The organism is Streptococcus mitis subsp. hohhotensis, from assembly GCF_020089495.2.
Taxonomy (GTDB): domain Bacteria; phylum Bacillota; class Bacilli; order Lactobacillales; family Streptococcaceae; genus Streptococcus; species Streptococcus hohhotensis.
Genome location: NZ_JAIRCA020000010.1, coordinates 1 through 57,671 on the forward strand (window position 1 = coordinate 1; position 57,671 = coordinate 57,671).

58 protein-coding genes (1 of these 58 running past the window's edge) are annotated in these 57,671 nt (G+C 39.7%); 52 read left to right on the top strand and 6 right to left on the bottom strand.

Annotated elements, in window-relative coordinates; translation table 11 throughout:
• Positions 1 to 249 precede the first annotated feature (249 nt).
• The 24 genes from K4Z77_RS05360 to lacG all read left to right on the top strand — a co-directional run bounded on the left by K4Z77_RS05360 (position 250) and on the right by lacG (position 24,222).
• Positions 250 to 1,530 carry an O-acetylhomoserine aminocarboxypropyltransferase/cysteine synthase family protein gene (locus K4Z77_RS05360; protein ID WP_224218691.1) on the top strand — a complete coding sequence of 427 codons (1,281 nt, stop codon included), beginning with the start codon at positions 250 to 252 and terminating at the stop codon, positions 1,528 to 1,530.
• Positions 1,531 to 1,625: 95 nt separating this feature from the next.
• Positions 1,626 to 2,900 (top strand): DUF2130 domain-containing protein, encoded by a 1,275-nt coding sequence (locus tag K4Z77_RS05365; protein ID WP_224218692.1) that lies wholly within the window; start codon positions 1,626 to 1,628, stop codon positions 2,898 to 2,900.
• A gap of 10 nt (positions 2,901 to 2,910) precedes the next feature.
• Positions 2,911 to 3,789, top strand: coding sequence for a tRNA pseudouridine(55) synthase TruB (gene truB / locus K4Z77_RS05370; protein ID WP_224218693.1), 879 nt, complete (start codon positions 2,911 to 2,913; stop codon positions 3,787 to 3,789).
• Between the two features lie 110 nt (positions 3,790 to 3,899).
• Positions 3,900 to 4,538, top strand: a complete 639-nt coding sequence (gene udk / locus K4Z77_RS05375; protein WP_001181377.1) for a uridine kinase — start codon at positions 3,900 to 3,902, stop codon at positions 4,536 to 4,538.
• A 127-nt stretch (positions 4,539 to 4,665) separates the two neighbouring features.
• The gene (gene xseA, locus K4Z77_RS05380) at positions 4,666 to 6,006 is read left to right on the top strand and encodes an exodeoxyribonuclease VII large subunit (protein ID WP_224218694.1); all 1,341 of its coding nucleotides are present in this window, start codon (positions 4,666 to 4,668) and stop codon (positions 6,004 to 6,006) included.
• On the top strand, positions 5,984 to 6,196 hold the full coding sequence (locus K4Z77_RS05385) for an exodeoxyribonuclease VII small subunit (RefSeq protein ID WP_224218695.1): 213 nt from the start codon (positions 5,984 to 5,986) through the stop codon (positions 6,194 to 6,196). Before xseA ends, K4Z77_RS05385 begins: the two co-directional genes overlap by 23 nt.
• The gene (locus tag K4Z77_RS05390) at positions 6,193 to 7,068 is read left to right on the top strand and encodes a polyprenyl synthetase family protein (protein ID WP_224218696.1); all 876 of its coding nucleotides are present in this window, start codon (positions 6,193 to 6,195) and stop codon (positions 7,066 to 7,068) included. Before K4Z77_RS05385 ends, K4Z77_RS05390 begins: the two co-directional genes overlap by 4 nt.
• Complete coding sequence (locus K4Z77_RS05395) at positions 7,061 to 7,876, top strand: TlyA family RNA methyltransferase (RefSeq protein WP_224218697.1); 816 nt, start codon at positions 7,061 to 7,063, stop codon at positions 7,874 to 7,876. Before K4Z77_RS05390 ends, K4Z77_RS05395 begins: the two co-directional genes overlap by 8 nt.
• Positions 7,869 to 8,300: an arginine repressor gene (locus K4Z77_RS05400; RefSeq protein ID WP_001034402.1), complete on the top strand. Its 432-nt coding sequence runs from the start codon at positions 7,869 to 7,871 to the stop codon at positions 8,298 to 8,300. Before K4Z77_RS05395 ends, K4Z77_RS05400 begins: the two co-directional genes overlap by 8 nt.
• Positions 8,301 to 8,306: 6 nt before the next feature.
• Positions 8,307 to 9,974 carry a DNA repair protein RecN gene (recN, locus tag K4Z77_RS05405; protein WP_224218698.1) on the top strand — a complete coding sequence of 556 codons (1,668 nt, stop codon included), beginning with the start codon at positions 8,307 to 8,309 and terminating at the stop codon, positions 9,972 to 9,974.
• Between the two features lies 1 nt (position 9,975).
• Positions 9,976 to 10,704, top strand: a complete 729-nt coding sequence (locus tag K4Z77_RS05410) for a metallophosphoesterase family protein (RefSeq protein ID WP_224218699.1) — start codon at positions 9,976 to 9,978, stop codon at positions 10,702 to 10,704.
• A gap of 78 nt (positions 10,705 to 10,782) precedes the next feature.
• Positions 10,783 to 12,606, top strand: a complete 1,824-nt coding sequence (lepA, locus tag K4Z77_RS05415; RefSeq protein WP_224218700.1) for a translation elongation factor 4 — start codon at positions 10,783 to 10,785, stop codon at positions 12,604 to 12,606.
• Positions 12,607 to 12,867: 261 nt separating this feature from the next.
• Complete coding sequence (locus tag K4Z77_RS05420; RefSeq protein WP_224218701.1) at positions 12,868 to 13,344, top strand: PTS sugar transporter subunit IIA; 477 nt, start codon at positions 12,868 to 12,870, stop codon at positions 13,342 to 13,344.
• Positions 13,345 to 13,382: 38 nt separating this feature from the next.
• Positions 13,383 to 13,688 carry a PTS sugar transporter subunit IIB gene (locus tag K4Z77_RS05425; protein ID WP_000590547.1) on the top strand — a complete coding sequence of 102 codons (306 nt, stop codon included), beginning with the start codon at positions 13,383 to 13,385 and terminating at the stop codon, positions 13,686 to 13,688.
• A gap of 46 nt (positions 13,689 to 13,734) precedes the next feature.
• Positions 13,735 to 15,210 (top strand): PTS galactitol transporter subunit IIC, encoded by a 1,476-nt coding sequence (locus K4Z77_RS05430; RefSeq protein ID WP_224218702.1) that lies wholly within the window; start codon positions 13,735 to 13,737, stop codon positions 15,208 to 15,210.
• Between the two features lie 203 nt (positions 15,211 to 15,413).
• The gene (locus tag K4Z77_RS05435) at positions 15,414 to 16,310 is read left to right on the top strand and encodes an aldose 1-epimerase family protein (protein ID WP_224218703.1); all 897 of its coding nucleotides are present in this window, start codon (positions 15,414 to 15,416) and stop codon (positions 16,308 to 16,310) included.
• Positions 16,311 to 16,593: 283 nt separating this feature from the next.
• Positions 16,594 to 17,019 carry a galactose-6-phosphate isomerase subunit LacA gene (gene lacA / locus K4Z77_RS05440; protein WP_000029277.1) on the top strand — a complete coding sequence of 142 codons (426 nt, stop codon included), beginning with the start codon at positions 16,594 to 16,596 and terminating at the stop codon, positions 17,017 to 17,019.
• A 30-nt stretch (positions 17,020 to 17,049) separates the two neighbouring features.
• On the top strand, positions 17,050 to 17,565 hold the full coding sequence (gene lacB / locus K4Z77_RS05445) for a galactose-6-phosphate isomerase subunit LacB (RefSeq protein ID WP_001216910.1): 516 nt from the start codon (positions 17,050 to 17,052) through the stop codon (positions 17,563 to 17,565).
• Positions 17,566 to 17,575: 10 nt separating this feature from the next.
• Positions 17,576 to 18,505, top strand: a complete 930-nt coding sequence (locus tag K4Z77_RS05450) for a tagatose-6-phosphate kinase (protein WP_224218704.1) — start codon at positions 17,576 to 17,578, stop codon at positions 18,503 to 18,505.
• A gap of 1 nt (position 18,506) precedes the next feature.
• On the top strand, positions 18,507 to 19,487 hold the full coding sequence (lacD, locus tag K4Z77_RS05455; RefSeq protein WP_224218705.1) for a tagatose-bisphosphate aldolase: 981 nt from the start codon (positions 18,507 to 18,509) through the stop codon (positions 19,485 to 19,487).
• A 233-nt stretch (positions 19,488 to 19,720) separates the two neighbouring features.
• Positions 19,721 to 20,557, top strand: coding sequence for a PRD domain-containing protein (locus tag K4Z77_RS05460; RefSeq protein ID WP_224218706.1), 837 nt, complete (start codon positions 19,721 to 19,723; stop codon positions 20,555 to 20,557).
• 35 nt (positions 20,558 to 20,592) lie between these two features.
• Positions 20,593 to 20,910 (top strand): PTS lactose/cellobiose transporter subunit IIA, encoded by a 318-nt coding sequence (locus tag K4Z77_RS05465; protein WP_001078331.1) that lies wholly within the window; start codon positions 20,593 to 20,595, stop codon positions 20,908 to 20,910.
• Positions 20,910 to 22,601: a lactose-specific PTS transporter subunit EIIC gene (locus K4Z77_RS05470; protein ID WP_224218707.1), complete on the top strand. Its 1,692-nt coding sequence runs from the start codon at positions 20,910 to 20,912 to the stop codon at positions 22,599 to 22,601. The genes K4Z77_RS05465 and K4Z77_RS05470 overlap by 1 nt, the downstream gene beginning before the upstream one ends.
• Before the next feature lie 214 nt (positions 22,602 to 22,815).
• A complete protein-coding gene (gene lacG / locus K4Z77_RS05475; RefSeq protein ID WP_224218708.1) occupies positions 22,816 to 24,222 on the top strand; it encodes a 6-phospho-beta-galactosidase in 1,407 nt (468 codons plus the stop codon).
• Between the two features lie 39 nt (positions 24,223 to 24,261).
• On the opposite strand, the gene K4Z77_RS05480 is transcribed toward lacG, so the two are convergent.
• The 4 genes from K4Z77_RS05480 to nrdH form a co-directional block, all read right to left on the bottom strand.
• Positions 24,262 to 25,029 (bottom strand): DeoR/GlpR family DNA-binding transcription regulator, encoded by a 768-nt coding sequence (locus K4Z77_RS05480; RefSeq protein WP_033680188.1) that lies wholly within the window; start codon positions 25,027 to 25,029, stop codon positions 24,262 to 24,264.
• Positions 25,030 to 25,171: 142 nt separating this feature from the next.
• Complete coding sequence (nrdF, locus tag K4Z77_RS05485) at positions 25,172 to 26,134, bottom strand: class 1b ribonucleoside-diphosphate reductase subunit beta (protein WP_000451388.1); 963 nt, start codon at positions 26,132 to 26,134, stop codon at positions 25,172 to 25,174.
• Between the two features lie 198 nt (positions 26,135 to 26,332).
• Positions 26,333 to 28,492, bottom strand: a complete 2,160-nt coding sequence (nrdE, locus tag K4Z77_RS05490) for a class 1b ribonucleoside-diphosphate reductase subunit alpha (protein ID WP_224218709.1) — start codon at positions 28,490 to 28,492, stop codon at positions 26,333 to 26,335.
• A gap of 80 nt (positions 28,493 to 28,572) precedes the next feature.
• Positions 28,573 to 28,791, bottom strand: a complete 219-nt coding sequence (gene nrdH / locus K4Z77_RS05495) for a glutaredoxin-like protein NrdH (RefSeq protein WP_000259240.1) — start codon at positions 28,789 to 28,791, stop codon at positions 28,573 to 28,575.
• Positions 28,792 to 29,141: 350 nt separating this feature from the next.
• Here nrdH and K4Z77_RS05500 point away from each other — a divergent pair, with 350 nt between their 5' ends.
• The 4 genes from K4Z77_RS05500 (at position 29,142) to K4Z77_RS05515 (ending at position 32,369) form a co-directional block, all read left to right on the top strand.
• The gene (locus K4Z77_RS05500) at positions 29,142 to 29,405 is read left to right on the top strand and encodes a phosphocarrier protein HPr (RefSeq protein WP_000146947.1); all 264 of its coding nucleotides are present in this window, start codon (positions 29,142 to 29,144) and stop codon (positions 29,403 to 29,405) included.
• 5 nt (positions 29,406 to 29,410) lie between these two features.
• The gene (gene ptsP, locus K4Z77_RS05505) at positions 29,411 to 31,144 is read left to right on the top strand and encodes a phosphoenolpyruvate--protein phosphotransferase (RefSeq protein ID WP_000138123.1); all 1,734 of its coding nucleotides are present in this window, start codon (positions 29,411 to 29,413) and stop codon (positions 31,142 to 31,144) included.
• 133 nt (positions 31,145 to 31,277) lie between these two features.
• Positions 31,278 to 31,772 (top strand): YkgJ family cysteine cluster protein, encoded by a 495-nt coding sequence (locus tag K4Z77_RS05510; protein ID WP_224218710.1) that lies wholly within the window; start codon positions 31,278 to 31,280, stop codon positions 31,770 to 31,772.
• Positions 31,773 to 31,829: 57 nt separating this feature from the next.
• Positions 31,830 to 32,369: a ClbS/DfsB family four-helix bundle protein gene (locus K4Z77_RS05515; protein ID WP_224218711.1), complete on the top strand. Its 540-nt coding sequence runs from the start codon at positions 31,830 to 31,832 to the stop codon at positions 32,367 to 32,369.
• Between the two features lie 203 nt (positions 32,370 to 32,572).
• Here the strand turns inward: K4Z77_RS05515 and dhaQ are convergent, their stop codons facing one another.
• Complete coding sequence (dhaQ, locus tag K4Z77_RS05520) at positions 32,573 to 33,562, bottom strand: DhaKLM operon coactivator DhaQ (RefSeq protein ID WP_224218712.1); 990 nt, start codon at positions 33,560 to 33,562, stop codon at positions 32,573 to 32,575.
• A complete protein-coding gene (gene dhaS, locus K4Z77_RS05525; RefSeq protein WP_173217888.1) occupies positions 33,559 to 34,089 on the bottom strand; it encodes a dihydroxyacetone kinase transcriptional activator DhaS in 531 nt (176 codons plus the stop codon). Before dhaS ends, dhaQ begins: the two co-directional genes overlap by 4 nt.
• A 153-nt stretch (positions 34,090 to 34,242) precedes the next feature.
• Here dhaS and dhaK point away from each other — a divergent pair, with 153 nt between their 5' ends.
• The 24 genes from dhaK to K4Z77_RS05645 all read left to right on the top strand — a co-directional run.
• A complete protein-coding gene (gene dhaK / locus K4Z77_RS05530) occupies positions 34,243 to 35,232 on the top strand; it encodes a dihydroxyacetone kinase subunit DhaK (protein WP_224218713.1) in 990 nt (329 codons plus the stop codon).
• Between the two features lie 21 nt (positions 35,233 to 35,253).
• Complete coding sequence (dhaL, locus tag K4Z77_RS05535) at positions 35,254 to 35,829, top strand: dihydroxyacetone kinase subunit DhaL (RefSeq protein ID WP_224218714.1); 576 nt, start codon at positions 35,254 to 35,256, stop codon at positions 35,827 to 35,829.
• Positions 35,829 to 36,203 (top strand): dihydroxyacetone kinase phosphoryl donor subunit DhaM, encoded by a 375-nt coding sequence (gene dhaM, locus K4Z77_RS05540; protein ID WP_224218715.1) that lies wholly within the window; start codon positions 35,829 to 35,831, stop codon positions 36,201 to 36,203. The genes dhaL and dhaM overlap by 1 nt, the downstream gene beginning before the upstream one ends.
• Before the next feature lie 739 nt (positions 36,204 to 36,942).
• On the top strand, positions 36,943 to 37,674 hold the full coding sequence (locus K4Z77_RS05545) for a hypothetical protein (protein ID WP_224218716.1): 732 nt from the start codon (positions 36,943 to 36,945) through the stop codon (positions 37,672 to 37,674).
• A gap of 578 nt (positions 37,675 to 38,252) precedes the next feature.
• Positions 38,253 to 38,465, top strand: a complete 213-nt coding sequence (locus K4Z77_RS05550; RefSeq protein WP_224218717.1) for a hypothetical protein — start codon at positions 38,253 to 38,255, stop codon at positions 38,463 to 38,465.
• 48 nt (positions 38,466 to 38,513) lie between these two features.
• Positions 38,514 to 38,732 (top strand): hypothetical protein, encoded by a 219-nt coding sequence (locus K4Z77_RS05555; protein WP_224218741.1) that lies wholly within the window; start codon positions 38,514 to 38,516, stop codon positions 38,730 to 38,732.
• 120 nt (positions 38,733 to 38,852) lie between these two features.
• The gene (gene pynA, locus K4Z77_RS05560) at positions 38,853 to 39,545 is read left to right on the top strand and encodes a pyrimidine 5'-nucleotidase PynA (protein WP_224218718.1); all 693 of its coding nucleotides are present in this window, start codon (positions 38,853 to 38,855) and stop codon (positions 39,543 to 39,545) included.
• Positions 39,546 to 39,606: 61 nt separating this feature from the next.
• Positions 39,607 to 40,260, top strand: a complete 654-nt coding sequence (locus K4Z77_RS05565; protein WP_224218719.1) for a uracil-DNA glycosylase — start codon at positions 39,607 to 39,609, stop codon at positions 40,258 to 40,260.
• Between the two features lie 9 nt (positions 40,261 to 40,269).
• Positions 40,270 to 40,734 (top strand): NUDIX hydrolase, encoded by a 465-nt coding sequence (locus K4Z77_RS05570; RefSeq protein ID WP_001135768.1) that lies wholly within the window; start codon positions 40,270 to 40,272, stop codon positions 40,732 to 40,734.
• A 12-nt stretch (positions 40,735 to 40,746) separates the two neighbouring features.
• Positions 40,747 to 42,015 (top strand): dihydroorotase, encoded by a 1,269-nt coding sequence (locus K4Z77_RS05575; RefSeq protein WP_224218720.1) that lies wholly within the window; start codon positions 40,747 to 40,749, stop codon positions 42,013 to 42,015.
• A gap of 41 nt (positions 42,016 to 42,056) precedes the next feature.
• Entirely contained in the window at positions 42,057 to 43,418 is a 1,362-nt protein-coding gene (locus K4Z77_RS05580; protein WP_224218721.1) for an MATE family efflux transporter, read from the top strand.
• Positions 43,419 to 43,571: 153 nt separating this feature from the next.
• The gene (locus K4Z77_RS05585; RefSeq protein ID WP_153193763.1) at positions 43,572 to 44,540 is read left to right on the top strand and encodes a thiamine pyrophosphate-dependent dehydrogenase E1 component subunit alpha; all 969 of its coding nucleotides are present in this window, start codon (positions 43,572 to 43,574) and stop codon (positions 44,538 to 44,540) included.
• A gap of 15 nt (positions 44,541 to 44,555) precedes the next feature.
• Positions 44,556 to 45,548 (top strand): alpha-ketoacid dehydrogenase subunit beta, encoded by a 993-nt coding sequence (locus K4Z77_RS05590; RefSeq protein WP_224218722.1) that lies wholly within the window; start codon positions 44,556 to 44,558, stop codon positions 45,546 to 45,548.
• 447 nt (positions 45,549 to 45,995) lie between these two features.
• Entirely contained in the window at positions 45,996 to 47,039 is a 1,044-nt protein-coding gene (locus K4Z77_RS05595) for a dihydrolipoamide acetyltransferase (protein ID WP_224218723.1), read from the top strand.
• Positions 47,040 to 47,078: 39 nt separating this feature from the next.
• The gene (lpdA, locus tag K4Z77_RS05600; protein ID WP_224218724.1) at positions 47,079 to 48,782 is read left to right on the top strand and encodes a dihydrolipoyl dehydrogenase; all 1,704 of its coding nucleotides are present in this window, start codon (positions 47,079 to 47,081) and stop codon (positions 48,780 to 48,782) included.
• Positions 48,783 to 48,837: 55 nt separating this feature from the next.
• Positions 48,838 to 49,827, top strand: coding sequence for a lipoate--protein ligase (gene lplA / locus K4Z77_RS05605; protein WP_101781959.1), 990 nt, complete (start codon positions 48,838 to 48,840; stop codon positions 49,825 to 49,827).
• A 521-nt stretch (positions 49,828 to 50,348) separates the two neighbouring features.
• Positions 50,349 to 51,608, top strand: a complete 1,260-nt coding sequence (gene murA / locus K4Z77_RS05610; protein WP_001227091.1) for a UDP-N-acetylglucosamine 1-carboxyvinyltransferase — start codon at positions 50,349 to 50,351, stop codon at positions 51,606 to 51,608.
• A 15-nt stretch (positions 51,609 to 51,623) separates the two neighbouring features.
• A complete protein-coding gene (locus K4Z77_RS05615; protein ID WP_224218725.1) occupies positions 51,624 to 52,175 on the top strand; it encodes a GNAT family N-acetyltransferase in 552 nt (183 codons plus the stop codon).
• A complete protein-coding gene (gene spxR / locus K4Z77_RS05620; protein ID WP_224218726.1) occupies positions 52,168 to 53,445 on the top strand; it encodes a CBS-HotDog domain-containing transcription factor SpxR in 1,278 nt (425 codons plus the stop codon). The genes K4Z77_RS05615 and spxR overlap by 8 nt, the downstream gene beginning before the upstream one ends.
• Positions 53,446 to 53,460: 15 nt before the next feature.
• Positions 53,461 to 54,321, top strand: coding sequence for a methionyl aminopeptidase (locus K4Z77_RS05625; protein WP_000631543.1), 861 nt, complete (start codon positions 53,461 to 53,463; stop codon positions 54,319 to 54,321).
• A gap of 267 nt (positions 54,322 to 54,588) precedes the next feature.
• Positions 54,589 to 55,296, top strand: a complete 708-nt coding sequence (gene ccdA2, locus K4Z77_RS05630; RefSeq protein WP_060805537.1) for a thiol-disulfide oxidoreductase-associated membrane protein CcdA2 — start codon at positions 54,589 to 54,591, stop codon at positions 55,294 to 55,296.
• Positions 55,297 to 55,307: 11 nt separating this feature from the next.
• The gene (gene sdbB / locus K4Z77_RS05635) at positions 55,308 to 55,865 is read left to right on the top strand and encodes a thiol-disulfide oxidoreductase-associated lipoprotein SdbB (protein WP_153193758.1); all 558 of its coding nucleotides are present in this window, start codon (positions 55,308 to 55,310) and stop codon (positions 55,863 to 55,865) included.
• Positions 55,866 to 55,961: 96 nt separating this feature from the next.
• Positions 55,962 to 57,383: a 23S rRNA (uracil(1939)-C(5))-methyltransferase RlmD gene (rlmD, locus tag K4Z77_RS05640; protein WP_224218727.1), complete on the top strand. Its 1,422-nt coding sequence runs from the start codon at positions 55,962 to 55,964 to the stop codon at positions 57,381 to 57,383.
• Between the two features lie 112 nt (positions 57,384 to 57,495).
• A protein-coding gene (locus K4Z77_RS05645) for an SAP domain-containing protein (protein WP_224218728.1) crosses the window boundary here: on the top strand, positions 57,496 to 57,671 show its start. Its footprint extends 442 nt past the window's final position; the window shows 176 of its 618 coding nt (coding positions 1-176); its start codon is at positions 57,496 to 57,498; its stop codon lies beyond the right edge, outside the window.

The following is a 57,671-nucleotide window of genomic DNA, read 5'->3' on the forward strand; positions in this document are numbered from 1 at the left end:
AAAAAACCTTTATTTGTTATGCAAAAAAATAGAAGATAGGATAGAGAATCACTTTGATGATCTCAATCACACCTCCTATTCAAGTAGTTAGATCACTAACTTAATGACATTGCGATTGATTCGTGCTTTTTTTATTTTTAAAATAAGGCAATAGTTATTTATTATATCAAAATATAGAAAAACTGATATTTGTAAACTATACCTTAAGGTGCTACAATATCTTTAATGAAACTATATGGAGGTCGTTTTATGGCTCGTGATTTTAAATTTGAAACTTTGCAACTACACGCTGGTCAAGTTGTGGATCCAGCAACTAAGTCTCGTGCAGTGCCGATTTATCAAACAACATCCTTTGTTTTTGATGACACGCAGGAAGGTGCCGATTTGTTTGCTTTGAGAAAACCAGGGAACATTTATACTCGTATTACAAATCCTACAACGGCTGCCTTTGAAGAAAGAATTGCTGCTCTTGAAGGTGGTGTTGGAGCTCTTGCAACAGCATCAGGTATGGCTGCAGTGACTTATACGATTTTGGCGCTTGCCCATGCAGGTGACCATGTAGTGGCAGCATCAACTATTTACGGTGGAACCTTCAATCTCTTGAAAGAAACCCTTCCTCGTTATGGGATCACAACAACCTTTGTCGATGTGGATAATTTGGAGGAAGTGGAAGCAGCTATCAATGACAATACCAAGCTTGTCTTGATTGAAACCTTGGGAAATCCCTTGATTAATATTCCAGATTTGGAAAAATTGGCTGAGATTGCTCATAAACACCAGATTCCACTAGTTTCGGATAATACCTTTGCAACACCTTATTTGATTAACGTTTTTTCTCACGGTGTAGATATTGCCATTCACTCTGCGACTAAGTTTATCGGTGGGCATGGTACGACTATTGGAGGAGTGATTGTTGACAGTGGTCGTTTTGACTGGGAGGCTTCAGGGAAATTCCCTCAATTTGTTGAGGAAGACCCAAGCTACCACAATTTGAGCTATACCCGTGATGTGGGTGCAGCAGCCTTTATTATAGCAGTCCGTGTTCAATTGCTTCGTGATACAGGTGCAGCCTTGTCGCCATTTAATGCCTTCTTGTTACTCCAAGGACTTGAAACCCTTTCACTTCGTGTGGAACGCCATGTGCAAAATGCAGAGAAAATTGTTGATTTCCTTGTCAACCATCCTAAGGTAGAAAAAGTCAACTATCCAAAACTTGCAGATAGTCCTTATCATGCCTTGGCTGAGAAATATTTACCAAAAGGTGTGGGTTCAATCTTTACCTTCCATGTCAAAGGTGGAGAGGCAGAAGCACGCAAGGTAATTGATCATTTAGAAATCTTTTCTGACCTAGCAAACGTGGCAGATGCTAAATCGCTTGTTGTTCATCCAGCTACAACCACTCACGGTCAATTGTCAGAAAAAGACCTTGAAGCAGCAGGTGTCACACCAAACCAAATTCGTTTGTCAATCGGTCTTGAAAATGTAGAGGATTTGATTGAAGACTTGCGCTTAGCCTTGGAAAAAATTTAAAGAAAAAGAAGATAAACAGTGGGTTTCGACTCGCTGTTTTTGATTTTCCTTTAGGCATGATATAATGGTTAAAGAAGTCTAGAAAGAGGAACGATATGAACGAAATCAAATGTCCCAACTGTGGGGAAGTCTTTACAGTAAATGAAAGTCAGTATGCCGAACTTTTGTCTCAAGTGAGAACGGCAGAGTTTGATAAGGAATTGCACGACCGGATGAAGCAGGAACTGGCCTTGGCTGAGCAAAAGGCCATGAATGAACAACAGTCTAAACTAGCTCAAAAAGACCAAGAAATTACGCAATTACAGAGTCAAATTCAAAACTTTGATACAGAAAAAGAATTGGCCAAGAAAGAGGTTGAACAGACAAGTCATCAGGCTCTCTTGGCTAAGGATAAGGAAGTACAGGCTTTGGAAAACCAATTGGCAACCTTGCGTTTGGAGCATGAAAATCAACTGCAAAAGACCCTTTCTGACCTAGAAAAAGAACGGGATCAGGTTAAAAACCAGCTTCTTTTACAAGAAAAAGAAAACGAGCTTTCTCTTGCTTCAGTTAAGCAAAACTACGAAGCCCAGCTCAAGGCAGCTAGTGAACAAGTCGAATTTTATAAGAATTTCAAAGCTCAACAATCCACAAAAGCCATCGGGGAAAGTTTGGAACACTATGCGGAAAGTGAGTTTAACAAGGTCCGTAGTTTCGCTTTTCCAAATGCTTACTTTGAAAAGGATAACAAGGTTTCTGCGCGTGGGTCTAAAGGGGACTTTATCTTCCGTGAGTGTGATGAAAATGGGGTCGAAATCATTTCCATCATGTTTGAGATGAAAAATGAAGCAGATGGAACAGAGAAGAAGCACAAGAATGCAGATTTTTATAAGGAATTAGACAAGGATCGTCGTGAAAAGAACTGCGAATATGCCGTTCTGGTGACCATGCTTGAGGCCGATAATGACTACTTTAACACAGGGATTGTAGACGTCAGCCACGAGTACGAAAAGATGTATGTGGTTCGTCCTCAATTCTTTATCCAATTGATTGGGCTTTTGAGAAATGCTGCGCTTAATTCTTTGAAATACAAGCAGGAGTTGGCACTTGTCCGTGAACAAAACATTGATATCACTCACTTTGAGGAAGACTTGGATGCCTTTAAACTAGCCTTTGCCAAGAACTATAATTCAGCTTCGACTAACTTTGGTAAAGCAATCGATGAAATCGACAAGGCCATCAAGCGGATGGAAGAAGTTAAGAAATTCTTGACAACTTCTGAAAATCAACTTCGTTTAGCTAATAATAAACTGGAAGACGTTTCAGTAAAAAAACTAACTCGAAAAAATCCAACCATGAAAGCGAAGTTTGAAGCATTGAAGGGGGAGTGAGAAAGCAAAAATGAACGGTATTATTAACTTAAAAAAAGAAGCGGGGATGACCTCGCATGATGCGGTTTTTAAACTGCGTAAGATTTTGGGAACCAAGAAGATTGGTCATGGTGGGACCTTGGATCCGGATGTAGTGGGTGTTTTGCCCATTGCAGTTGGCAAGGCGACACGCATGGTCGAGTTTATGCAGGACGAGGGCAAGGTCTATGAGGGGGAAATCACTCTGGGCTTTTCCACGACGACTGAGGATGCCAGTGGAGAAGTGGTCGCTGAGACACCCGTTCTGTCGCCCTTGGATGAAAAGCTTGTCGATGAAGCAATCGCTAATTTGACTGGGCCTATTACTCAGATTCCACCTATGTATTCGGCTGTCAAGGTCAATGGTCGTAAGCTTTATGAGTATGCGCGTGCTGGTCAGGAAGTGGAGCGTCCAGAACGTCAGGTGACCATTTATCAATTTGAACGGACAAGTTCGATTTCTTATGATGGCGAACTTGCACGTTTTACTTTTCGTGTGAAATGCAGTAAGGGAACTTACATCCGTACCTTGTCTGTTGACTTGGGAGAAAAATTGGGTTACGCGGCCCATATGTCTCAGTTAACTCGTACTAGTGCTGCAGGTTTACAACTAGAAGACGCTCTTACCTTGGAAGAAATTGCTGAAAAAGTGGAGGCTGGCCAATTGGACTTTCTCCATCCTCTAGAGATTGGGACAGGCGACCTTGTCAAAGTTTTCCTATCCCTAGAACAGGCTACAGAAGTACGCTTTGGTCGTTTTATCGAGCTAGACCAGACAGACCAAGAATTAGCTGCCTTTGAAGATGATAAATTGCTAGCCATTCTAGAAAAACGGGGCAATCTCTACAAGCCAAGAAAGGTTTTTATCTAATCTAACTGGAGTGTGGGGATGGAATTCTTCCCCTTGACTATCCAAATCAGACTATAAATTTTGTAAAAAATGTGATAGAATAGACCACGGATAAAAAAACGGAGGATAGCATGCAAAATAGACCAATCATTATCGGAGTGACAGGTGGTTCTGGTGGAGGTAAGACCAGTGTTTCAAGAGCCATTTTATCGCATTTTCCTGATGAAAAGATTTCCATGATTGAGCATGATTCATATTACAAGGATCAGTCTCACTTGACCTTTGAAGAGCGTGTCAAAACCAACTACGACCATCCTTTTGCCTTTGATACAGACTTAATGATTGAGCAGATTAAGGAATTGTTGGCAGGGCGTCCGGTGGACATCCCGACCTATGACTATACAGAGCATACACGGAGTAGCAAGACCTATCGTCAAGAGCCTCAAGATGTCTTTATTGTTGAGGGGATTTTGGTCTTGGAGGACAAGCGTCTGCGCGATTTGATGGATATCAAGATTTTTGTGGATACGGATGACGATGTGCGCATTATTCGTCGTATCAAGCGTGATATGGAAGAACGTGGTCGTAGCTTGGATAGCGTTATTGACCAGTATTTAGGTGTGGTTAAACCGATGTACCACCAGTTTATCGAGCCAACCAAGCGTTATGCTGATATCGTCATTCCTGAGGGAGTCAGCAATACAGTTGCTATCGACCTGTTGACGACCAAGATAGAAAAGATTTTGGAAGAAGCTCGAAATAGCAAATAATCAGATGTGGAGGCCTTGCCTCCTTTTTCTATTTTTCTCTCATCATGGTACATAAATGGAGATTTTTAGGCATATTTTTGGTATAATAATACCCATGAAAGAGCAAGAAAATGAATAGTAGGTGGAGATGGAAAAGTATTTATCGGTAACAACTTTGACCAAGTATCTGAAAATGAAATTCGATAAAGACCCTTACTTGGAACGGGTCTATTTAACTGGTCAAGTTTCCAACTTTCGTAAACGACCTACTCACCAATATTTCTCCCTAAAAGATGACCATGCAGTTATTCAAGCGACTATTTGGTCTGGGGTTTATCAGAAATTAGGTTTTGATCTAGAAGAAGGAATGAAAATCAATGTGATTGGGCGTGTGCAGGTCTATGAACCAAGTGGTAGCTACTCCATCATCATTGAAAAGGCAGAGCCTGATGGGGTTGGGGCGCTTGCGATTCAGTTTGAACAACTCAAGAAAAAATTGACAGAAGAAGGCCTGTTTCAAGAACGCTTCAAGCAACCTCTGCCCCAATTTTCTAAGAGAATTGGTGTAGTAACCAGTCGCAGTGGAGCTGTGATTCGAGATATTATCACGACCGTCAGCAGGCGCTTTCCAGGTGTGGACATTCTTCTCTATCCGACCAAGGTGCAAGGAGATGGAGCAGCAGAGGAAATTGCTCGAAATATTGCGCGTGCTAATCAACGGGACGATTTGGATTTGCTGATTATTGGTCGTGGTGGAGGTTCTATCGAGGATCTTTGGGCCTTTAACGAAGAAATTGTGGTAAGAGCTATTTTTGAATCTCGTTTACCAATCATTTCTAGTGTAGGGCATGAGACGGATGTGACCTTGGCGGATTTTGTGGCAGATAGACGGGCTGCGACGCCGACAGCAGCAGCTGAACTGGCAACACCTGTGACCAAGTTGGATGTATTAGCTCATTTGCAAAATCAGGAAAAGCGGATGGCAACAGCAGTCCGAAATGTCCTATCGAAGAAACAAGAAGCTTTGAAAAAATGCAGTCAGTCTGTTATCTTTAGACAGCCAGAGCGTTTGTATGATGGCTATATGCAACGCTTGGATCAACTGCAACTGCGCTTAAAACAAAGTTTACGTACACGGATTTCTGATAACAAACAAGTCGTCCAAGCAAGGATGCATCGACTGATACAATTATCACCTGTTACCAAAATCCAACGCTATCAAGATCGTCTAGGCCAGTTGGATAAGCTCCTCCGTAGCCAAATGGCTTTGGTTTATGATGCCAAGGTTGCTGAAGTCAAGCGACTTTCAGAAGCCTTGTTGATGTTGGATACCAGTCGAATCGTGGCGCGTGGTTATGCTATTGTCAAAAAAGAAGAGTCCGTTGTAGATTCGGTTGAGAGTTTGAAGAAAAAAGATCAAGTAACGCTTTTGATGCGAGATGGTCGAGTAGAATTAGAGGTTAAAGATGTCAAAACAAAAGAAATTTGAGGAAAATCTAGCAGAACTGGAGACCATTGTTCAAAGTTTGGAAAATGGTGAAATTGCTCTGGAAGATGCGATTGCTGCCTTTCAAAAGGGCATGGTCTTGTCAAAAGAGCTCCAAGCGACGCTGGACAAGGCTGAAAAGACCTTGGTCAAGGTCATGCAAGAAAACGGAACAGAAAGTGATTTTGAATGAAGAAGCAAGAAAAATTAGCTCTTGTCGAGTCGGCTTTGGAAGATTTTTATGGAGACCAGCAGTTTGCCTCTAGTTTGCGAGAGTCTGTTCTCTATTCCATTCATGCTGGTGGCAAGCGTATTCGACCTTTTCTCTTGTTAGAAGTTCTGGAAGCCTTGCAGATCGCTATTAAACCTGCTCACGCACAGGTTGCTGCGGCCTTGGAAATGATTCATACAGGGAGCTTGATTCACGATGACCTTCCTGCCATGGATAATGATGATTACCGTCGAGGACGATTGACCAATCACAAGAAATTTGGAGAAGCAATGGCAATTTTGGCAGGAGATGCCTTGTTCCTAGATCCTTATGCCTTGATTGCGCAGGCAGATTTGCCAAGTCAGATCAAGGTGGACTTGATTGCCAATTTATCTCTTGCTTCAGGAAGTCTGGGAATGGTGGCAGGGCAGGTTTTGGACATGGAGGGTGAACACCAGCATTTATCTTTGGAAGAACTTCAGACCATTCATGCCAATAAGACTGGAAAATTACTAGCTTATCCCTTCCAAGCAGCTGCTATCATTGCTGAATTGTCACCTGAAATACAGGCAAAACTCAAAACTGTTGGCGAATTAATAGGACTTGCTTTTCAAGTTCGAGACGATGTGCTTGATGTGACAGCTAGTTTTGAGGAAATCGGCAAGACTCCACAAAAGGATTTGCAGGCTGAAAAATCAACCTATCCAGCCTTATTGGGCTTGGAAGAGGCCATTGCCTTTTGTAACCAAACTCTGGATCAAGCTAATGCCAAATTAGAAGAAATTGCCCAGCAAGTTCCCTTTGAGATAGAATCGATTGTAAGAGTAGTAGAAAGTTTGAGAATCAATGGCTAAGGAAAGAGTGGATGTACTAGCTTATAAACAGGGTTTGTTTGAAACGCGAGAACAGGCTAAGCGCGGTGTGATGGCTGGTCTAGTTGTAGCAGTCCTGAATGGAGAACGGTTTGACAAACCAGGAGAGAAAATCCCAGATGATACCGAGCTAAAACTCAAGGGTGAAAAACTCAAGTATGTCAGCCGTGGTGGCTTGAAATTGGAAAAAGCCTTGCAGGTCTTTGATTTGTTAGTTGAAGGAGCAACAACAATTGATATCGGTGCTTCTACTGGAGGTTTTACCGATGTTATGCTACAGAATGGTGCTGAGTTAGTCTTTGCAGTTGATGTTGGTACCAATCAATTGGCTTGGAAATTACGCCAAGACCCACGTGTTGTCAGCATGGAGCAGTTTAATTTCCGCTATGCTGAAAAGACTGATTTCGAGCAGGAACCGAGCTTTGCCAGCATTGATGTGAGTTTCATTTCCCTCAGTCTGATTCTGCCAGCCTTGCACCGTGTGTTAGCTGATCAAGGTCAGGTTGTGTCTCTAATTAAGCCTCAGTTTGAGGCAGGACGTGAGCAGATTGGAAAAAATGGAATTATTCGAGATGCTAAGGTGCACCAGAATGTCCTTGAATCTGTCACAGCTATGGCAGTAGAGGAGGGTTTTTCAGTCCTTGGTTTGGACTTTTCTCCTATCCAAGGAGGTCATGGAAATATTGAGTTTTTAGCGTATTTGAAAAAAGAAGAGTCAGCAAGTAATCAGGTTCTTGCTGAGATTGAAGAAGTAGTAGAGAGGGCGCATAGTCAATTTAAAAATGAATAAAAAAGAGAGACTTGAAAAAATTAGACGATTTGTGACAGATTATCAAATCGGCACGCAAGAAGAAATCGTAGAACATTTGAAAGAGGCAGGCATCACTGCCACTCAGGCAACGGTATCACGAGATATCAAAGAACTAGGTATTGTCAAAATTCCTTTGAGAGACAATACTTATGTCTATGAATTGCCTAAATCAATCGTAAAAAGTTTGCAATTGGCTGAAGACAATATCGAATCTGCTGAATTGATGGAAAAGATGATCAATCTCCAGGTTATCCCAGGAAATACTGCTTTTGTAAAAGCTCAGTTAATCGAGACTTTTGCGGACAAGATTTTCAGCTGTTTGGCTGATGATAGCTCGATTTTAGTCATTGCCAGAAGTGAAAGTCTAGCTGAGGAAATCTTTGAACAAGTAAAAAATTGGTAGGTCTATATGTTACTTGAAATTTCGATAAAAAACTTTGCCATTATTGAGGCTATTTCCCTCAATTTTGAAAAGGGAATGACTGTCCTGACTGGTGAAACAGGCGCAGGGAAGTCGATTATCATTGATGCCATGAATATGATGTTGGGAGCTCGTGCGACGACAGATGTTATTCGTCATGGTGCACCAAAGGCAGAGATTGAAGGGCTTTTCTCAGTTGAAAATAGTCGCCTTTTACAGGAAATTTTTGATGAGCAAGGTTTAGAATTGGGTGATGAGATTATCATCCGTCGGGAAATTCTGCAAAATGGTCGTAGTATCAGCCGTGTGAATGGTCAGATGGTTAATCTGTCGGTTTTGCGTGCTATTGGGCAACATCTTGTAGATATTCATGGTCAGCATGACCAAGAAGAATTAATGCGTCCTCAACTGCACATCCAGATGTTGGATGAATTTGGCGATGCAGCTTTTTGGGACTTGAAAGAAACCTACCAGACGAGTTTTGATGCCTATCGAAAAATGCGCAAGCAGGTTCTGGAAGTCAAGAAAAACCAACAGGAACACAAGGCTCGTATTGAAATGTTGGAATTTCAAATGGCAGAGATTGAGGCAGCAAACTTGCAGGCTGGAGAAGATTTGGCTCTTAATCAAGAGCGTGATAAACTGCTCAACCATAAAAATATTGCGGATACACTGACCAATGCCTACAGCATGTTGGACAATGAAGATTTTTCAAGTCTGGCCAATGTTCGTTCAGCCATGAATGACATGGAAAGTATCGAAGAGTATGACCCTGAATACCGTGAAATTTCAAGCTCACTGTCTGAGACCTACTATGTCTTAGAAGACATTAGCAAACGTTTGGAAGCTATTATTGAGGACCTTGATTTTGACGGCAATCGTCTCATGCAGGTTGAGAATCGTTTGGACCTCCTTCATACTATTACCCGTAAGTATGGTGGGGCTGTAGACGATGTCTTGCTTTACTTTGCTAAGATTACAGAAGAGTACAATCTCTTGACAGGTAATAACCTTTCGTCTGAGGACATGGAAGCAGAGCTCAAGAAATTGGAAGTCAATCTTGTTGATTTGGCAGGTCAGCTTGCATCTGCTCGTCATGATTTGGCCCAGCAGCTAGAAGCAGAGATTAAACAAGAACTGCAAGACCTCTATATGGAAAAAGCCCAGTTTCAGGTTCGTTTTAGCAAGGGCAAATTCAGTCGTGAGGGAAATGAAATGGTCGAGTTTTACATTTCAACCAACCCTGGCGAAGACTTTAAACCCTTGGTTAAGGTTGCGTCTGGTGGGGAATTATCTCGTCTCATGCTAGCCATTAAGTCTGCCTTTTCTCGTAAAGAGGGCAAGACAAGTATTGTCTTTGATGAAGTGGATACAGGAGTTTCAGGTCGTGTAGCTCAGGCTATTGCGCAGAAGATTCACAAGATTGGCCAACATGGTCAGGTTCTGGCTATTTCTCATTTGCCACAAGTGATTGCGATTGCGGATTATCAATTCTTTATTGAGAAGATTAGCAATGACCATTCAACAGTTTCGACTGTTCGTCTTTTGACGGTTGAAGAGCGAGTGGAGGAAGTTGCCAAGATGTTGGCAGGTGATGATGTGACAGAAGCTGCCCTGACGCAAGCCAGAGAATTGTTGAGAAATAGGGAGAAATAAGATGACAGACTATTATGTAATTGGAGATGTTCATGGAAAAGCAGGGATGCTAGAAGACCTTCTCAAAACTTGGGATGGTCAGACCCAGTTGCTCTTTCTAGGGGATTTGATTGACCGTGGTGAGGATAGTCGCCGTGTTCTTGAAATGGTCAAGAACTTAGTGGACAATCAAGGGGCCATCTGTCTATCAGGAAACCACGAGTATATGTTTTTGACTTGGCTAGATGACCCAGAAGAAAGTTATGACCATTATCGTCGCAATGGTGGAGATACAACCATTAACTCTATCCTAGGTCGTCCCTTGGATGCACCGGTTGATGGAGTTGAGGATGCTAATCGTGTTGCCACCGAAGCAGCAGATTTGGTTGAATTTATTCGTCAAATGCCATTTGTGGTAGAGACAGACAAGTATATTTTTGTTCACGCAGGTATTGATTTGACCTTAGACGACTGGCATGAAACCACAGATTACAAGAAAGTATGGCTTAGAAAACCATTCCACGAAGCTGAAAATCATACTGGAAAAACTATTGTCTTTGGTCATACACCGGTTTATGGTTTGTTAAAGCAAGAGCGTGGTACTGCTGAGCTTTGGACTACAAAAGATGGCAAGATTGGAATGGATGGAGGAGCTGTTTATGGTGGTGTCCTTCATGGAATTGTCTTTACAGACCAAGGAATGACAGAACACCACTTTATCGAAAATGACGGCTTTGTCGCTGAAGATTAGTACTCCTAGCAGGGTATGGTCTTGTCAAAATGTCAAAAACAATTTATAATAAATAGATACCCTGAAAGGAAGAGAATCATGAACTTAGAAGAATTGAAAAAACGACAGGAGAAGATCCGTAACTTCTCTATTATCGCCCATATTGACCACGGAAAGTCGACTTTAGCAGACCGCATTTTGGAAAAGACAGAGACCGTTTCCAGTCGTGAAATGCAAGCTCAGCTTTTGGATAGCATGGATCTAGAGCGGGAACGTGGGATTACCATTAAACTCAACGCTATCGAGCTGAATTACACTGCAAAAGATGGGGAAACTTATATTTTCCACTTGATTGACACACCAGGGCACGTGGACTTTACCTATGAAGTTTCACGTTCACTCGCTGCCTGTGAAGGTGCGATTTTGGTAGTCGATGCTGCCCAAGGGATTGAGGCTCAAACCCTTGCCAATGTTTATCTGGCCTTGGATAATGATTTGGAAATCATGCCAGTCATTAACAAGATTGATCTGCCAGCTGCAGATCCCGAGCGCGTGCGTACAGAGATTGAAGATGTGATTGGTTTGGATGCCAGCGAAGCAGTCTTAGCATCAGCAAAAGCTGGTATCGGTATCGAAGAAATTCTTGAGCAAATCGTAGAAAAAGTGCCAGCGCCAACAGGTGATGTGACGGCGCCACTCAAAGCCTTGATTTTTGACTCTGTTTATGATGCTTACCGTGGGGTTATCCTCCAAGTGCGTGTTATGGATGGACTGGTTAAACCTGGTGATAAGATTCAGCTTATGAGCAATGGCAAGACTTTTGATGTTACGGAAGTTGGTATTTTCACACCAAAAGCAGTTGGTCGTGATTTCCTTGCGACTGGTGATGTTGGTTATATTGCAGCGTCTATTAAGACAGTTCAGGATACGCGTGTGGGTGATACCGTTACCTTGGCAACCAACCCTGCGGCAGAACCATTACATGGTTACAAGCAGATGAATCCTATGGTCTTTGCGGGTCTATATCCTATCGAGTCAAACAAGTATAATGACCTTCGTGAAGCACTTGAAAAATTGCAACTGAATGATGCCAGCTTGCAGTTTGAACCAGAAACATCTCAGGCACTTGGATTTGGTTTCCGTTGTGGTTTCCTTGGGCTTCTCCATATGGATGTAATTCAAGAACGTTTGGAGCGCGAGTTCAACATTGACCTCATCATGACAGCTCCATCCGTTATCTATAAGGTTAACTTGACCGACGGTGAGTCTATGGATGTCTCTAACCCATCTGAGTTCCCAGACCCAACCAAGATTGCAACCATTGAAGAGCCTTATGTTAAAGCTCAAATCATGGTACCGCAGGAGTTTGTCGGAGCAGTAATGGAATTGGCTCAGCGCAAGCGTGGGGACTTTGTGACTATGGATTATATTGATGACAATCGTGTTAATGTTATCTATCAAATTCCTCTTGCTGAAATCGTCTTTGACTTCTTTGATAAACTTAAATCTTCAACACGTGGTTATGCAAGCTTTGACTATGAATTGTCAGAGTACCGCCCATCTAAGCTGGTGAAAATGGATATCCTTCTCAATGGAGACAAGGTTGATGCCCTCAGCTTTATCGTTCACAAGGACTTTGCCTACGAACGTGGGAAACTCATCGTTGATAAGCTCAAGAAAATCATCCCTCGTCAACAATTTGAGGTGCCAATTCAAGCAGCAATTGGACACAAGATTGTGGCTCGTACTGATATCAAGGCCCTTCGTAAGAATGTACTTGCCAAGTGTTACGGTGGTGACGTTTCTCGTAAACGCAAACTCCTTGAAAAACAAAAAGCTGGTAAGAAACGTATGAAAGCTATCGGATCAGTAGAAGTACCACAAGAAGCCTTCCTCAGCGTCTTGAGTATGGATGAAGAATAAGTTGTCAGAATTATTTTTCCTTGTTTACAGGAAATTTATATAAGAATTAATAGTAAAGCAGGCTTAAATGGTCTGCTTTTTTAGGTTCTGGAACGCAATAAGTGTTTGGGATGTTTGTTTAATTGTTTGTTTTTATATAATAAACTATAAAAACAACAAAAATATAAAAAAAGAGACAAAAAAGAACAGAAAAATATTGACAACGATTTCATATAGTGTTATACTTATAGCATAAAGTTAATGGAAAGAAGGGAAAACCTTATGGGATTAGATCATTTCTTTGACAAAAACCTTGTGTTTTGCTTAGAAGCGGATAATCAAGAACAACTATTTGATCAGGTAGCTACCTTATTGGAAGAACGAGAAATCGTGACTCCAACCTATCGCGAAGCCTTGATCACGCGTGAAAAGTCATTTCCAACTGGCTTAGATATGGAATTTTTGGGTAAGGATTTGCCGAATGTTGCTATTCCTCATACAGATATTGTTCATAATCTAGCTGAAAAAGTTGTAGTGGTTCGATTAGAAAAACCAGTGACTTTCCACAATATGATTGCACCAGATAAGGAAGTAGAAGTATCCTTGCTCTTCTTTATCATTAATAACTCAAGTTCAAGTCAAACCAACATTCTTGCTCAGTTGATGGACTTCTTTACTGGAAATGGTCATCTTGAAGACCTATCAAGAATTTCAGAACCAGAAGCTCTCTATGCTTATATAGCTGAAGCAACCGCTTAATCTTGTCAATTAAAAATATTAAATCGGAGGAAATCCATATGATTAAAATTCTTGCTGCCTGCGGTGCAGGTGTTAACTCAAGCCACCAAATTAAAAGTGCTCTTGAAGAAGAACTTTCAAACCGCGGTTTTGATGTTCACTGTGATGCAGTAATGGTCAAAGACGTTAATGAAGACCTTATCAAAGGTTATGACATCTTCACACCAATTGCTGCGACAGACCTTGGTTTTGACCCAGGTATTCCAGTTATCGAAGCTGGACCAATCTTATTCCGTATCCCAGCTATGAGTGCTCCAGTATTTGACAATATTGAAGCAGCCATTAAAGAACACGGGTTAAGCTAATTCTAATTTGTTAACATTCATATAACATAAAAAGGGAGGAACTATTATGGATGTCATTATCGAACTAGCCAATAAGCTGTTCAAACCTATCTTGGATATGGGTGGACCGATCATCATGCTGATCATTTTGACAGTATTGGCTCTACTTTTTGGAGTGAAATTCTCCAAAGCGCTTGAAGGTGGTATCAAACTTGCCATCGCTCTTACTGGTATCGGTGCTATCATCGGTATGCTAAATGGTGCTTTCTCAGCATCACTTGCAAAATTCGTTGAAAATACTGGTATTCAATTGAACATCACCGACGTTGGTTGGGCACCGCTTGCTACAATCACTTGGGGATCTGCTTGGACACTTTACTTCTTGCTCATCATGTTGATTGTCAACGTAGTGATGCTTGCTATGAAGAAAACTGATACACTTGACGTTGATATCTTTGATATCTGGCACTTGTCTATCACAGGTCTTTTGATTAAATGGTATGCAGACAACAATGGTGTGAGCCAAGGAGTTTCACTCTTCATCGCTACTGCAGCAGTTGTACTTGTTGGGGTTCTTAAAATTATCAACTCTGACTTGATGAAACCTACATTCGATGACCTTCTTAACGCACCAAGTTCATCACCAATGACTTCAACTCACATGAACTACATGATGAACCCAGTTATCATGGTTTTGGATAAGATTTTTGAAAAATTCTTCCCAGGTCTTGATAAATATGACTTTGATGCCGCTAAATTGAACAAGAAAATCGGTTTCTGGGGTTCTAAATTCTTCATCGGTTTCATCCTTGGTATCGTTATCGGTTTGATGGGTACTCCACATCCAGTTGCAGGTGTTGAAGGCGCTGATAAATGGGAACTTGTTATCAAAGGTTGGTTGTCTCTTGGTTTGACAGCCGGTGTATCTTTGGAACTCTTCTCACTAATCGGTTCTTGGTTCATCGCCGCCGTAGAACCACTTTCACAAGGTATTACAAACGTTGCTACTAAACGTCTTCAAGGACGTAAATTCAACATCGGTCTTGACTGGCCATTCATCGCTGGTCGTGCTGAAATCTGGGCTTGTGCCAACGTACTTGCACCAATCATGTTGGTTGAAGCAGTGCTTCTTTCAAACGTCGGAAATGGTATCTTGCCACTTGCAGGTATTATCGCTATGGGTGTTACTCCAGCTCTCTTGGTTGTAACACGTGGTAAATTGCTCCGTATGATTATCTTCGGAACACTCTTGTTGCCACTCTTCCTTCTTTCAGGTACGCTTATCGCACCATTTGCAACAGAACTTGCTAAAGGTGTAGGTGCCTTCCCAGAAGGTGTGAGCCAAACTCAATTGATCACTCACTCAACTCTTGAAGGACCAATCGAAAAACTTCTTGGTTGGTCAATTGGTAACACTACAACAGGTGATATCAAAGCAATCCTTGGTGCTGTAGTCTTCCTTGTATTCTATATCGGTATCTTTGCTTGGTACAGAAAACAAATGATCAAACGTAACGAAGAGTACGCAGCAAAAGCAAAATAATGCGCTCCTATAAAATGTAAGCTCAATGAAAATCAAAGAGCAAACTAGGAAGCTAGCCGCAGGCTGTACTAAAGTACGGCAAGGCGACGCTGACGAAGTTTGAATTGGATTTTCGCAGAGTGTAAATTGTTGAAACTAGGTTGTCATACCATTAGGAGTGACAGCCTAGTTTTTTATAAACTATCAAGAAATCGGAGAAAATAATGGTAATTGAATTAGAATCAGAACAATTAAGTGTTCAATTTAACAGTTTTGGCGGGGCTCTTTCTTCTATAAAAGATGCTGAAGGTCTTGAGTATTTGTGGCAAGGGGATGCCACTTATTGGAGTGGACAAGCTCCTGTTCTATTCCCCATTTGTGGTTCATTGAGGGATGATACAGCCCTCTATATAGATGAGAAGGGACAAGAAAGTAAAGGGAGCATTCCTCGTCATGGTTTGGTTCGTAAGAAAGAATTTGAATTAGTTGAACAGACAGACAAGAGTGTAACTTTTGTAATTGAAGACGATGAGAATAGCTATAAAAACTATCCTTATCATTTCCGACTAGAAATCACTTATATCCTTACTGGCAAGACAGTACGAACTCAATACAAGATTTTCAACAAAGAAACTAGCAAGGTCATGCCTTATTTTATCGGTGGGCATCCAGGCTTTAATTGTCCTCTACTTGATGATGAAGACTATGAAGATTACTATTTAGAGTTTGAGAAAGCAGAAACTTGCTCTGTTCCACGTCCTTTCCCAGAAACGGGGATGCTTGATTTCCAAGATAGAAGTCCATGGCTAGAAGGTCAAAAAGAAGTAGACCTCAGCTATGATTTGTTTAGCACAGATGCAGTTACTTTAGATGAATTACAATCTAGAACAATTGCCCTTCGTTCTCGTAAACATGATAAAGGGTTGAAAGTGCACTTTGCAGAGTTCTCAAATCTCATTATCTGGTCAACTTTGAATAAGGGACCTTTCATTGCTTTTGAACCATGGTCTGGCTTGTCAACATCCCTTGAAGAAGGAGATTATCTAGAAGATAAGAAGAAAGTTCGTCTCCTAGAACCTGGTCAAGTAGATCAAATTGGTTTTGATATTGAAATCTTTTAGATAAAAAACCACAAAAACAAACATTAACTGTTGACTTTTTCGATAAATAGGAGTATATTATGTTTGTAAGCAACAAATGATGTTTGTAACAAACAAATAATCGCTTGTTATATTCTCTTTGAAAGAGAGATTATTTATAGGAAATTGATTTCCTAAACTTGAATAAGGTGTAAGTCATCTCATTCAATCCAATTTGTTAATAAACTGCTAGAAAGCTTTTTGTAGATGAACTGCTAACTATAAAAGTCTTTACTAGCCTAGAAAATAAAAAGGAGTATACAATATGTCTATTGTTATCGGTGCAGATGCTGCAGGTTTGAGATTGAAAGAAGTTGTGAAAGACTTCTTGGAAAAAGAAAACTTCCACGTTGTGGATGTTACAGCTGAAGGTCAAGACTTTGTTGATGTGACTCTTGCTGTTGCTGCAGAAGTAAACAAAGAAGAACAAAACCTTGGTATTGTCATTGATGCTTATGGTGCTGGTCCATTCATGGTTGCAACTAAAATCAAAGGAATGGTTGCTGCAGAAGTATCTGACGAACGTTCAGCTTATATGACTCGTGGCCACAACAACTCACGTATGATCACTATGGGTGCACAACTTGTTGGTGATGAATTGGCTAAAAATATCGCTAAAGGATTTGTTAACGGTAAATACGATGGTGGACGTCACCAAATTCGTGTTGATATGTTGAACAAAATGTGCTAATTAGATTACAGTAAGAAAGGTAAGTTAAAAATGAGAATTGCAATTGGATGTGACCACATCGTAACAGATGAAAAAATGGCGGTTTCAGAATTTTTGAAATCAAAAGGATATGAAGTCATTGACTTCGGTACATATGACCATACACGTACTCACTACCCAATCTTTGGTAAAAAAGTAGGGGAAGCTGTAACTAGCGGTCAAGCTGATCTTGGGGTATGTATCTGTGGTACTGGTGTTGGTATCAACAACGCTGTAAATAAAGTCCCAGGTGTCCGTTCTGCCTTGGTTCGTGATATGACAACAGCTCTTTATGCTAAAGAACAATTGAACGCTAACGTTATCGGTTTTGGTGGTAAGATTACTGGTGAATTGCTTATGTGTGATATCATCGAAGCTTTCATCCATGCTGAATACAAACCATCTGAAGAAAACAAGAAATTGATTGCGAAAATTGAACACCTTGAAAGTCACAATGCTCAACAAACAGACGCAAACTTCTTCACTGAATTCCTTGAAAAATGGGATCGCGGAGAATACCACGACTAAGAGGTGACCTATGATTTTAACAGTCACAATGAACCCATCCATTGATATTTCCTATCCCTTGGATGAGTTGAAGATTGATACTGTCAATCGTGTGGTTGATGTAACCAAAACTGCTGGTGGTAAAGGACTCAATGTTACCCGAGTACTTTCAGAATTTGGCGATTCAGTTCTTGCTACTGGTTTAGTTGGTGGCAAACTTGGTGAGTTTTTAGTTGAAAATATTGATGATAATGTTAAGAAAGATTTCTTTTCTATTCAGGGAGAAACTCGTAACTGTATCGCTATTCTTCACGGAGACAACCAAACAGAGGTTCTTGAAAAAGGTCCTGAAGTATTGGAACAGGAAGGTCAAGACTTTTTGGAACATTTCAAAAATCTCCTAGAGTCAGTTGAAGTAGTAGCTATCTCAGGTAGTCTGCCAGCTGGTCTTCCAGTTGATTACTATGCGAGCTTGGTAGAACTTGCTAATCAAGCTGGCAAGCCTGTTGTTTTGGACTGCTCTGGTGCAGCTCTTCAGGCGGTTCTTGAATCACCATATAAACCAACAGTCATCAAACCAAATAATGAGGAATTGTCTCAGCTTCTAGGAAGAGAAGTTTCTGAGGATTTGGATGAATTAAAAGAAGTACTTCAAGAACCTTTGTTTGCAGGTATTGAATGGATTATCGTTTCACTTGGTGCCAATGGTGCCTTTGCTAAACATGGTGATACTTTCTACAAGGTCGATATTCCTAGAATTCAGGTAGTCAACCCTGTCGGATCTGGAGACTCTACTGTAGCAGGAATTTCTTCAGGACTTCTTCATAAAGAATCAGATGCAGAACTGCTCATCAAGGCAAATGTCCTTGGTATGCTCAATGCTCAAGAAAAAATGACTGGTCATGTCAACATGGCCAACTATCAAGCTCTATATGATCAATTAATAGTAAAAGAGGTATAAAATGTCTTTAACAGAACAAAAACGTGCACGCTTAGAAAAACTTTCTGATGAAAATGGTATCATCTCAGCTCTTGCATTTGACCAACGCGGTGCTTTGAAGCGCCTCATGGCTCAACACCAAACAGAAGAACCAACTGTAGCTCAAATGGAAGAACTTAAAGTTTTGGTAGCAGATGAATTGACTAAATACGCTTCATCAATGCTTCTTGACCCTGAGTATGGACTTCCAGCAACTAAAGCTCTTGATGAAAAAGCTGGTCTTCTCCTTGCTTATGAAAAAACAGGTTACGACACAACAAGTACAAAACGCTTGCCAGACTGCTTGGATGTTTGGTCTGCAAAACGTATTAAAGAAGAAGGTGCAGATGCAGTTAAATTCTTGCTTTACTATGATGTAGATAGCTCAGACGAACTCAACCAAGAAAAACAAGCTTACATCGAACGCATCGGTTCTGAGTGTGTGGCTGAAGATATCCCATTTTTCCTTGAAATCCTTGCTTACGATGAAAAAATTGCTGACGCAGGTTCTGTAGAATACGCTAAAGTAAAACCACACAAAGTTATCGGTGCTATGAAAGTCTTCTCAGACCCACGCTTTAACATTGATGTCTTGAAAGTTGAAGTTCCTGTTAACATTAAATATGTTGAAGGTTTCGCTGAAGGTGAAGTAGTATATACACGTGAAGAAGCAGCAGCCTTCTTCAAAGCACAAGATGAAGCAACTAACTTGCCATACATCTATTTGAGTGCTGGTGTATCAGCTAAACTCTTCCAAGATACTCTTGTATTTGCTCATGAATCAGGTGCGAACTTCAATGGAGTTCTTTGTGGCCGTGCAACATGGGCTGGATCGGTTGAAGCATACATCAAAGATGGTGAAGAAGCAGCACGCGAATGGCTTCGCACAACTGGATTTGAAAACATTGATGAACTCAATAAAGTTCTTCAAACAACAGCAACTTCATGGAAAGAACGCGTGTAAGAAAGTCCTCCTAGTTTAGGAACATGAATCTAAAAATTTTTAAAAAAAGTTGTATGTAAAGGTTTACAAAATAACTTACTTGTGCTATACTTAAATCACAAGTTAATACAAGGTGAGTGTTACTAAGTAATATTAGGCATGATCACAGGTGAATTAGAAATCGGCTGATTTTCTAGTTCATTTGTGGTCATTTTTTGTACTCATATACCTTTAAGATATAAAAGGAGGTTGACATGTATCGAATTCTAAATCCAATGAATCACAATGTTTCACTTGTCAGAAATGATAAAGGAGAAGAAGTGATTGTAATTGGTAAGGGGATTGCATTTGGAAAGAAGAAGGGAGATTTGATTGCTGAAAATCAGGTTGAGAAAATCTTTCGGATGAAGACCGAAGAGTCCAGAGAAAACTTTATGGCTCTTCTCAAAGATGTTCCGCTTGATTTTATCACAGTGACTTATGAAATCATTGATAAGCTATCAAAGAAATATCACTATCCGATTCAAGAGTATCTCTATGTAACCTTGACAGATCATATTTACTGTTCTTACCAAGCTCTAGCACAAGGAAGGTACAAGGATAGTAATCTGCCAGATATTTCCGCTAAGTATCCTGTAGCTTTTCAAATAGCAAATGAAGCATTTGAAATTTACCGTCAGAAGCTAGCAGATCATTTTCCTGAGGATGAAATTATTCGGATTGCTTATCATTTCATCAATGCTGAGGGTGAGAATGAAGTCCAAATGGTTGAATCGATTGATAAAAGGAAAGAAATTCTCAGGAATGTTGAAGAAGTTTTAACGGAATATGCAATTCAACGAACCAAAGAGAATAACCATTTCTATGATCGTTTTATGATCCATTTGAATTATTTCTTGGATTATTTAGACAGATCTAGAGATGATAACCAATCACTTCTGGATATGGAAGATCATATTAAACAATCCTATCCAAAAGCGTTCGAGATTGGTTCCAAGATCTATGATGTGATTACGCAACATACGGGTCTTGATTTGTATAAAAGTGAACGAGTTTATCTAGTTCTACATATCCAACGTTTATTGTCATAATAATTTAATTAAAAATATATAAGGAGATTTCTATCATGAATAGAGAAGAAGTAACATTGTTAGGTTTTGAAATCGTAGCCTATGCTGGCGATGCTCGTTCAAAACTATTGGAAGCCTTGAAAGCTGCTGAAGCTGGTGATTTTGAAAAAGCGGACGCTCTGGTAGAGGAAGCTGGTAGCTGTATTGCAGAGGCTCACCACGCCCAAACAAGTCTATTGACTAAGGAAGCTTCTGGTGAAGACTTAGCTTATAGTGTGACCATGATGCATGGCCAAGACCACTTGATGACAACCATCTTGTTAAAAGATTTGATGCACCACTTAATCGAACTCTACAAGAGAGGAGTTAAATAATGAACAAACTAATTGCATTTATCGAGAAAGGAAAGCCTTTCTTTGAGAAACTATCTCGTAATATCTATCTTCGTGCTATTCGTGATGGTTTTATTGCAGGTATGCCTGTTATTCTCTTCTCAAGTATCTTTATCTTGATTGCTTTTGTACCAAATTCATGGGGCTTTAAATGGTCTGATGATGTTGTTAATCTCCTCATGAAACCTTACAGCTATTCAATGGGTATCTTGGCTTTGTTGGTAGCTGGTACAACAGCTAAGTCATTGACCGACTCAGTAAACCGTAGCATGGAGAAAACAAATCAAATCAACTATATGTCAACATTGTTGGCAGCAATTGTTGGTTTGTTGATGTTGGCAGCTGACCCTATCGAAAATGGTCTAGCTACTGGATTCTTGGGGACAAAAGGTTTGCTTTCAGCCTTCCTTGCTGCCTTTGTTACTGTAGCCATCTATAAGGTTTGTGTTAAGAACAACGTCACTATTCGTATGCCTGACGAAGTTCCACCAAATATCTCACAAGTCTTTAAAGATGTGATTCCATTCACTCTCTCAGTTGTTTCACTTTATGCTCTTGATTTACTAGCTCGTCATTTTGTTGGTGCAAGCGTAGCTGAATCAATCGGTAAATTCTTCGCACCACTCTTCTCAGCAGCAGACGGCTACCTTGGTATTACCATTATCTTTGGTGCCTTTGCCTTCTTCTGGTTTGTCGGTATTCACGGTCCATCTATTGTTGAACCTGCTATCGCAGCAATTACCTATGCTAATGCCGAAGTCAACTTGAACCTTCTCCAACAAGGGATGCATGCTGATAAAATCCTTACTTCAGGAACTCAAATGTTTATCGTTACTATGGGAGGTACTGGTGCGACACTGGTTGTTCCATTCATGTTCATGTGGTTGACAAAATCTAAACGTAACCGTGCAATCGGACGTGCTTCAGTAGTTCCTACCTTCTTCGGTGTAAATGAACCAATCTTGTTTGGTGCACCGCTTGTATTGAACCCGATTTTCTTCATTCCATTTATTTTTGCTCCTATCGCAAACGTTTGGATCTTTAAATTCTTCATTGAAACTCTTGGAATGAACTCATTTACTGCTAATCTACCATGGACAACTCCAGCTCCACTAGGTCTAGTTCTTGGAACTAACTTCCAAGTTCTATCATTCATTCTTGCTGCCCTTCTAATCGTGGTTGACGTAGTCATTTACTATCCATTCCTTAAAGTGTATGATGAACAAATTCTTGAAGAAGAGCGTTCAGGTAAATCTAATGATGAATTGAAAGAAAAAGTTGCTGCTAACTTCAACACTGCAAAAGCAGATGCTATTCTTGAAAAAGCTGGTGTAGAAGAAGCACAAAATACAATTACTGAAGAAACAAATGTCCTCGTTCTCTGTGCAGGTGGAGGGACAAGTGGACTTCTTGCAAATGCTTTGAACAAGGCTGCTGCAGAATATAATGTTCCTGTGAAAGCAGCAGCAGGTGGCTATGGTGCTCACCGTGAAATGTTGCCAGAGTTTGATCTTGTTATCCTTGCCCCTCAAGTTGCTTCAAACTTTGAGGACATGAAAGCAGAAACAGATAAACTTGGTATTAAACTTGCGAAAACAGAAGGCGCTCAATACATCAAATTAACTCGTGATGGAAAAGGTGCTCTAGCATTCGTGCAAGCTCAATTCGATTAACGATAGGGGCTCTGAAATAGTCTCCTATCGTTACGGAAATCGCTATGGCGAATTTCCTAATCGCCTTGTTAATTCGTCGGTAAAAAGATATCGTTTTTACCTCCTCATGTCACAATTCGGTGACTTGGTACAAGAAGTGAGATGGAGAAGGATGGCTCACTGACTCCTCTCCTCTCACTTTTACTTTATTTAAATCAAGAAATAGGTGAAAAAAATGACAAAAACACTTCCAAAAGACTTTATTTTCGGTGGCGCAACAGCTGCCTATCAAGCAGAAGGTGCTACACATACTGACGGAAAAGGGCCAGTTGCGTGGGATAAGTATCTTGAAGATAACTACTGGTACACTGCAGAACCAGCCAGTGATTTTTACAATCGATACCCAGTTGACCTCAAGTTGGCAGAAGAGTATGGTGTCAATGGTATTCGAATTTCTATTGCTTGGTCACGTATTTTCCCAACCGGTTACGGTCAAGTAAATCAGAAAGGTGTCGAGTTTTATCATAATCTATTTGCAGAGTGTCACAAACGTCATGTTGAGCCATTTGTAACTCTTCATCACTTTGACACGCCAGAAGCTCTCCACTCAAATGGCGATTTCTTAAACCGTGAAAACATTGAACACTTTGTAGACTACGCTGCCTTCTGTTTTGAAGAATTTCCAGAAGTAAACTATTGGACAACCTTTAATGAAATTGGACCAATCGGTGATGGTCAATATTTAGTTGGTAAATTCCCTCCAGGTATCCAGTACGACCTTGCCAAAGTCTTTCAATCGCACCACAATATGATGGTTTCTCATGCGCGTGCAGTCAAGCTATATAAAGATAAAGGATATAAAGGTGAAATTGGTGTTGTTCATGCCCTGCCTACTAAATATCCTCTAGATCCTAAAAATCAAGCAGATGTTCGCGCTACTGAGTTGGAAGATATTATTCACAATAAATTTATCTTGGATGCAACTTATCTAGGTCGCTATTCAGATGAAACAATGGAAGGTGTCAACCATATCTTATCAGTCAATGGTGGTAGCTTGGATCTTCGTGAAGAAGATTTCACAGCATTAGAAGCTGCGAAAGACTTGAACGACTTCCTTGGAATCAATTACTATATGAGTGACTGGATGGAAGCCTTTGATGGAGAAACTGAAATTATCCATAATGGTAAGGGTGAGAAAGGAAGCTCTAAATACCAAATCAAAGGTGTTGGTCGTCGTGTAGCTCCTGACTATGTACCACGTACGGATTGGGATTGGATTATCTACCCTCAAGGTTTGTATGACCAAATCATGCGCGTGAAGAAAGATTATCCTAACTACAAGAAGATTTACATCACTGAAAATGGACTTGGTTATAAAGATGAGTTCGTCGATAACACTGTTTACGATGATGGTCGTATTGATTATGTCAAACAACACTTGGAAGTCTTGTCTGATGCTATTGCAGATGGTGCGAATGTAAAGGGTTACTTCATTTGGTCATTAATGGATGTCTTCTCATGGTCAAACGGTTATGAGAAACGTTACGGTCTCTTCTATGTAGACTTTGAAACTCAAGAACGTTATCCTAAGAAATCAGCTCACTGGTACAAGAAAGTAGCAGAAAGTCAGATTATTGATTAAACTGTAGATAAAAATCCCCACCAATCGGTGGGGATAGTTTTATGGTTTAGAAAGAATAATTTTTGTTTGTTTTGAAAGTTGTTCAAACGTTTCTTTGCTCAGTTTAGAATCTGAAACGATGGTATCAATATCAGAGATATTGTAGAAGGTATAGAAATCAAATTTATTGAACTTACTATTGTCAGCTAGTAAGTATTTTTTATTGGAATTATTGAGGGCGATGCGTTGGGATTCACCTTCCTCTTCACTAAAGGTCGCAATCGCATTGTCCTTAATACCATTACAGCTAACGAAGGCTTTAGAAAATTGAAGATTAGCCAAGTTTTGCAAGGTTAGTGTTCCCACAAAGGCTCCAGTAATAGAGCGATAGTTTCCACCGATTAAAATCAAATCTGTTAGTTTTCGTTCGTTTAAGATGAGAAAGACTGGTAAACTGTTTGTTACAACACGAATATTATCAATTGGAAGTTCACGGGCAAAAGATTCCAAGGTTGTACCTGGGCCAATAAAAATGGTTTCTCCTTCATCAATTAAATGGCCTGCAAAACGGCTGATTTCTTGTTTTTCTGCAATCTGTAAGCTTTGTTTTTCAGTATTGGAACGTTCATTATTTAAAATGGAACCTGTGCGAATTTTTTCAGCTCCACCGTGAACCCGAACAAGTAAATCTTTATCAGCTAACTCTTGCAAGTAGCGTCTAGCAGTCATATCTGATACATCCAAGCGAGTCATGATTTCTTTTACAGTAATAGTTCCCTTTGTATTTACCGTTTCTAGAATATTATCTAGTTTTTCCTGCTTTAGCATCCTTATCACCTCTATTTCTATTACTATTTTATCATAAAGTGTTCAATCAATCAATTTAAAAAACAAAAGAAAACAAAAACAAAAATACCATGGTTGTTTTAAACAAACCATGATATTTGTTATCAGTTCGGGAATAATTGAGTTAGTCCAAACCGTAGTTGTAGTCATCGTCTTGCATGGCTTCAACTTCACCAAGGAGGTAACCATTTCCGACTTGAGAGAAGAAGTCGTGGTTGGAAGTTCCTGTTGAAATACCGTTCATAACGATTGGGTTGACATCATCAGCTGAGTCTGGGAAGAGTGGATCTTGTCCCAGGTTCATGAGCGCCTTGTTAGCATTGTAGCGAAGGAAGGTTTTGACTTCTTCCGTCCAACCAACACCGTCATAGAGGCTTTCTGTATAGCCTTCTTCATTCTCGTAAAGAGTATAGAGCAGATCGTACATCCATTCTTTGAGTTTTTCTTGCTCTTCTTCAGGCAATTCATTGAAACCAAGTTGGAATTTGTAACCAATGTAGGTTCCGTGAACAGATTCATCACGAATAATCAGTTTGATGATTTCCGCAACGTTGGCTAGTTTGTTATTACCAAGGTAGTAGAGGGGAGTGAAGAAACCAGAGTAGAAGAGGAAGGTTTCAAGGAAAACGCTGGCTACTTTCTTTTCAAGTGGGTTACCGTTTAGGTAGATTTCGTTGACAATCTCAGCCTTCTTTTGTAGGTAAGGATTGGTATTGGTCCATTCGAAAATTTCTTCAATCTCAGCCTTGGTATTTAAGGTAGAAAAGATTGATGAGTAAGATTTTGCGTGGACAGATTCCATAAATTGGATGTTGTTAAAAACAGCTTCCTCATGTGGTGTACGGATGTCTGCGCGAAGGGCTTGAACCCCTGTTTCAGATTGCATAGTGTCGAGAAGGGTTAAACCACCAAAGACTTTTCCAACCAAGTCTTTTTCTACACTTGATAGCTTTCTCCAGTCATCCAAGTCATTTGACAAGGGAATACGTGTATCAAGCCAGAATTGCTCCGTCAGTTTCTCCCAAGTTGATTTGTCGATGACATCTTCGATGGCATTCCAGTTAATGGCTTTGTAGTAAGTTTCCATTTGAAATCTCTTTCTGTATATAATAATGCTGTTGTACAATCGTTTTTGCTTTATGATAATTCCTTTAGTGTATCGCACAAAAAGTCGGAGAACCGACTTTTACATGTGCTTAGCTAGTTTATAAAATGTTTGATTAAGTTCTCTTTTGATGCTAGCTTACTAAACTTACAGAGAAATAGTAATTCCTTTGATTAAAAACTAAATCACACAGCTCTCACATTGGTTGGCACCGACTTCTCCACCATCATCTGTAAAGGTACGGACGTAGTAGATAGACTTGATACCCTTGTTAAAGGCATAGTTACGAAGGATAGACAAGTCACGTGTCGTTTGTTTGTTTTCTTTCTTCCATTCGTAAAGTCCTTTTGGAATGTCACTACGCATGAAGAGAGTGAGTGAAAGTCCTTGGTCTACGTGCTCAGTCGCAGCAGCGTAAACATCAATCACTTTACGCATATCCATGTCGTAAGCAGAAGTGTAGTAAGGAATAGTATCTGTTGACAAACCTGCGGCAGGATAGTAGATTTTACCAATTTTCTTTTCTTGACGCTCTTCGATACGTTGTGTAATCGGGTGGATAGAAGCAGAAACGTCGTTGATATAGCTGATAGAACCATTTGGAGCAACAGCTAGACGGTTTTGGTGGTAAAGTCCATCTGCTTGAACCTTGTCGCGAAGTTCAGCCCAGTCAGCAGCACTTGGGATAAAGACATCTTTAAAAAGTTCTTTAACACGGTCTGATTTTGGAAGGAATTCGCCAGTTACATACTTGTCGAAGTAGCTTCCGTTAGCATAGTCTGATTTTTCAAAGTTGTGGAAGGTGATACCACGTTCACGCGCGATATTGTTTGACTCAACCAAAGTCCAGTAGTTCATAAGCATGAAGTAGATGCTTGTAAATTCAACAGACTCAGGGGATCCATATTCAATAAGTTGTTGGGCAAGGTAGCTGTGAAGTCCCATGGCTCCAAGACCAAAGGTGTGGGCTTGGCTATTTCCATGGTCGATAGTAGGAACAGCTACGATGTGCGAACTATCTGTAACGAAAGTAAGGGCACGAACCATAGCACGGATAGAACGACCAAAGTCAGGTGAAGTCATCATGTTAACCACGTTGGTTGAACCAAGGTTACATGAAACGTCCGTTCCCATTTGAAGGAATTCTTGAGCATCGTTGATCAAGCTTGGTTCTTGAACTTGAAGAATCTCAGAACACAAGTTACTCATGATAATCTTACCATCAACAGGATTTGCACGGTTAGCCGTATCAATGTTGACGACATAAGGGTAACCAGACTCTTGTTGCAATTTAGAGATTTCAGTTTCCAAATCACGCGCCTTGATTTTTGTCTTGCGAATATTTGGATTTGCGACTAGTTCATCGTATTTTTCAGTGATGTCAATGTAGTTGAATGGCACACCGTATTCAAGTTCTACAGAGTATGGGCTGAAGAGGTACATTTCTTCATTTTTACGAGCTAGTTCGTAGAATTTATCGGGCACCACAACACCAAGTGAAAGGGTCTTGACACGAACTTTTTCATCGGCGTTTTCTTTCTTAGTTGAAAGGAAAGCGATGATATCTGGGTGGAAGACGTTGAGGTAGACAACACCAGCACCTTGACGTTGACCCAATTGGTTTGAGTAAGAGAAGCTATCTTCGAAAAGTTTCATAACTGGAACGACCCCAGAAGCTGCTCCTTCATATCCTTTGATAGGTGCACCAGCTTCACGAAGGTTGCTGAGGGAAATTCCCACACCACCACCGATACGTGAAAGTTGAAGGGCAGAGTTGATAGAACGTCCAATAGAGTTCATGTCATCTGTGACCTGAATCAAGAAACAGGATACCAACTCCCCACGACGAGCACGTCCAGCATTCAAGAAGGAAGGTGTGGCAGGTTGGTAGCGTTGGTGGATGATTTCATTTGCAATATCGATTGCAACAGCTTCATTCCCATCAGCGAAATAAAGGGCGTTAAAGAAGACACGGTCTTCCATGCTTTCAAGATAATATTCACCGTCGTTAGTTTTCAAAGCATATTGATTGTAAAATTTATAAGCTGCCATGAAAGACTTGAATTGGAAATTTTGATCTTTGATAAATTGCGACAATTCTTCCAAAAATTCTGGACGGTATTTCTTGATAAAGGCTGTTTCGATGTAGTTGTGTTCAATGAGGTAGTTGATTTTATCCTTGATTGAATCAAAAACCATAGTGTTTGGAACTACATTTTCTTTAAAGAAAGCATCCAAGGCTTCCTTATCTTTATGAAGCATGATTTGTCCATTAACAGGACGGTTGATTTCGTTATTGAGACGGAAGTAAGTTACGTCTTCAAGATGTTTTAATCCCATAAAATTTCCCTTATCTAATTACAAAAGAAAGGCTTCTAAGTTAGCCCTAGAAGCAGTTTCTTCTGGATGATGTACTAAGATTATGCTAATTGTTTCAGTTTTCCTGGTTGGAAACCTGAAAAGACTTCAGTTGGTGTTTGGATAACAGGAGCTGCGCTGAAACCTAGCTCTTTAACTTGATCGATGTACTCAGGTTGCTCATCAAGATTGATTTCACGATAAGCGACATTATTACTGTCCAAGAAACGTTTGGTCATCTTACATTGGACACAGTTGTTTTTAGAATAAACGGTTACCATTGTGTAACTCCTCTTTCAAAATAGATTACTTTCTTAGTATATCAGAAATTGAAATTTTGTCAACGATTTAAAACTAAATATAGTGGTCTGTTTTTATACACAGCTAAACAAAACACAATATGTAGTGTTTGCTTTGCGAAATAGTGATAATTATCCTATAAGTTGTTTTTTGGAAAACTATATCCTGTGTTTTGTCATCTAGGATAGAAGATTTTCAGCAAGTTATCTGAAAGGAAATTGAATAAATCCCATAAAATGCTTGAAAAAAATCCTAGAAGATGATATAATACCAAATTGTAAGGGTTATCACATATAACTCAAAAAAGAAAGAACAAAAGGAGAGTCAAACTATGGCTTCTAAAGATTTCCACGTAGTGGCAGAAACAGGTATTCACGCACGTCCAGCAACATTGTTGGTACAAACTGCTAGCAAATTTGCTTCAGATATCACTCTTGAGTACAAAGGTAAATCAGTTAACCTTAAATCAATCATGGGTGTTATGAGTCTTGGTGTTGGCCAAGGTGCTGACGTAACTATCTCAGCTGAAGGTGCAGATGCAGATGACGCTATCGCTGCAATCTCAGAAACAATGGAAAAAGAAGGATTGGCATAAGGAAAATGACAGAAATGCTTAAAGGAATCGCGGCATCTGACGGTGTTGCAGTTGCAAAAGCATATCTACTCGTTCAACCGGATTTGTCATTCGAGACTATTTCAGTCGAAGATACAAACGCAGAAGAGGCTCGTTTGGATGTAGCTCTTGAAGCTTCTCAAAACGAGCTTTCTCTTATCCGTGAGAAAGCTGTAGGTACGCTTGGTGAAGAAGCGGCTCAAGTTTTTGACGCTCATTTGATGGTTCTTTCTGACCCAGAATTGATTGGTCAGATTAAAGAAACAATCCGTGCTAAGAAAGTCAATGCAGAAGCAGGTCTTAAAGAAGTGACTGACATGTTCATCACTATCTTTGAAGGTATGGAAGACAACCCATACATGCAAGAACGTGCAGCGGATATCCGCGACGTGACAAAACGTGTATTGGCAAACCTTCTTGGTAAAAAATTGCCAAACCCAGCTTCTATCAATGAAGAAGTAATCGTAATTGCGCATGACTTGACACCATCTGATACAGCTCAATTGGACAAAAACTTTGTAAAAGCTTTTGTAACAAATATCGGTGGACGTACAAGCCACTCAGCTATCATGGCACGTACACTTGAAATTGCAGCTGTATTGGGAACAAACAACATCACTGAAGTAGTGAAAGACGGCGATATCCTTGCCGTTAACGGAATTACTGGTGAAGTGATTATCAACCCAACAGATGAACAAGCGGCAGAATTTAAAGCAGCTGGTGAAGCTTATGCTAAACAAAAAGCTGAATGGGCACTTTTGAAAGATGCTCAAACAGTGACTGCTGACGGTAAACACTTCGAGTTGGCTGCTAACATCGGTACTCCAAAAGACGTTGAAGGTGTTAACAACAACGGTGCAGAAGCTGTTGGACTTTACCGTACAGAGTTCTTGTACATGGATTCTCAAGACTTCCCAACTGAAGATGAGCAGTATGAAGCATACAAGGCTGTTCTTGAGGGAATGAATGGTAAACCAGTGGTTGTTCGTACAATGGATATCGGTGGAGATAAGGAACTTCCTTACTTCGATATGCCACATGAAATGAACCCATTCCTTGGATTCCGTGCCCTTCGTATCTCTATTTCTGAAACTGGAGATGCAATGTTCCGTACACAAATCCGTGCCCTTCTTCGTGCTTCTGTTCATGGTCAATTGCGTATCATGTTCCCAATGGTTGCCCTCTTGAAAGAATTCCGTGCAGCTAAAGCAGTTTATGAAGAAGAAAAAGCAAACCTTCTTGCTGAAGGTGTTGCAGTTGCGGATGATATCCAAGTTGGTATCATGATTGAAATCCCTGCAGCAGCGATGCTTGCAGACCAATTTGCAAAAGAAGTAGACTTCATGTCAATTGGTACAAATGACTTGATTCAATATTCAATGGCAGCAGACCGTATGAACGAACAAGTTTCATACCTTTACCAACCATATAACCCATCAATCCTTCGCTTGATTAACAACGTTATCAAGGCAGCTCACGCTGAAGGTAAATGGGCTGGTATGTGTGGTGAGATGGCTGGTGACCAAAAAGCTGTTCCACTTCTTGTCGGAATGGGCTTGGATGAGTTCTCTATGTCAGCAACATCTGTACTTCGTACACGTAGCTTGATGAAGAAATTGGACACTGCTAAGATGGAAGAGTACGCTAACCGTGCCCTTACAGAGTGTTCAACAATGGAAGAAGTTCTTGAACTTCAAAAAGAATACGTTAACTTTGATTAATGTCATTAACCTTGTAACCTAGTTGCAAGGTTTTTTGACGCATTTTGGAAAAGTATGCTCTTATAAAGCCCACTTTTCAATGAGATGGAGGCATGATATAATAGGGGGAAACAAATAGAATAAGAGAGAAATCATGTCTAAAGAAATTGATATTGAGTATTACCATCAGCTAGCCTTGCAAAAGCAGAAGGAGCACCGTAAAGTTTTAGCCAATCTAAAGAAAAAACCTCCTAAAAATCTAGACAAGATAGCCCAGCAGATTCACCAAGAAGTCTTTGAGGAGATTGATTGCACTGCCTGTGCTAACTGTTGCAAGACATTGGGGCCTGACTTTAAAGAAGCGGATATTACACGAATCGCCAAGTATTTTAAGATGAAATTACCAGCTTTTGAAGCTGAATTTCTTCAGGTAGATGAAGATGGGGATAAGATTTTCAAATCCATGCCCTGTCCATTTTTAGGAGGAGATAATCTTTGTTCCATCTATGATGTTCGTCCCAAGGCCTGCCGAGAGTTCCCCCATACAGACCGCAAAAAGATTCATCAAATCAACCATTTGACGATTAAGAATACCTTGACCTGTCCAGCGGCCTATCTCTTTGTGGAGAAATTAAAGGATAAGTTGTAGAGATTTAAAGGATAAAAAATCTCTAATAATAACTAGTAATATGAAGGGAGAACTCCTGTGCCTAGACCGAAAACAAAAGAGGAACTAGTATTATCCTCTAAGGAAAACTATGAAAAGCTCAATCGTTTCATCTCCCAACTAAGTGAAGATGAGCTACAGACTCCATTTGATTTTTCAAGAGACCCAAAGAAAAAAGAATCTCACTGGAAAAGGGATAAAAATCTACGGGATGTCTTGATCCATCTTTATGAATGGCATCAGTTACTTTTGACTTGGGTATATTCTAATCAAGAAGGTCACGAAAGCCCTTTTCTCCCTGAGCTTTATAATTGGAAAACTTATGGAGAAATGAATGTCGCTTTTTGGAAGAAGCACCAGAAAACGTCCTTAGAAGAAGCGACTAGACTCCTAGAACAATCACATAGAGAGGTTTTAGAGTTGATAGAAGTTTTTAGCAATGACGAACTCTTTACCAAAGGTGTCTATAAGTGGACCGGCGGAACAAGTCTAGGTTCCTACTTTGTTAGTAGCACGTCAAGCCACTATGATTGGGCTCTGAAAAAACTCAAAGCTCATCGGAAGAATTGTAAGGGATAGATGGCCTATTTGAAATAGAAAGAATGAGTTCTTTTAAACGTAATACTCTTCGAAAATCAAATTCAAACTGCGTCAACGTCGCCTTGCCGTACTCAAGTACAGCCTGCGGCTAGTTTCCTAGTTTGCTTTTTGATTTTCATTGAGTATAAGATAAAAGCAAATGGCTACCAAGTGATGGAGCTCTTTTGATTTATACAAGTAAATTACCATGCAAAAGCTGTTGTTGGAGCATTGAGCGCTTCTAACCATTGTTTATTTTTCGCAGGGCAAAGAGTTACGGATATACCTGCCATATCCAGACTGGTCATAAATGTTCCTGATTTTATAAAGGTTATAGTGACTCCTTCAATTTCTAAGAGTTGAAGGAGATCGTTGATAAATATGCCCATTTCTAGGTTGCTAGTAGTGCCTAGATTATTTACAAGCAATATAAATTGATCACCCTTCTTCCAATGATAGTGCAATCTTAATTTACTTATAATTTCATTTGCAAGGATTTCCGATGATTGGAATGGGACGATACGATAGCCTTCTTCGCCATGTATCCCAATACCATAAGAAATATTTCCTTCTTCCAAGTTAAATAGTGGACGGGTGGCTTGGGGGAGACTGGCCGATTTCGTTGCAAAGCCAATTGTTGCGATTTCGGGAGCAAGTTCATGACCTAAATCAGTTAGTTGCTCGATGTCGGCACCATTTTGAGCTGCATATCCTAGAACTTTATGAAGTAAAATAGTCCCTGCAAGCCCTCTTCCTCTAATTTGAAATCTATTGTGAGGTTCAATAGAAATATCGTCGTGTGCTAGACTATAGCCGACCTTAATTCCTTCTTGTCTAGCAGTATTAATGGCCCAGCTAAATTCTTTGATGTCTGCTTCGAAATTTTTTATAATGATGAAGACACCGTGACCATTGTTTAAAAAACGAATGGACTCTAAGATTTCAGTTCTTGTAGGAGGAGTAAATAATTGGCCATAGATAGCAGCAGTAAGCATTCCTTCTCCCACATATCCAATATGCGCAGGTTCGTGACCGGAACCTCCACCCGACAATATTGGAACCTGATGAGGATTGCGATTTTTTTGATAGACTAGTGGTAAAGTAGGGTGTTTTTCTAATTCAGGATGACTGCTGACAGTTGCCGAAATGTAACTTGAAATAATTTTCTGTTTATGATTTGAAATAAATGTCATTGTGGTCTCTTTCCAATAATTGTCATGATTAGAAAGTCTGGTTGTGGAACTGGACTTTTTTTATTGACGTAAGCCTTCACGATTTCTGCTAGAGCATGTGAATGATAGTCTAACAAAAAACAAGTATAAGCAGATGAATCGATATCAATCTGACCGTATTCTCTTAAAATTTTTGATACAAGCAAGCGACAGTAGCTGATAAAGTGATCATAGAAGTTATTTTGCCCTTGAATATCAAAAAGTTGAATATAAAAGTCACGCTCTTGTTCGAAATAAAGAAATAATTCTTGTAATAGTTTTTGGCCTGAAATGAAGTCCAAGTTATTGGTGATATACTCGGTTAAGTCATTTTCAAATATCCAGTCTAGCAATTCATATTTGTCAAGAAAGTGATTATAAAAGGTCTGTCTACGAATGCCAGCAGATTCCATGATATCTACAATGGAGATTTTATCAAATTCTCTAGTAGCTAATAGGTCTCTAAATGCCTTGGCAATCCGTTTTTTTGTAATAAGTGATGATGCCATAGGAAACCTTTCTTTTACTTACTTCATTTTATCAAAAAATTTTTTTAAATGGGTTTAAAAGGGGACAAATAATAGAATCTGTCCCTTATCATCCAGCAATAAAAAATATATAATGAAAACGAAAACAAAGGTAGATGCCGAAAGGAATTTCTCATGAAAAAAATTATAAATGAACCGACACAGGTTGTTGATGAAATGTTGCAGGGGTTGTCATTCATGCATGATGCCTTGGTTGAACGCTTAGATGGTTTTGATGTCATCGTTAGAAAGGCAGAAAAGACAGGAAAAGTTGGACTCATTTCAGGTGGAGGTTCAGGACATGAACCAAGTCATGCTGGATTTGTAGGAGATGGAATGTTGTCTGCTGCCATTTGTGGAGCAGTCTTCACTTCACCTACTCCGGACCAAATTTTAGAAGCCATTAAGGCGGCTGATGAAGGTGCTGGAGTTTTCATGGTCATCAAGAACTATTCTGGTGACATTATGAACTTTGAAATTGCACAAGAACTTGCTGAAATGGAAGGTATTGATGTAGCAAGTGTTGTTGTTGATGATGATATCGCTGTTGAAAATAGTCTCTATACCCAAGGCCGTCGAGGTGTTGCAGGTACTATATTAGTCCATAAAATTTTGGGTGCTGCAGCTCGTTCTGGTAAATCATTATCTGAAATGAAGGACTTGGCCGATAAACTTGTCTTAGAAATTAAAACAATTGGGCTGGCCTTGTCTGGAGCAACCGTTCCTGAGGTTGGGAAACCAGGATTTATTCTAGAAGATGATGAATTTGAATATGGAGTTGGTATTCATGGTGAGCCAGGATATAAAAAAGAGAAAATGCAACCTTCAGCACAATTGGCTTCAGAATTGGTTGAAAAATTATCTGAAGGTTTCCAACTTAAGGCTGATGAACGCTATGGCCTTCTTATTAATGGTTTAGGAAGCACTCCTCTTATTGAACAATACGTATTTGCGAATGATGTGGCTAAATTACTCCATGAAAAAGGTGTTGAGTTGGCATTTAAGAAAATTGGAAACTATATGACATCAATTGATATGGCTGGATTATCATTAACATTGATTCGATTAGTCGATGATGAGTGGTTGGATGCTCTAAATGCACCTGTTACTACCCCAGCTTGGTAAAACTCAAGGAGGAAATGTCGCATGGATGTTGAACAAGTACTTGAATGGATGAAGATTTTCAATGAAAAGATTCAGGAACAGAAAGATTACCTTAGTGAGCTAGACACCCCTATAGGAGATGGAGACCACGGTGGAAATATGGCGCGTGGCATGGCTGCAGTTATGGAAAACTTAGAAGGAAAGCAATTTGAGACCAGCAGTGATGTGTTTAAACTTGTCTCAATGCAACTACTGAGTAAGGTAGGTGGTGCTTCTGGTCCCTTGTATGGTTCTGCTTTTATGGGAATGTCCAAGGTTGCTTCTAATTCGAAATTAGAAGAAACTTTACAAAGTGGTCTGGATATGATTGTCAAACGAGGGAAAGCAGAAGTTGGAGAAAAGACAATGGTTGATGTTTGGACTCCTGTTATTGCTACCTTGTCTGCTGGCCAATTGACTCAAGAGGTTATTGATAAGGTAGTGAATGCTACCAAAGATTTACTTGCAACTAAAGGAAGGGCATCTTATGTAGGAGAACGTTCTCTTGGACATATTGATCCTGGATCATTCTCATCAGGATTACTATTTACTGCTCTTTTAGAAACTGGGGTGGTTTGATGGGAAGTATTGGTCTTGTTATCGTTTCACATTCCAAACACATTGCAGAAGGTGTTGTTGAACTGATTAGTGAAGTAGCTAAAGATGTTCCAATTACTTATGTAGGAGGAACCGAAGATGGAGGAATTGGAACAAGTTTTGATCAAGTGGATAGGGTTGTTTCCGAAAATCCAGCAGATACTTTATTAGCTTTTTTTGACCTAGGTTCTGCTAAAATGAACTTAGAAATGGTGGCTGATTTCAGTGATAAAAGTATCGTCATCAATAGGGTTCCAATTGTAGAAGGTGCCTATACTGCAGCTGCTCTTCTTCAGGCTGGTGCAGAACTGTCAGTTATTCAAACACAGTTGGCGGAGCTTGAAATCAATAAATAAGGAATTTTACTATAACTCTTTTTATAGGTGGGTTATTGATTATCTCAACTATCAAATTTTAAGTAAATAATTTCAAAATCAGAAAGGGATTGCTTTGGGCAGTTCCTTTTTAATGTAAAAGGAGTGGAATCATAGCGTTTCTAAATTGTTAATACTCTTCGAAAATCAAATTCAAACCACGTCAACGTCGCCTTGCCGTACTCAAGTACAGCCTGCGGCTAGTTTCCTAGTTTGCTCTTTGATTTTCATTGAGTATAATAATTCAAAACTGATTGTGATGGGACTATTCTAACTTTAGAATCCTTCAAAAATTAAAATTTAAGGCAATCAATGGCTTAGAATAGTGCGAAAACATTTAGTTTATAGGAATTCTAGGTCTAGGATTACATGGATATTTATGAAATTAGGGTGTTCGATAGTTAGGATTGATCTATTCTGAAAGATTTGGGTTGTCAATCTTCTAGAATAGTAGTTTACCAATGAATTTTGTTGAAAGATTCCTTGTTTTATGGTAGTCTAAAGTAAAAGAAAGCCTTTTCATTGTATTTGTATCTTTAATCTGACTTGCTTTAGGTCTAGAATAAGGATAGATCTTTTTGGGATTTTAAATAACAATTATATTTTCACTTGCAAAAAATGTATTTGAACTCTATCTAATGTAGAAGAAGGAAATATCATGAAACGTTTATGACTTGTTGGAAAGAGAATGTGAGCTAAAAATGGATTTAGGAGTAGGTAGATGAGTAATCTAGAATCAATTCGTAAAGCGCATATCATCGTGTGGAGTGCCTATCTATTTTTATCATTAAGGGCGCCGCTAATTAGCAGCACAGAGTATTTCTTGCTTATTTTTTTAGCATTTCTCTATTCAATAGTATCGTTACCTATATACTCTGTGAAGAATAAAATAGTATCCATTTGTCTGGCTATAAACTCAATTCTGTTAATGAGTTTTCCAATTTTAATCAATAAATTTTTCCCAAGAAATGTTTCTACTTATATCGTATTAATAAGTATTTTTATCCTGGAGTTCTTAATCTTTAATATAATTGGTAAAGATTTTGACACTAGATTAGCTAATGAATATAGGAAAATCAGTCAGTTTAAAAGTAAGATATCTCAATCTCCTTGGATAAAATATTTAGAGATTTCTAGTTTTATATTAACTATATTTCCATTTATTCTTCATGGTACAGTTGATAATCATGTATTGACTCTTATCTTTTTGATAAAAATTTGTGTAGATATGACGATAAAGGTTCTATTAAACAGAATTTTTAAGACAAGTGAGGTAATGAAAAGGAGGATATTTTTTCTTTTTGTACTAGATTTGATGATCTATATATTTTTAGGCTATGTTTTAGCAATGCAAAAAGATGGATATCTGTTTTCAATTCTACTAATTTTTTCTAATTTTTCACTTCCCTTTATCAGAGAAAAAGAGTATGAATTATTTAAAAATAAGAAGTGAGACAAATAGGGTTACATCTTCCTTCTCTTTAAAATCAAATAGTGAAAGGATATCTTATCTAGGTAACAAAGTGCTTTAAACGCAGTCGACGATTACTGATTAGAGAACTATCCTAACCATGCAACATTAAAGAGGAGAAATCTTATGAAACTCGTATCACCAAATAATTATGCTGGTATTGAGTAGGAAGAAATGAGATGCCTTGATGGGGAATTATTTCTACATAAAGAAGGGGAATGTTACAGTAAACGTAGCCAATACTTATTTTATGAGGATAGAAGATGATTCGACTAAGTGATAAAGTTAGACTAATATTTGCTCTTTTAGGAGTAAGTTCCATATTGGTTAGTATGTATCTTATACCTTTTATTAAAACTGAGAATAAATTTTGGGAAATACTTTTATTTATATTAGGTGTATTGCTAATTGGTATTGGGTTACTAAATCCCCCAAAAAATTAAATTTTAGAATAGTATTAGTGAGTAGGTAATCATTTATTGATTGGATTTTTTAATGCTATTGATGAATGGAATGGGATGGAAAAAGTGACAATAAATTAAGAACAGGATGATAGTATTATGATGCTTATTTTAATTTTGATGGTTGTGGTGTTTCTGTATTATGTAATTACAGAGTATTTTCAGAATAGTTATATTGACTGTATACTATTTCTAACATTGCTGATTTCTCATTTGATATGGGATTACTATTTTTTACCCATTGAAGTCTTAGTAGCATTAAGTGGAGTAAATTTGTTGTCAAGATTTTTCAAAAAAAAGAGAAGTCAATAGATTTGCTAGTGGATTACTAAGATGAAAGGTAAAATTGGGATATTTAAAATGAAACATTTTTTTGCAGGATTTGGTGAAATAAACTTTATAAATTATCTTTTGTATATATGTGTAGGACTAGCCCCTCTTTTTCATATGTATGTCATAGATTCGGAAATGAGTTTTGTGAAAATAGTGTTATCTATTTTGGGAGTCATATTTGTATGTATTTTAACTATTGCTCGAATTTATAGAAGATTTTTCTATAATAAAAATAAACTTGATTAGAATAGTATGGGTTAGTTAATCAATTAGAACTATTATTCTTTGTGGTACTATACTACTTTTAAGTTTTAACATTGAACAGCTGGCTGAAGTGAAAGTTATTTATCTTAGGAAGGAAACTCAATGCCATACAAATTTCTACTTTTCGACCTCGACCACACCTTGCTTGATTTTGATGCTGCTGAGGATGTGGCTTTGACGCAACTTCTAAAAGAAGAAGGTGTTGCAGATATTCAGGCTTATAAAGATTATTACATTCCTATGAACAAGGCTCTCTGGAAGGACTTGGAGCAAAAGAAAATTAGTAAACAAGAGCTGGTTAACACACGCTTTTCTCGTTTATTTGCCCATTTTGGACAGGAAAAAGACGGTAGTTTTCTAGCCCAGCGTTACCAATTTTACCTCGCCCAACAGGGACAAACGATTTCGGGAGTTCATGAACTCTTAGACTGCCTCATTGAGCGAGATTATGAGCTGTATGCTGCGACTAATGGGATTATTGCCATTCAGACAGGTCGTTTGGCTCAATCGGGTCTGGCACCCTATTTCAATCAAGTTTTTATCTCTGAACAGCTGCAAACACAAAAGCCTGATGCTCTCTTTTATGAAAAGATTGGTCAGCAGATTACAGGGTTTAGCAAAGAAAAGACGCTGATGATTGGAGATTCCCTAACCGCCGACATTCAAGGTGGCAATAATGCGGGGATTGACACTATCTGGTATAACCCTCATCACCTCGAAAATCATACACAAGCCCAGCCGACTTACGAAGCCCATTCTTACCAAGACTTGCTGGATTATTTAGATGAACTGTAAAAAGTGGTTTCCATAGCCACTTTTTGCTATAATAGAGGCAGTAAAAACGAAGGAGTCGGCTATGGAACACTCGTCTTGGCATGCTTTGATTAAGGAGCAATTACCTGAGGGTTATTTCGGGAAAATCAATCAGTTTATGAACCAGGTCTATGCTCAGGGAACCGTTTATCCACCTAAGGAAAAGGTTTTTCAGACTCTCTTGACTACACCGTTTGAAGAAGTTAAGGTGGTGATTTTAGGGCAAGACCCCTATCACGGGCCAGGTCAAGCGCAGGGCTTGAGTTTTTCTGTTCCTGACTCTATCCCAGCTCCGCCATCCTTGCAAAATATCTTGAAAGAATTGTCAGATGACATCGGGGTTAAGAAATCCCATGATTTGACGGCTTGGGCTGAGCAAGGAGTCTTGCTTCTCAATGCTTGTTTGACGGTTCCTGCTGGGCAGGCCAATGGTCATGCTGGGCAGATATGGGAGCCATTTACAGATGCTGTGATTCAGGTGATCAATCAACTAGATAAACCAGTAGTCTTTGTACTCTGGGGAGCTTATGCACGCAAGAAGAAGGCCTTGGTTACCAATCCTCATCACTTGATTATCGAATCAGCCCATCCCAGTCCTTTATCAGTTTACAGAGGATTTTGGGGTTCCAAGCCTTTTTCCAAGGCTAATGCATTCTTAACAGAAACAGGACAAGAGCCAGTTGATTGGCTTAGATAAGGAGAGAATATGCCTCAGTTAGCGACGATTTGCTACATTGATAACGGGAAAGAACTGCTCATGCTCCACCGTAATAAGAAACCCAATGATGTCCATGAAGGGAAATGGATTGGTGTGGGTGGTAAGCTAGAGCGTGGTGAGACACCTCAAGAATGTGCTGCGCGTGAAATCCTCGAAGAAACGGGACTGAAAGCCAAGCCAGTTCTAAAAGGTGTTATCACTTTTCCTGAATTTACACCAGATTTAGACTGGTACACCTATGTTTTTAAGGTGACAGAGTTTGAGGGTGACTTGATTGACTGCAATGAGGGGACGCTAGAATGGGTTCCTTATGATGAGGTTTTGAGCAAGCCAACTTGGGAAGGTGACCACACCTTTGTTGAATGGCTTTTAGAGGACAAACCCTTCTTTTCAGCCAAGTTTGTTTATGATGGGGATAAATTGTTGGATACCCAAGTCGATTTCTATGAATAAAGGAGAAAGTAGATGCTACTAATCAAAAATGGTCGTGTAATAGATCCCAAGTCTGGTTTGGATCAAGTGTGTGATGTCTTGGTTCAAGATGGGAAAATTGTCAAAATTGCGCCTGAAATCAATGAAGAAGAAGCAGAAATGATTGATGCTACTGGTCTTGTAGTTGCTCCTGGCTTGGTCGATATTCATGTTCATTTCCGTGAACCTGGTCAGACCCACAAGGAGGATATCCATACTGGTGCCCTAGCAGCCGCTGTAGGTGGTTTTACAACGGTTGTCATGATGGCTAATACCAGTCCAACCATTTCGGACGTGGAGACCTTGCAAGAAGTTCTCCAGTCAGCTGCCAAGGAAAAGATCAATGTCAAGACTGTTGCGACCATTACTAAGAACTTTAATGGCCAAGATTTGACTGACTTCAGGACACTTTTAGAAGCAGGTGCAGTTGGTTTTTCTGATGACGGTATTCCTCTTGAAAGCAGCAAAGTGGTTAAGGAAGCAATGGAAGAAGCTAAGAAACTTAATACCTTTATCAGTCTCCATGAGGAAGATCCAGGTTTGAATGGGATTCTTGGTTTTAATGAAAATATCGCTAAAGAACATTTCCATATATGCGGTGCGACCGGGGTGGCTGAGTATGCTATGATGGCGCGTGATGTCATGATTGCCTATGCGACCAAGGCTCATGTTCATATCCAGCATTTGTCTAAGGAAGAAAGTGTTAAAGTAGTTGAGTTCGCTCAAGGATTGGGTGCACAAGTCACAGCAGAAGTAGCGCCACAGCATTTTTCTAAGACCGAAGTGCTCCTTTTGACACAAGGTAGCAATGCCAAGATGAATCCGCCGCTTCGTCTGGAATCAGATCGTCGTGCCGTTATCGAAGGTCTCAAATCAGGCGTCATCACAGTTATCGCGACAGACCACGCTCCTCACCATGCGGATGAAAAAAATGTTGAGGATATCACTAAAGCACCATCTGGTATGACTGGTTTGGAAACCTCTCTGTCTCTCGGTTTGACTTATTTGGTGGAAGCTGGTGAGTTAAGCTTGATGGAATTACTTGAAAAAATGACATACAACCCATCCAAGCTTTACAACTTTGAAGCAGGTTACTTGGCTGAGAATGGTCCAGCGGACATCACTATTTTTGATGCTAAGGCTGACCGCCTTGTGGACTCCCATTTTGCTTCGAAAGCAGCTAATTCACCATTCATTGGTGAAAGCTTAAAAGGGCAGGTTAAATATACCATCTGTAAGGGACAAATTGTCTATCAAAACTAGGTGGGAGTCTGCTCTATAAACTAGAAAAATAGAGAGACTATATGTATCAAACCCATCATTTTAAAGACAAATTTATCTTATTTTTAAAGATATTTTTCCCTATCCTGATTTATCAATTTGCAAATTATTCTGCCTCCTTTGTTGATACGACTATGACTGGCCAATACAATACCATGGACTTGGCTGGTGTGTCTATGGCAACCAGTATCTGGAATCCTTTCTTTACATTTCTGACAGGGATTGTGTCAGCCCTGGTGCCTATTATTGGTCACCATCTTGGTCGAGGTAAAAAGGAAGAAGTTGCGTCTGATTTTTACCAATTTATTTATTTGGCTTTGGGCCTATCCGTGCTCTTGCTGGGGATGGTGCTTTTCTTGGCACCACCAATCTTGAATCATATTGGCTTAGAAGCACCGGTGGCGGCAGTAGCGATTCGCTATCTTTGGCTTTTATCTATCGGGATTATCCCCTTGTTGCTCTTTAGTGTCATTCGTTCCTTGCTGGATGCACTGGGCTTGACCAAACTGTCCATGTACCTCATGCTTTTGTTACTCCCTCTCAATAGTGGATTTAACTATCTCTTGATTTACGGTGCCTTTGGTGTTCCAGAGCTGGGAGGGGCTGGTGCTGGTTTAGGAACATCCTTGGCCTATTGGGTCTTGCTTGGGATTTCTGTTCTGGTTTTATTTAAACAGGAGAAGCTTAAAGCCCTACATCTTGAGAAACGAATTCCTCTTAATATGGATAAAATTAAGGAAGGGGTTCGCTTAGGTCTTCCTATTGGGGGGACTGTCTTTGCGGAAGTGGCTATCTTTTCCGTGGTTGGCTTGATTATGGCTAAGTTCTCATCTTTGATTATCGCTAGTCACCAGTCAGCCATGAACTTTTCAACTCTCATGTACGCCTTTCCTATGAGTATTTCATCGGCTATGGCTATTGTTGTTTCCTATGAAGTGGGAGCCAAGAGATTTGATGATGCGAAAACCTATATTAGTTTAGGAAGATGGACTGCCCTCATTTTTGCAGGATTCACCTTATTCTTTCTTTACATTTTTAGAGGAAATGTGGCCAGTCTTTATGGTAACGATCCAGAATTTATCAATTTGACAGCGCGTTTTTTGACTTACAGCCTCTTCTTCCAGTTGGCAGATACCTTTGCGGCACCGCTTCAGGGAATTTTACGGGGTTATAAGGATACAGTTATTCCTTTTTACCTTGGTTTGGTTGGTTACTGGGGGGTGACACTCCCAGTAGCTATGATATTCGACTCTCTAACGGATTTTGGAGCTTATTCTTACTGGATTGGTTTGATTATTAGTCTAATCGTGAGTGGCGTTCTCTACCGTTGGCGTTTGACAGTGATTATGAAAAGATTTGAATCTTTAGCAAAATCTAAACGATAAAAAGTTTGTGAAAAAATATTCTTAATGAGAAAATCCCTTGTTTTCATGGGGTTTTCTTTTTTATTTTGTGAAATTTCTTTTAGAAAAACTTTGACAGTATTTGTCAAAAACGGTAAAATAGTAAGGTAAGAAGAAAGTTAGAAAGGCAAGAAGATGTCAACTTTAGATAAAAATCTTTTGCTAGAAATGTTCCGTAAGATGGAAGAAATCCGTCGCATGGACTTAAAAATTGCACAATTAGTAAAGAAAGGGAAAGTGCCAGGAATGACGCACTTTTCTGTTGGAGAAGAGGCAGCTAACGTGGGTGCTATGTTAGCTCTCAATCCAGATGATCTAATTACCTCAAACCACCGTGGACACGGGCAAGCCATTGCCAAAGGAATTGACCTCAACGGAATGATGGCTGAAATCCTTGGTAAATACACTGGAACCTGTAAAGGAAAAGGTGGTTCTATGCATATCGCCGACCTTGATGCTGGTAACCTTGGTGCCAATGGTATCGTAGGTGGTGGTATGGGGATCGCTGTTGGTGCAGCCCTCAGTCAGCAAATGCAAAATACCGGTAAAATCGTTGTCTGCTTCTTTGGAGATGGTGCGACCAATGAAGGTGTTTTCCACGAAGCAGTGAACATGGCTTCTATCTGGAACCTGCCAGTCATTTTCTATTGCATTAACAACGGTTATGGAATCTCTGCGGATATCAAGAAAATGACTAATGTGGAGCATATCCATCAACGTAGCGCTGCTTATGGAATTCCTGGAATGTTCATCGAAGATGGAAACAATGTCATCGACGTTTATGAAGGATTTAAGAAAGCTGTAGATCATGTTCGTGGTGGCAATGGGCCTGTATTGATTGAAAGTGTTACTTATCGCTGGCTTGGTCACTCATCATCTGACCCTGGTAAATATCGTACACGTGAAGAAGTGGAACTGTGGAAACAAAAAGACCCAATTGAAAATCTTCGCAAGCACCTTATTGAAAATAACATTGCAAGTGCTACAGAATTGGAAGAAATTCAAGCGCAAGTCAAGGAAGCAGTAGAAGCTTCTGTTAAATTTGCGGAAGAAAGTCCATTCCCACCGATTGAATCAGCATTTGAAGATATTTACGCAGACTAAGGAGAAAGAGATAAAATGGAAACAAAAACAATGTCCTTCCGTGACACCATTATCCTTGCTATGTCTGAGGAAATGCGTCGCGATGAAAATGTGTTCTTGATGGGAGAAGATGTCGGTGTCTTTGGAGGAGACTTCGGTACTTCTGTCGGAATGCTTGAAGAATTTGGCCCAGAACGTGTTCGTGACTGTCCGATTTCTGAAGCTGCCATCTCTGGAGCAGCAGCAGGAGCAGCCATGACAGGACTTCGTCCAATCGTTGATATGACCTTCATGGACTTCTCGGTTATTGCCATGGACAATATCGTCAACCAAGCTGCTAAAACTCGTTACATGTTTGGTGGTAAAGGTCAGGTTCCAATGACTGTTCGATGCGCAGCTGGTAATGGGGTAGGTTCTGCCGCTCAGCACTCACAATCTCTAGAGTCTTGGTTCACTCACATTCCTGGACTTAAAGTTGTAGCACCAGGTACGCCTGCGGACATGAAAGGACTGCTCAAGTCTTCTATCCGTGATAACAACCCTGTTATCATTCTTGAGTACAAGTCAGAATTTAACCAAAAAGGGGAAGTTCCAGTTGATCCAGACTACACAATTCCACTTGGTGTCGGGGAAATCAAACGTGAAGGTACAGATGTAACAGTTGTTACTTACGGAAAAATGCTTCGCCGTGTGGTTCAAGCTGCTGAAGAATTGGCAGAAGAAGGAATTTCAGTTGAAATTGTTGACCCACGTACCCTTGTTCCGCTTGATAAGGAGATCATCATAAACTCAGTTAAGAAGACTGGTAAAGTTGTTCTGGTCAATGATGCCCACAAGACAAGTGGCTATATCGGTGAAATTTCAGCTATTATTTCAGAATCAGAAGCATTTGACTATCTAGATGCACCAATCCGCCGCTGTGCAGGAGAAGATGTGCCGATGCCTTATGCACAAAACCTAGAAAATGCAATGATTCCAACCGTTGAAAGCATCAAAAATGCAATCCGTAAAACATATAACAAAGAATAGAATTACATAAATTAAATTATGTAATGTTTTAGAGGTTTTAACTTTAGTAACTTGAGATATGTTTTGTATTCAAATGATTTGAAGAGTTGCGACATGAGTGAGTCGAATCGATAATATTCGACGAATGAATTAGTAAGTCTACAAGGTTGACCGCCAAATAGCGGCAACCGTAGTAACTTGAGACGCGTTTCGTGTTCAAGTTACTTGTAGAGTTGAGCACGGGCTAAAAGCTCGGAAAAAGATTAATCTCCTTAACTTCATCGAGGTCTACGTTGATTTCCTATTTTTCGGTCGCTTTTAAACGCCCTTTGCATCATGTAATTGAATTCGGACGGAGGTCTGCGAAAAAAAGATAGATTTCCTTGTGTTCATCGAACACATCGTCAATCTCCTATTTTTTCATTGCCCTCTTCGTCCTTAACATCTTAGTATAGAATTGGAGAGGTCATGGCTGATGACAAGCTAAGAGCGACTCCTGCGGCTAGAAAGTTAGCGGATGATTTAGGGATCAACCTCTACGACGTTTCTGGCTCAGGTGCAAACGGTCGTGTCCACAAAGAAGACGTGGAAACTTATAAAGACACAAACGTGGTTCGCATTTCGCCACTTGCAAAACGAATTGCCCTCAAACATAACATTGCTTGGCAGGAAATCCAAGGAACTGGTCATCGTGGTAAAATCATGAAGAAGGATGTTTTGGTCTTGCTTCCTGAAAATATCGAAAACAATACCATCAAGTCTCCTGCTCAGATTGAAAAAGTGGAAGAAGTTCCTGATAACGTAACACCATACGGTGAAATTGAACGTATTCCAATGACAGCAATGCGTAAAGTTATTGCCCAACGTATGGTTGAATCTTACCTAACTGCGCCAACCTTCACCCTCAACTATGAAGTTGATATGACTGAAATGTTGGCTCTGCGTAAGAAGGTTCTTGAGCCAATCATGGAATCAACTGGGAAGAAGACTACTGTAACAGATCTTCTTTCACTTGCAGTTGTTAAGACTCTTATGAAACACCCCTACATCAACGCTTCATTGACAGAAGATGGAAAGACCATTATCACTCACAACTATGTCAATCTTGCCATGGCAGTTGGGATGGATAATGGATTGATGACACCTGTTGTTTACAATGCTGAGAAGATGAGTCTTTCAGAACTGGTTGTAGCCTTTAAAGATGTGATTGGCCGTACCTTGGATGGTAAATTGGCTCCAAGCGAACTGCAAAACTCAACCTTCACAATCAGTAATTTGGGAATGTTTGGTGTTCAGTCCTTTGGTCCTATCATCAACCAACCAAACTCAGCTATCCTTGGTGTGAGCTCGACAATCGAGAAGCCAGTTGTCGTCAATGGTGAAATTGTGATTCGCCCAATCATGAGTCTTGGTTTAACAATTGACCACCGTGTCGTAGATGGTATGGCTGGTGCTAAGTTTATGAAGGACTTGAAAGAATTGATTGAAAATCCAATCACAATGTTGATTTAAGAGCATTCATTTTTAAGATATAGATAAAGGAAGGAAGACATGGCCTTAGAAGTAATTATGCCAAAAGCCGGCGTGGATATGACAGAAGGACAAATCGTCCAATGGAATAAAAAAGTCGGAGAATTTGTAAAAGAAGGAGAAATCCTTTTGGAAATCATGACTGACAAAGTCAGCATGGAATTGGAAGCCGAAGAAGACGGTTATTTGATCGCTATCCTAAAAGGTGACGGCGAGACTGTTCCTGTTACTGAAGTTATCGGTTACCTTGGTGAAGAAGGGGAAAACATCCCAACAGCTGGAGCAGCTGCACCAGAAGCTAGCCCAGCACCTGCAGCAAGTGCTTCGAACGATGATGGTAAGAGTGATGATGCTTATGATATCGTTGTTATTGGTGGTGGACCTGCTGGTTATGTTTCTGCCATTAAAGCAGCTCAATTAGGTGGTAAGGTTGCTCTTGTTGAAAAATCTGAACTTGGTGGAACTTGCTTGAACCGTGGATGTATCCCAACCAAGACTTACCTTCACAACGCTGAAATTATCGAAAATATCGGTCATGCAGCAAATCGTGGTATCGTGATTGAAAACCCTAACTTCACAGTTGATATGGAGAAACTTTTAGAAACTAAATCTAAAGTTGTCAACACCCTTGTAGGTGGGGTTGCAGGACTTCTTCGTAGCTACGGTGTTGATGTTCATAAGGGTATCGGTACTATCACTAAAGATAAGAATGTCTTGGTAAACGGTTCTGAATTGCTTGAAACTAAGAAGATCATCCTTGCTGGTGGTTCAAAAGTAAGCAAAATCAATGTTCCTGGTATGGAATCATCTCTTGTGATGACTAGTGATGACATCCTTGAAATGAACGAAGTTCCAGAAAGCCTCGTTATCATCGGTGGTGGGGTTGTCGGTATCGAACTCGGTCAAGCATTCATGACCTTCGGTTCAAAAGTTACTGTTATCGAAATGATGGATCGCATTGTTCCAGCGATGGATGCGGAAGTATCTAAAAACCTTCGCTTGATTCTTGAACGCAAAGGTATGACGATCTTGACAGGTACTAAACTTCAAGAAATTATTGAAGAAGATGGCAAACTCCGTATCAAAGTTGAAGGAAAAGATGATATCATCGCTAGCAAAGCTCTCCTTTCAATTGGTCGTGTGCCAGACCTTGAAGGAATTGGCGAAGTTGAGTTTGAATTGGATCGTGGACGTATCAAGGTTAACGAGTACATGGAAACTTCTGTTCCTGGTATTTATGCACCAGGCGATATCAACGGTACTAAGATGTTGGCTCACGCTGCCTTCCGTATGGGTGAAGTTGCTGCTGAAAATGCCCTTAAAGGAAACCACGCTGTTGCCAAATTGAACTTGACTCCTGCAGCTATTTACACACTTCCAGAAGTAGCAGCAGTTGGTTTGACTGAAGAACAAGCTCGTGAAAAATATGATGTCCAAATCGGTAAATTCAACTTTGCTGCTAACGGTCGTGCCATTGCATCTGATGCTGCTCAAGGTTTCGTTAAAGTTATCGCAGATAAGAAATACGGTGAAATCCTTGGTGTTCATATCATCGGACCTGCAGCTGCAGAATTGATCAATGAAGCATCGAGCATTATTGAAATGGAAATCACTGTAGAAGAAATGCTTAAGACAATCCACGGACACCCAACATACTCTGAAGTAATGTACGAAGCATTTGCTGATGTTCTTGGAATGGCTATCCATTCACCTAAGAAAAAATAAAAATTGATAGACTAGACTGGAATTTATTCCAGTCTCTATCGTATAAAGGGATATCATGAAATATATTATCAATCATTCAAACGACACTGCTTTTAATATCGCCTTGGAAGAATATGCCTTTAAACACCTTTTGGATGAGGATCAAATCTTCCTACTTTGGATCAACAAGCCATCTATCATTGTTGGTCGTCACCAAAATACCATCGAAGAAATCAACCGTGATTATGTTCGAGAAAATGGTATTGAGGTGGTCCGCCGTATCAGTGGTGGTGGAGCTGTTTACCACGATTTAAATAACCTCAACTACACGATCATCTCCAAAGAAGATGAAAATAAGGCATTTGACTTCAAGAGCTTCTCAACTCCAGTTATCAATACTTTGGCTCAACTTGGGGTTAAAGCTGAGTTCACAGGCCGTAATGACTTAGAGATTGATGGAAAGAAATTCTGTGGCAATGCTCAAGCCTATATCAACGGTCGTATCATGCACCACGGTTGCTTGCTCTTTGACGTTGATTTGTCAGTCCTTGCTAACGCCCTCAAGGTTTCAAAGGACAAATTTGAGTCAAAAGGTGTGAAATCCGTCCGTGCTCGTGTAACCAATATTGTCAATGAATTGCCAGAAAAAATCACGGTTGAAGAATTCCGTGATTTACTCTTGGAATACATGAAAAAAGAGTACCCAGAGATGACTGAATACGTTTTTTCTGAGGAACAATTGGATGAAATCAATCGCATCAAGGATACTAAGTTTGGTACTTGGGACTGGAACTACGGTAAATCACCTGAATTTAACGTCCGTCGTGGAACAAAATTCACTAGTGGTAAGGTTGAAGTTTTTGCTAATGTCGTCGAATCAAAAATCCAAGACATCAAGATTTATGGTGACTTCTTTGGTATCGAGGACGTTGTAGCTGTAGAAGATGTCCTTCGTGGAGTGAAATACGAACGCGAAGACGTCCTTAAAGCCCTAGAAACTATTGATATCACACGCTACTTTGCTGGTATTAGCCGCGAAGAAATCGCTGAAGCGGTAGTAGAGTAAAGAAAAGCTATTTGTTAGTCATTGTGGGTTGCAGAAAAGATATTATCTGGATAGGACAAGTCTTAAAACCTGCTGAACGAGAATCAAAAAGAACTCACTTCCAGTGCTTAATAAAAAAACTCGGAAGTTTGTTCTGAGTCAACTAAATACGACTATTTGCAATTGAATATAGAGATGAGAAGGTCAGTAGTAGATTGTCTGCAAGGTGACACAGACATGAGTTGTTTTTGATTTCCGCATAGTATTAACACCCCAAAAGACTATTATCTCTTATAGTTGAACGATACCTCAAAAGTTAGATAGAGAAAATCTAATTTTTGGGGTATTTTGCAGTTCTTAATTTAGGCTTTTTTAGTATCAAAAGATGTTTCATAAAATATGGACTCAACCTTTCAACTTAATCCTATTTATTACTTACTATCTCCAATAAAAGTGAAAAGGATGGAAAAAAGGTTGCATTTATGATATAATTTATTTTAAAGACCTTATTAGAAATCTTGAAAGAGTATTAAAAACTTAGAATGAGAAAAATTGTTATCAATGGTGGATTACCACTACAAGGTGAAATCACTATTAGTGGTGCTAAAAATAGCGTTGTGGCCTTAATTCCAGCTATTATATTGGCTGATGATGTGGTGACTTTGGATTGCGTTCCAGATATTTCGGATGTAGCAAGTCTTGTCGAAATTATGGAATTGATGGGAGCTACTGTTAAGCGTTATGACGATGTCTTGGAGATTGATCCAAGAGGTGTTCAAAATATTCCAATGCCTTATGGTAAAATTAACAGTCTTCGTGCATCTTACTATTTTTATGGGAGCCTCTTAGGCCGTTTTGGTGAAGCGACAGTTGGTCTACCGGGAGGATGCGATCTAGGTCCTCGTCCGATCGACTTACACCTTAAGGCATTTGAAGCCATGGGTGCCACTGTTAGCTACGAGGGAGATAACATGAAGTTATCTGCTAAAGATACAGGACTTCATGGTGCAAGTATTTACATGGACACGGTTAGTGTAGGGGCAACGATCAATACGATGATTGCTGCGGTTAAAGCGAATGGTCGTACTATTATTGAAAATGCAGCCCGTGAACCTGAAATTATTGATGTAGCTACCCTCTTGAATAATATGGGAGCCCATATCCGCGGTGCAGGAACTAATATCATCATTATTGATGGTGTTGAAAGATTACATGGAACCCGTCATCAGGTGATTCCAGACCGTATCGAAGCTGGAACATATATTTCTTTAGCTGCTGCAGTCGGCAAGGGGATTCGTATAAATAATGTTCTTTACGAACACCTAGAAGGATTTATTGCTAAGCTGGAAGAAATGGGAGTGAGAATGACTGTATCTGAAGACAGCATTTTTGTCGAAGAGCAGTCTAATTTGAAAGCAATCAATATTAAGACAGCTCCTTACCCAGGCTTTGCAACTGATTTGCAACAACCGATTACTCCACTTTTACTAAGAGCGAATGGTCGTGGTACAATTGTCGATACGATTTACGAAAAACGTGTAAATCATGTTTTTGAACTAGCAAAGATGGATGCGGACATTTCGACAACAAATGGTCATATTTTGTACACAGGTGGACGTGATTTGCGTGGGGCCAGTGTTAAAGCGACTGACCTACGAGCTGGGGCTGCACTAGTCATTGCTGGGCTTATGGCTGAAGGTAAAACTGAAATTACCAATATCGAGTTTATCTTACGTGGTTATTCTGATATTATTGAAAAATTACGTAATCTAGGAGCGGATATTACACTTGTTGAGGATTAAACCGTAGAGGTGTTTATGAATATTTGGACCAAATTAGCAATGTTTTCTTTTTTTGAAACGGATCGCTTGTATTTGCGTCCTTTCTTTTTTAGTGATAGTCAAGACTTCCATGAGATAGCCTCAAATCCTGAAAATCTTCAATTTATTTTCCCAACTCAGGCAAGTCTGGAAGAAAGTCAATATGCATTAGCAAATTACTTTATGAAGTCCCCTTTGGGAGTGTGGGCAATTTGTGACCAGAAAACTGAAAAAATGATTGGTTCTGTTAAGTTTGAAAAGTTAGATGAAATTAAAAAAGAAGCAGAACTTGGCTATTTTTTGAGAAAAGATGCTTGGTCTCAAGGATTTATGACAGAGGTTGTTAGAAAAATTTGTCAACTTTCTTTTGAGGAATTTGGTTTAAAACAATTGTCCATTATTACCCACCTTGAAAATGAAGCTAGCCAAAGAGTTGCTCTTAAGTCTGGATTTCGTTTGTTCCGTCAGTTTAAGGGAAGTGATCGCTACACAAGAAAAATGCGGGATTATCTTGAATTTCGGTATGTAAAAGGAGAATTCAATGAGTAAGCATCAGGAAATTCTAAGCTATTTGGAGGAATTACCAGTAGGTAAAAGGGTCAGTGTTCGTAGCATTTCCAACCATCTGGGAGTCAGTGATGGAACGGCCTATCGTGCTATCAAAGAAGCTGAAAATCGTGGAATTGTGGAGACCCGCCCAAGAAGTGGTACTATCCGTGTTAAATCCCAGAAAGTTGCGATTGAAAGATTAACTTTTGCTGAAATTGCAGAAGTGACTTCTTCTGAGGTTTTGGCTGGGCAAGAAGGTTTAGAGAGAGAATTTAGTAAGTTTTCAATTGGTGCCATGACTGAACAAAATATCTTGTCTTACCTTCACGATGGGGGACTCTTGATTGTCGGAGACCGTACCCGTATCCAACTGTTAGCACTTGAAAATGAAAATGCTGTTCTTGTGACAGGAGGATTTCATGTTCATGATGATGTGCTTAAACTGGCCAATCAAAAAGGAATTCCTGTTCTGAGAAGCAAGCATGATACTTTCACTGTCGCGACCATGATTAATAAAGCCTTGTCAAATGTTCAAATCAAGACTGATATTCTGACAGTTGAGAAACTTTATCGTCCGAGTCATGAGTATGGTTTTCTGAGAGAGACCGACACCGTTAAAGATTATTTGGATTTGGTTCGTAAGAATCGTAGCAGTCGTTTCCCTGTTATCAATCAACATCAGGTCGTTGTTGGGGTTGTTACTATGAGAGATGCGGGTGATAAGTCACCAAGTACCACAATTGATAAGGTCATGTCTCGTAGTCTATTTTTAGTTGGATTATCGACAAATATTGCCAATGTGAGTCAACGGATGATTGCTGAAGACTTTGAAATGGTACCGGTTGTCCGGAATAATCAAACCTTGCTTGGAGTTGTGACACGGCGAGATGTCATGGAGAAGATGAGTCGTTCTCAAGTTTCGGCTCTACCAACTTTTTCTGAGCAGATTGGTCAAAAACTCGCTTATCACCATGATGAAGTAGTGATTACAGTGGAACCCTTTATGCTTGAGAAAAACGGTGTTTTAGCTAACGGTGTATTGGCAGAGATACTGACTCATATGACCCAAGATTTAGTTGTGAATAGTGGTCGCAATCTCATCATCAAGCAAATGCTGATCTACTTTTTGCAGGCTGTTCAGATAGATGATATACTGCGCATTCAAGCACGCATTATCCACCATACTAGACGATCAGCTATTATTGATTACGATATTTATCATGGTCATCAGATTGTTTCAAAGGCAAATGTGACTGTTAAAATTAATTAGAAACTAGGAGAAAAAATGATAACATTAAAATCAGCTCGTGAAATCGAAGCTATGGACAAGGCCGGTGATTTTTTAGCAAGTATCCATATTGGCTTGCGTGATTTGATTAAGCCAGGCGTAGATATGTGGGAAGTTGAAGAGTATGTCCGACGTCGTTGCAAGGAAGAAAATTTCCTTCCACTTCAGATTGGGGTTGACGGTGCCATGATGGACTATCCTTATGCTACCTGCTGCTCTCTTAACGATGAAGTAGCTCATGCCTTCCCTCGTCACTATATTTTGAAAGATGGTGATTTGCTCAAAGTTGATATGGTTTTGGGAGGTCCTATTGCTAAATCTGACCTGAATGTCTCAAAATTAAACTTCAACAATGTTGAGCAAATGAAGAAATACACTCAGAGCTATTCTGGTGGTCTTGCAGACTCATGTTGGGCTTATGCTGTAGGTACACCGTCCGAAGAAGTGAAAAACTTGATGGATGTAACCAAAGAAGCTATGTACAAGGGGATTGAGCAAGCTGTTGTTGGGAACCGTATCGGGGATATCGGTGCGGCTATTCAAGAATACGCTGAAAGCCGTGGTTACGGTGTAGTGCGTGATTTGGTTGGTCATGGTGTTGGCCCAACTATGCACGAAGAACCAATGGTTCCTAACTATGGTATTGCTGGTCGTGGACTCCGTCTTCGTGAAGGAATGGTCTTAACCATTGAACCGATGATTAATACAGGCGATTGGGAAATTGATACAGATATGAAGACTGGTTGGGCGCATAAGACCATTGACGGTGGCCTATCTTGTCAATATGAACACCAATTTGTCATTACTAAGGATGGTCCGGTAATCTTGACTAGCCAAGGTGAAGAAGGGACTTATTAAAATAAGTAAAAGTAGATTGAAGAAAAAGTGGCTCTTTGGACAATTTTCTTCAATTTTTTCTTTTATCTATAGTGAAATGAAAAAACCGAACAATTTGATTGAGAAATTCAAATCAATTTCTAACAATGTTTTAGAAAACATAGTGTACTATTAAAGAGTTTATTCCATATAATATAATGATAAAAACAGTTAACCGTAGCAAACTTGATACAAATTTTAATATTTATAGTACAATAGGTTTAAATTCTTAAGAAAGTTGGTTCTTTATTGGAAACGCTAGTATTTTCAATCTCCGTTTTTTTAGCAGGGGTCTTGTCCTTCTTTTCTCCCTGTATTTTTCCTCTTCTGCCAGTTTATGCTGGAATTTTATTGGATGATCAGGAAAGTGCAAAAAGCTTCTCCTTATTTGGAAGAAAAGTTGCCTGGTCAGGTTTGATTCGAACACTTTGCTTTATCGCAGGTATTTCACTCATTTTCTTTATTCTAGGATTTGGTGCTGGTTACTTTGGTAATATTCTCTATGCCAATTGGTTTCGCTATACCATGGGTACGATTATCATTATTTTGGGCCTTCACCAGATGGAAATTTTTCATTTTAAAAAATTAGAGGTTCAAAAAAGCTTTACTTTTAAGAAATCGGAAGCCAATCGTTATTGGTCAGCCTTTTTACTCGGTATTACCTTTAGCTTCGGTTGGACGCCTTGTATCGGTCCAGTTTTAAGTTCTGTTTTAGCGCTTGCGGCTTCTGGAGGCAATGGGGCTTGGCAAGGAGCTATTTATACCTTGATTTACACTCTGGGGATGGCCATTCCTTTCTTGGTCTTGGCTCTAGCTTCAGGTGTAGTAATGCCTTATTTTAGTAAAATCAAGCGTCATATGATGCTACTGAAGAAAATTGGTGGTTTCCTCATTATTTTAATGGGAATTTTGTTACTATTAGGACAAGTAAATGTTCTAGCTGGAATTTTTGAATAAAGGAGAAAAAGATGAAAAAAGTAATGTTTGCTGGCTTAAGCCTCTTGTCATTAGTTGTATTGATGGCCTGTGGTGAGGAAGAAACTAAAAAGACTCAAGTAGCACAACAGCCAAAACAACAAACGACTGTACAACAAATTGCTGTTGGAAAAGATGCTCCAGATTTTACCTTGCAATCTATGGACGGTAAAGAAGTTAAGTTATCTGATTATAAGGGTAAAAAAGTCTATTTGAAGTTTTGGGCTTCCTGGTGTGGTCCATGTAAGAAAAGTATGCCAGAGTTGATGGAACTAGCGGCGAAACCAGATCGTGATTTCGAAATTCTTAGTGTCATTGCACCAGGAATTCAAGGTGAAAAAACCGTTGAGCAATTCCCACAATGGTTCCAAGATCAAGGTTATAAGGATATCCCAGTTCTTTATGACACAAAAGCAACCACATTCCAAGCTTATCAAATCCGAAGCATTCCTACAGAATACCTGATTGACAGTCAAGGAAAGATTGGAAAGATTCAATTTGGTGTTATCAGTAATGCGGATGCAGAAGCAGCATTTAAAGAAATGAACTAGAATAGATAAAGAGAATCTGATTATAAATTTCATGGTATAATAGATGGTAACCGTAACGTTGCCGTCTTTTTTGTCGGCCAATAGAAAGAGAAGAGAATGTTAAAGAAAAATGATATTGTAGAAGTTGAAATTGTTGACTTGACCCATGAAGGTGCAGGAGTTGCCAAGGTGGATGGTTTGGTGTTTTTTGTAGAGAATGCTTTACCGAGTGAAAAAATCCTCATGCGTGTCCTCAAGGTCAATAAAAAGATTGGTTTCGGAAAAGTTGAAAAATACCTTACTTACTCTCCGCATCGTAACCAAGACCTTGACCTAGCTTATCTACGATCAGGTATCGCTGACTTGGGGCATCTTGCTTATCCAGAGCAGCTCAAGTTTAAAACCAAGCAAGTCAAAGACAGTCTATACAAGATTGCTGGGATTGCTGATGTAGAGGTTGCTGAAACTTTGGGTATGAAAAATCCAGTTAAGTACCGCAACAAGGCCCAGGTCCCTGTTCGTCGAGTAAATGGTATCTTGGAAACTGGATTTTTCCGTAAGAATTCCCATGACCTCATGCCTCTAGAAGATTTCTTTATCCAAGATCCTGTGATTGATGAGGTAGTAGTAGGTCTACGTGACTTGCTCCGCCGTTATAATTTGAAACCTTATGATGAAAAGGAACAAGCTGGCTTGATTCGAAACCTTGTGGTGCGCCGCGGACACTATTCAGGCCAAATTATGGTTATTTTGGTAACAACTCGACCTAAAGTTTTCCGTGTTGACCAATTGATTGAACAATTAATCAAGCAATTCCCAGAGATTGTGTCTGTTATGCAAAATATCAATGACCAGAACACCAATGCTATTTTTGGTAAGGAATGGCGGACCCTTTATGGACAAGACTTTATCACTGACCAGATGTTGGGAAATGACTACCAAATCGCTGGACCTGCTTTTTACCAAGTCAATACTGAAATGGCAGAGAAACTTTATCAGACAGCCATTGACTTTGCGGAGTTAAGAGAAGATGATGTGGTCATCGATGCCTATTCTGGTATCGGGACGATTGGCCTCTCTGTTGCGAAACACGTCAAAGAAGTTTATGGTGTTGAAGTGATTCCAGAAGCAGTTGAGAATAGCAAGAAGAATGCCCAACTCAACAATATCTCAAACGCCCACTATGTCTGTGACACAGCTGAAAACGCCATGAAGACTTGGCTTAAAGAAGGAATTCAACCAACCGTTATCCTAGTGGATCCACCAAGAAAAGGACTCACCGAGAGTTTTATCAAAGCTAGTAGCCAAACAGGAGCAGACCGCATTGCCTATATCTCATGCAATGTCGCTACTATGGCGCGTGATATCAAACTCTACCGAGAATTGGGATATGAGTTGAAGAAAGTACAGCCAGTGGACTTATTTCCTCAAACGCACCACGTTGAGGCTGTATCACTACTTGTACGAGCTGAGGCATCAACGAAGTTATGGGATAGGACTCGTAGAATGAGGAGGGGAACCGACGAAATGATACGGTAAGTCTGGACCGCTGAGTGTGTGATTGTGAGCTTGAATCCTAAGTATGAACACAGGCAAATAGTAAGGTACTCTTTGAGTGAAAAAGTAAATTGTTTTTGGTGGAGCTAAAATATTGATAGAGAACAGACCAGAGTTTGATAAAATCACATCCTTTGATGAGTTTAATAAATACTATTGGTATCGTGATGAACTTTCACAACTATGTAAATCATTAGGATTAGAATATAGAGGTACCAAACAAGAACTCAATCATATTATTGAGCAGTACTTTAAGGGGAATTTGATTAA

Bases quoted from the DNA above. Each gene is read 5' to 3' on its own strand.
- dhaQ (WP_224218712.1), bottom strand. From the start codon at position 33,562: ATGACATTTATTTCAAATCATAAACAGAAAATTATTTCAAGTTACATT.
- nrdF (WP_000451388.1), bottom strand. From the start codon at position 26,134: ATGGAAACTTACTACAAAGCCATTAACTGGAATGCCATCGAAGATGTC.
- xseA (WP_224218694.1), top strand. From the start codon at position 4,666: ATGGAAAAGTATTTATCGGTAACAACTTTGACCAAGTATCTGAAAATG.
- K4Z77_RS05400 (WP_001034402.1), top strand. From the start codon at position 7,869: ATGAATAAAAAAGAGAGACTTGAAAAAATTAGACGATTTGTGACAGAT.
- K4Z77_RS05615 (WP_224218725.1), top strand. From the start codon at position 51,624: ATGAATATTTGGACCAAATTAGCAATGTTTTCTTTTTTTGAAACGGAT.
- lplA (WP_101781959.1), top strand. From the start codon at position 48,838: ATGAAATATATTATCAATCATTCAAACGACACTGCTTTTAATATCGCC.
- ptsP (WP_000138123.1), top strand. From the start codon at position 29,411: ATGACAGAAATGCTTAAAGGAATCGCGGCATCTGACGGTGTTGCAGTT.
- recN (WP_224218698.1), top strand. From the start codon at position 8,307: ATGTTACTTGAAATTTCGATAAAAAACTTTGCCATTATTGAGGCTATT.
- K4Z77_RS05430 (WP_224218702.1), top strand. From the start codon at position 13,735: ATGGATGTCATTATCGAACTAGCCAATAAGCTGTTCAAACCTATCTTG.
- lacB (WP_001216910.1), top strand. From the start codon at position 17,050: ATGAGAATTGCAATTGGATGTGACCACATCGTAACAGATGAAAAAATG.
- K4Z77_RS05510 (WP_224218710.1), top strand. From the start codon at position 31,278: ATGTCTAAAGAAATTGATATTGAGTATTACCATCAGCTAGCCTTGCAA.
- K4Z77_RS05545 (WP_224218716.1), top strand. From the start codon at position 36,943: ATGAGTAATCTAGAATCAATTCGTAAAGCGCATATCATCGTGTGGAGT.
- lacA (WP_000029277.1), top strand. From the start codon at position 16,594: ATGTCTATTGTTATCGGTGCAGATGCTGCAGGTTTGAGATTGAAAGAA.
- pynA (WP_224218718.1), top strand. From the start codon at position 38,853: ATGCCATACAAATTTCTACTTTTCGACCTCGACCACACCTTGCTTGAT.
- lacD (WP_224218705.1), top strand. From the start codon at position 18,507: ATGTCTTTAACAGAACAAAAACGTGCACGCTTAGAAAAACTTTCTGAT.
- K4Z77_RS05550 (WP_224218717.1), top strand. From the start codon at position 38,253: ATGATGCTTATTTTAATTTTGATGGTTGTGGTGTTTCTGTATTATGTA.
- K4Z77_RS05360 (WP_224218691.1), top strand. From the start codon at position 250: ATGGCTCGTGATTTTAAATTTGAAACTTTGCAACTACACGCTGGTCAA.
- K4Z77_RS05450 (WP_224218704.1), top strand. From the start codon at position 17,576: ATGATTTTAACAGTCACAATGAACCCATCCATTGATATTTCCTATCCC.
- truB (WP_224218693.1), top strand. From the start codon at position 2,911: ATGAACGGTATTATTAACTTAAAAAAAGAAGCGGGGATGACCTCGCAT.
- K4Z77_RS05595 (WP_224218723.1), top strand. From the start codon at position 45,996: ATGGCTGATGACAAGCTAAGAGCGACTCCTGCGGCTAGAAAGTTAGCG.
- K4Z77_RS05585 (WP_153193763.1), top strand. From the start codon at position 43,572: ATGTCAACTTTAGATAAAAATCTTTTGCTAGAAATGTTCCGTAAGATG.
- K4Z77_RS05470 (WP_224218707.1), top strand. From the start codon at position 20,910: ATGAACAAACTAATTGCATTTATCGAGAAAGGAAAGCCTTTCTTTGAG.
- K4Z77_RS05410 (WP_224218699.1), top strand. From the start codon at position 9,976: ATGACAGACTATTATGTAATTGGAGATGTTCATGGAAAAGCAGGGATG.
- lepA (WP_224218700.1), top strand. From the start codon at position 10,783: ATGAACTTAGAAGAATTGAAAAAACGACAGGAGAAGATCCGTAACTTC.
- udk (WP_001181377.1), top strand. From the start codon at position 3,900: ATGCAAAATAGACCAATCATTATCGGAGTGACAGGTGGTTCTGGTGGA.
- K4Z77_RS05570 (WP_001135768.1), top strand. From the start codon at position 40,270: ATGCCTCAGTTAGCGACGATTTGCTACATTGATAACGGGAAAGAACTG.
- lacG (WP_224218708.1), top strand. From the start codon at position 22,816: ATGACAAAAACACTTCCAAAAGACTTTATTTTCGGTGGCGCAACAGCT.
- dhaL (WP_224218714.1), top strand. From the start codon at position 35,254: ATGGATGTTGAACAAGTACTTGAATGGATGAAGATTTTCAATGAAAAG.
- K4Z77_RS05460 (WP_224218706.1), top strand. From the start codon at position 19,721: ATGTATCGAATTCTAAATCCAATGAATCACAATGTTTCACTTGTCAGA.
- K4Z77_RS05500 (WP_000146947.1), top strand. From the start codon at position 29,142: ATGGCTTCTAAAGATTTCCACGTAGTGGCAGAAACAGGTATTCACGCA.
- sdbB (WP_153193758.1), top strand. From the start codon at position 55,308: ATGAAAAAAGTAATGTTTGCTGGCTTAAGCCTCTTGTCATTAGTTGTA.
- K4Z77_RS05395 (WP_224218697.1), top strand. From the start codon at position 7,061: ATGGCTAAGGAAAGAGTGGATGTACTAGCTTATAAACAGGGTTTGTTT.
- K4Z77_RS05575 (WP_224218720.1), top strand. From the start codon at position 40,747: ATGCTACTAATCAAAAATGGTCGTGTAATAGATCCCAAGTCTGGTTTG.
- K4Z77_RS05480 (WP_033680188.1), bottom strand. From the start codon at position 25,029: ATGCTAAAGCAGGAAAAACTAGATAATATTCTAGAAACGGTAAATACA.
- nrdE (WP_224218709.1), bottom strand. From the start codon at position 28,492: ATGGGATTAAAACATCTTGAAGACGTAACTTACTTCCGTCTCAATAAC.
- K4Z77_RS05365 (WP_224218692.1), top strand. From the start codon at position 1,626: ATGAACGAAATCAAATGTCCCAACTGTGGGGAAGTCTTTACAGTAAAT.
- K4Z77_RS05385 (WP_224218695.1), top strand. From the start codon at position 5,984: ATGTCAAAACAAAAGAAATTTGAGGAAAATCTAGCAGAACTGGAGACC.
- K4Z77_RS05435 (WP_224218703.1), top strand. From the start codon at position 15,414: ATGGTAATTGAATTAGAATCAGAACAATTAAGTGTTCAATTTAACAGT.
- lpdA (WP_224218724.1), top strand. From the start codon at position 47,079: ATGGCCTTAGAAGTAATTATGCCAAAAGCCGGCGTGGATATGACAGAA.
- dhaK (WP_224218713.1), top strand. From the start codon at position 34,243: ATGAAAAAAATTATAAATGAACCGACACAGGTTGTTGATGAAATGTTG.
- nrdH (WP_000259240.1), bottom strand. From the start codon at position 28,791: ATGGTAACCGTTTATTCTAAAAACAACTGTGTCCAATGTAAGATGACC.
- K4Z77_RS05625 (WP_000631543.1), top strand. From the start codon at position 53,461: ATGATAACATTAAAATCAGCTCGTGAAATCGAAGCTATGGACAAGGCC.
- dhaS (WP_173217888.1), bottom strand. From the start codon at position 34,089: ATGGCATCATCACTTATTACAAAAAAACGGATTGCCAAGGCATTTAGA.
- K4Z77_RS05555 (WP_224218741.1), top strand. From the start codon at position 38,514: ATGAAACATTTTTTTGCAGGATTTGGTGAAATAAACTTTATAAATTAT.
- K4Z77_RS05565 (WP_224218719.1), top strand. From the start codon at position 39,607: ATGGAACACTCGTCTTGGCATGCTTTGATTAAGGAGCAATTACCTGAG.
- K4Z77_RS05420 (WP_224218701.1), top strand. From the start codon at position 12,868: ATGGGATTAGATCATTTCTTTGACAAAAACCTTGTGTTTTGCTTAGAA.
- dhaM (WP_224218715.1), top strand. From the start codon at position 35,829: ATGGGAAGTATTGGTCTTGTTATCGTTTCACATTCCAAACACATTGCA.
- rlmD (WP_224218727.1), top strand. From the start codon at position 55,962: ATGTTAAAGAAAAATGATATTGTAGAAGTTGAAATTGTTGACTTGACC.
- K4Z77_RS05390 (WP_224218696.1), top strand. From the start codon at position 6,193: ATGAAGAAGCAAGAAAAATTAGCTCTTGTCGAGTCGGCTTTGGAAGAT.
- K4Z77_RS05590 (WP_224218722.1), top strand. From the start codon at position 44,556: ATGGAAACAAAAACAATGTCCTTCCGTGACACCATTATCCTTGCTATG.
- K4Z77_RS05425 (WP_000590547.1), top strand. From the start codon at position 13,383: ATGATTAAAATTCTTGCTGCCTGCGGTGCAGGTGTTAACTCAAGCCAC.
- K4Z77_RS05465 (WP_001078331.1), top strand. From the start codon at position 20,593: ATGAATAGAGAAGAAGTAACATTGTTAGGTTTTGAAATCGTAGCCTAT.
- K4Z77_RS05580 (WP_224218721.1), top strand. From the start codon at position 42,057: ATGTATCAAACCCATCATTTTAAAGACAAATTTATCTTATTTTTAAAG.
- spxR (WP_224218726.1), top strand. From the start codon at position 52,168: ATGAGTAAGCATCAGGAAATTCTAAGCTATTTGGAGGAATTACCAGTA.
- murA (WP_001227091.1), top strand. From the start codon at position 50,349: ATGAGAAAAATTGTTATCAATGGTGGATTACCACTACAAGGTGAAATC.